This is a genomic window from Aliterella sp. E5.1, from assembly GCF_057473825.1.
The window spans coordinates 1-57,671 of record NZ_JBYCCV010000013.1 but is presented as its reverse complement, the minus strand read 5'-3'; the positions used below and the strand labels follow the sequence as shown (position 1 = coordinate 57,671).

Annotated in this window: 44 protein-coding genes and 1 pseudogene (1 of these 45 running past the window's edge); 26 read left to right on the top strand and 19 right to left on the bottom strand. The window is 42.6% G+C overall.

What is annotated here, in order from left to right; all coding sequences use genetic code 11:
- Together AC2VE5_RS07360 and AC2VE5_RS07355 are read left to right on the top strand one after the other, a co-directional pair.
- Window positions 1–289 carry the 3' portion of a hypothetical protein gene (locus AC2VE5_RS07360; RefSeq protein ID WP_486887119.1) on the top strand. It extends 239 nt beyond the left edge of the window, so only the last 289 of its 528 coding nucleotides appear in the window; the start codon falls outside the window, past its left edge; it ends in the stop codon at window positions 287–289.
- A gap of 13 nt (window positions 290–302) precedes the next feature.
- A complete protein-coding gene (locus AC2VE5_RS07355; RefSeq protein WP_486887118.1) occupies window positions 303–1,199 on the top strand; it encodes an alpha/beta fold hydrolase in 897 nt (298 codons plus the stop codon).
- 2 nt (window positions 1,200–1,201) lie between these two features.
- Here the strand turns inward: AC2VE5_RS07355 and AC2VE5_RS07350 are convergent, their stop codons facing one another.
- Window positions 1,202–1,738, bottom strand: a complete 537-nt coding sequence (locus tag AC2VE5_RS07350) for a DUF4330 domain-containing protein (RefSeq protein ID WP_486887117.1) — start codon at window positions 1,736–1,738, stop codon at window positions 1,202–1,204.
- Window positions 1,739–1,919: 181 nt separating this feature from the next.
- Here AC2VE5_RS07350 and AC2VE5_RS07345 point away from each other — a divergent pair, with 181 nt between their 5' ends.
- Both AC2VE5_RS07345 and AC2VE5_RS07340 read left to right on the top strand, forming a co-directional pair.
- Window positions 1,920–2,756, top strand: coding sequence for a M48 family metallopeptidase (locus AC2VE5_RS07345; protein ID WP_486887116.1), 837 nt, complete (start codon window positions 1,920–1,922; stop codon window positions 2,754–2,756).
- A 161-nt stretch (window positions 2,757–2,917) separates the two neighbouring features.
- Window positions 2,918–4,468, top strand: a complete 1,551-nt coding sequence (locus AC2VE5_RS07340) for an FAD-dependent monooxygenase family protein (protein ID WP_486887115.1) — start codon at window positions 2,918–2,920, stop codon at window positions 4,466–4,468.
- Here AC2VE5_RS07340 and AC2VE5_RS07335 read toward each other — a convergent pair.
- The 9 genes from AC2VE5_RS07335 to AC2VE5_RS07295 all read right to left on the bottom strand — a co-directional run bounded on the left by AC2VE5_RS07335 (window position 4,449) and on the right by AC2VE5_RS07295 (window position 16,638).
- On the bottom strand, window positions 4,449–5,150 hold the full coding sequence (locus AC2VE5_RS07335) for an acyltransferase (RefSeq protein ID WP_486887114.1): 702 nt from the start codon (window positions 5,148–5,150) through the stop codon (window positions 4,449–4,451). The two genes, AC2VE5_RS07340 and AC2VE5_RS07335, sit on opposite strands and share 20 nt — an antisense overlap.
- 735 nt (window positions 5,151–5,885) lie before the next feature.
- The gene (locus AC2VE5_RS07330; RefSeq protein ID WP_486887113.1) at window positions 5,886–6,851 is read right to left on the bottom strand and encodes a glycosyltransferase family A protein; all 966 of its coding nucleotides are present in this window, start codon (window positions 6,849–6,851) and stop codon (window positions 5,886–5,888) included.
- Between the two features lie 81 nt (window positions 6,852–6,932).
- The gene (locus tag AC2VE5_RS07325) at window positions 6,933–8,027 is read right to left on the bottom strand and encodes a glycosyltransferase (RefSeq protein ID WP_486887112.1); all 1,095 of its coding nucleotides are present in this window, start codon (window positions 8,025–8,027) and stop codon (window positions 6,933–6,935) included.
- 408 nt (window positions 8,028–8,435) lie between these two features.
- The gene (locus AC2VE5_RS07320; protein ID WP_486887111.1) at window positions 8,436–9,095 is read right to left on the bottom strand and encodes a hypothetical protein; all 660 of its coding nucleotides are present in this window, start codon (window positions 9,093–9,095) and stop codon (window positions 8,436–8,438) included.
- 238 nt (window positions 9,096–9,333) lie between these two features.
- Window positions 9,334–10,629, bottom strand: coding sequence for an O-antigen ligase family protein (locus tag AC2VE5_RS07315; protein WP_486887110.1), 1,296 nt, complete (start codon window positions 10,627–10,629; stop codon window positions 9,334–9,336).
- Window positions 10,626–11,537 (bottom strand): glycosyltransferase, encoded by a 912-nt coding sequence (locus AC2VE5_RS07310; RefSeq protein ID WP_486887109.1) that lies wholly within the window; start codon window positions 11,535–11,537, stop codon window positions 10,626–10,628. Before AC2VE5_RS07310 ends, AC2VE5_RS07315 begins: the two co-directional genes overlap by 4 nt.
- On the bottom strand, window positions 11,534–12,919 hold the full coding sequence (locus AC2VE5_RS07305; RefSeq protein ID WP_486887108.1) for an oligosaccharide flippase family protein: 1,386 nt from the start codon (window positions 12,917–12,919) through the stop codon (window positions 11,534–11,536). The genes AC2VE5_RS07310 and AC2VE5_RS07305 overlap by 4 nt, the downstream gene beginning before the upstream one ends.
- Window positions 12,920–13,114: 195 nt before the next feature.
- Window positions 13,115–15,295 (bottom strand): GumC family protein, encoded by a 2,181-nt coding sequence (locus AC2VE5_RS07300; RefSeq protein WP_486887107.1) that lies wholly within the window; start codon window positions 15,293–15,295, stop codon window positions 13,115–13,117.
- 164 nt (window positions 15,296–15,459) lie between these two features.
- Window positions 15,460–16,638, bottom strand: coding sequence for a glycosyltransferase family 4 protein (locus tag AC2VE5_RS07295; RefSeq protein ID WP_486887106.1), 1,179 nt, complete (start codon window positions 16,636–16,638; stop codon window positions 15,460–15,462).
- A 1,463-nt stretch (window positions 16,639–18,101) separates the two neighbouring features.
- On the opposite strand from AC2VE5_RS07295, the gene AC2VE5_RS07290 reads away from it, so the two are divergent.
- Complete coding sequence (locus AC2VE5_RS07290; RefSeq protein WP_486887105.1) at window positions 18,102–19,100, top strand: glycosyltransferase family 2 protein; 999 nt, start codon at window positions 18,102–18,104, stop codon at window positions 19,098–19,100.
- 16 nt (window positions 19,101–19,116) lie between these two features.
- On the opposite strand, the gene AC2VE5_RS07285 is transcribed toward AC2VE5_RS07290, so the two are convergent.
- Window positions 19,117–20,532 (bottom strand): DUF4832 domain-containing protein, encoded by a 1,416-nt coding sequence (locus AC2VE5_RS07285; protein WP_486887104.1) that lies wholly within the window; start codon window positions 20,530–20,532, stop codon window positions 19,117–19,119.
- Between the two features lie 267 nt (window positions 20,533–20,799).
- Here AC2VE5_RS07285 and AC2VE5_RS07280 point away from each other — a divergent pair, with 267 nt between their 5' ends.
- Window positions 20,800–20,982 carry a hypothetical protein gene (locus tag AC2VE5_RS07280; RefSeq protein ID WP_486887103.1) on the top strand — a complete coding sequence of 61 codons (183 nt, stop codon included), beginning with the start codon at window positions 20,800–20,802 and terminating at the stop codon, window positions 20,980–20,982.
- 131 nt (window positions 20,983–21,113) lie between these two features.
- Here the strand turns inward: AC2VE5_RS07280 and AC2VE5_RS07275 are convergent, their stop codons facing one another.
- Together AC2VE5_RS07275 and AC2VE5_RS07270 are read right to left on the bottom strand one after the other, a co-directional pair.
- Window positions 21,114–24,374 carry an efflux RND transporter permease subunit gene (locus AC2VE5_RS07275; protein WP_486887102.1) on the bottom strand — a complete coding sequence of 1,087 codons (3,261 nt, stop codon included), beginning with the start codon at window positions 24,372–24,374 and terminating at the stop codon, window positions 21,114–21,116.
- A gap of 2 nt (window positions 24,375–24,376) precedes the next feature.
- Complete coding sequence (locus AC2VE5_RS07270) at window positions 24,377–25,723, bottom strand: efflux RND transporter periplasmic adaptor subunit (protein ID WP_486887101.1); 1,347 nt, start codon at window positions 25,721–25,723, stop codon at window positions 24,377–24,379.
- Between the two features lie 350 nt (window positions 25,724–26,073).
- On the opposite strand from AC2VE5_RS07270, the gene AC2VE5_RS07265 reads away from it, so the two are divergent.
- Complete coding sequence (locus tag AC2VE5_RS07265; RefSeq protein ID WP_486887100.1) at window positions 26,074–26,370, top strand: 2Fe-2S iron-sulfur cluster-binding protein; 297 nt, start codon at window positions 26,074–26,076, stop codon at window positions 26,368–26,370.
- 49 nt (window positions 26,371–26,419) lie between these two features.
- Here AC2VE5_RS07265 and AC2VE5_RS07260 read toward each other — a convergent pair whose 3' ends face one another.
- Window positions 26,420–27,187, bottom strand: a complete 768-nt coding sequence (locus AC2VE5_RS07260) for a glucose 1-dehydrogenase (RefSeq protein WP_486887099.1) — start codon at window positions 27,185–27,187, stop codon at window positions 26,420–26,422.
- Between the two features lie 225 nt (window positions 27,188–27,412).
- On the opposite strand from AC2VE5_RS07260, the gene AC2VE5_RS07255 reads away from it, so the two are divergent.
- The 4 genes from AC2VE5_RS07255 (at window position 27,413) to AC2VE5_RS07240 (ending at window position 32,178) form a co-directional block, all read left to right on the top strand.
- Complete coding sequence (locus AC2VE5_RS07255) at window positions 27,413–28,783, top strand: glycoside hydrolase 100 family protein (RefSeq protein ID WP_486887098.1); 1,371 nt, start codon at window positions 27,413–27,415, stop codon at window positions 28,781–28,783.
- 212 nt (window positions 28,784–28,995) lie between these two features.
- The gene (locus AC2VE5_RS07250; protein WP_486887139.1) at window positions 28,996–29,541 is read left to right on the top strand and encodes an ATP-dependent zinc protease family protein; all 546 of its coding nucleotides are present in this window, start codon (window positions 28,996–28,998) and stop codon (window positions 29,539–29,541) included.
- 2 nt (window positions 29,542–29,543) lie between these two features.
- Entirely contained in the window at window positions 29,544–31,175 is a 1,632-nt protein-coding gene (locus AC2VE5_RS07245) for a UUP1 family membrane protein (RefSeq protein WP_486887097.1), read from the top strand.
- A gap of 7 nt (window positions 31,176–31,182) precedes the next feature.
- Window positions 31,183–32,178 (top strand): alpha-L-glutamate ligase-like protein, encoded by a 996-nt coding sequence (locus AC2VE5_RS07240; RefSeq protein ID WP_486887096.1) that lies wholly within the window; start codon window positions 31,183–31,185, stop codon window positions 32,176–32,178.
- Between the two features lie 6 nt (window positions 32,179–32,184).
- On the opposite strand, the gene AC2VE5_RS07235 is transcribed toward AC2VE5_RS07240, so the two are convergent.
- Entirely contained in the window at window positions 32,185–33,888 is a 1,704-nt protein-coding gene (locus tag AC2VE5_RS07235) for an iron uptake porin (RefSeq protein ID WP_486887095.1), read from the bottom strand.
- A gap of 162 nt (window positions 33,889–34,050) precedes the next feature.
- Between AC2VE5_RS07235 and uvrA the strand changes: the two genes are divergently transcribed.
- A complete protein-coding gene (gene uvrA, locus AC2VE5_RS07230) occupies window positions 34,051–37,032 on the top strand; it encodes an excinuclease ABC subunit UvrA (RefSeq protein ID WP_486887094.1) in 2,982 nt (993 codons plus the stop codon).
- Between the two features lie 6 nt (window positions 37,033–37,038).
- Here the strand turns inward: uvrA and AC2VE5_RS07225 are convergent, their stop codons facing one another.
- From AC2VE5_RS07225 to chlP, 3 genes are all read right to left on the bottom strand, one after another.
- Window positions 37,039–37,233, bottom strand: a complete 195-nt coding sequence (locus tag AC2VE5_RS07225) for a hypothetical protein (protein ID WP_486887093.1) — start codon at window positions 37,231–37,233, stop codon at window positions 37,039–37,041.
- Window positions 37,234–37,367: 134 nt separating this feature from the next.
- Window positions 37,368–37,604 carry a type II toxin-antitoxin system Phd/YefM family antitoxin gene (locus AC2VE5_RS07220; RefSeq protein WP_486887092.1) on the bottom strand — a complete coding sequence of 79 codons (237 nt, stop codon included), beginning with the start codon at window positions 37,602–37,604 and terminating at the stop codon, window positions 37,368–37,370.
- Window positions 37,605–37,781: 177 nt separating this feature from the next.
- Window positions 37,782–39,002, bottom strand: a complete 1,221-nt coding sequence (gene chlP / locus AC2VE5_RS07215) for a geranylgeranyl reductase (protein WP_486887091.1) — start codon at window positions 39,000–39,002, stop codon at window positions 37,782–37,784.
- A 335-nt stretch (window positions 39,003–39,337) separates the two neighbouring features.
- On the opposite strand from chlP, the gene AC2VE5_RS07210 reads away from it, so the two are divergent.
- The 14 genes from AC2VE5_RS07210 (at window position 39,338) to AC2VE5_RS07145 (ending at window position 57,271) form a co-directional block, all read left to right on the top strand.
- Window positions 39,338–40,354, top strand: coding sequence for a sulfate/molybdate ABC transporter ATP-binding protein (locus AC2VE5_RS07210; protein WP_486887090.1), 1,017 nt, complete (start codon window positions 39,338–39,340; stop codon window positions 40,352–40,354).
- 42 nt (window positions 40,355–40,396) lie between these two features.
- The gene (locus AC2VE5_RS07205; RefSeq protein ID WP_486887089.1) at window positions 40,397–42,046 is read left to right on the top strand and encodes an ABC transporter substrate-binding protein; all 1,650 of its coding nucleotides are present in this window, start codon (window positions 40,397–40,399) and stop codon (window positions 42,044–42,046) included.
- Between the two features lie 4 nt (window positions 42,047–42,050).
- Complete coding sequence (locus tag AC2VE5_RS07200; RefSeq protein WP_486887088.1) at window positions 42,051–43,076, top strand: ABC transporter permease; 1,026 nt, start codon at window positions 42,051–42,053, stop codon at window positions 43,074–43,076.
- Between the two features lie 151 nt (window positions 43,077–43,227).
- Window positions 43,228–43,689 (top strand): ribosome maturation factor RimP, encoded by a 462-nt coding sequence (gene rimP / locus AC2VE5_RS07195; protein ID WP_486887087.1) that lies wholly within the window; start codon window positions 43,228–43,230, stop codon window positions 43,687–43,689.
- A 35-nt stretch (window positions 43,690–43,724) separates the two neighbouring features.
- Window positions 43,725–44,996: a transcription termination factor NusA gene (gene nusA / locus AC2VE5_RS07190; RefSeq protein ID WP_486887086.1), complete on the top strand. Its 1,272-nt coding sequence runs from the start codon at window positions 43,725–43,727 to the stop codon at window positions 44,994–44,996.
- A gap of 65 nt (window positions 44,997–45,061) precedes the next feature.
- Complete coding sequence (locus tag AC2VE5_RS07185; RefSeq protein ID WP_486887085.1) at window positions 45,062–45,304, top strand: YlxR family protein; 243 nt, start codon at window positions 45,062–45,064, stop codon at window positions 45,302–45,304.
- A gap of 551 nt (window positions 45,305–45,855) precedes the next feature.
- Window positions 45,856–48,891, top strand: coding sequence for a translation initiation factor IF-2 (gene infB, locus AC2VE5_RS07180; RefSeq protein WP_486887138.1), 3,036 nt, complete (start codon window positions 45,856–45,858; stop codon window positions 48,889–48,891).
- Window positions 48,892–49,012: 121 nt separating this feature from the next.
- Window positions 49,013–49,219 carry a hypothetical protein gene (locus tag AC2VE5_RS07175; RefSeq protein WP_486887084.1) on the top strand — a complete coding sequence of 69 codons (207 nt, stop codon included), beginning with the start codon at window positions 49,013–49,015 and terminating at the stop codon, window positions 49,217–49,219.
- Window positions 49,220–49,561: 342 nt separating this feature from the next.
- Window positions 49,562–50,917, top strand: coding sequence for an efflux RND transporter periplasmic adaptor subunit (locus tag AC2VE5_RS07170; RefSeq protein ID WP_486887083.1), 1,356 nt, complete (start codon window positions 49,562–49,564; stop codon window positions 50,915–50,917).
- 68 nt (window positions 50,918–50,985) lie between these two features.
- Window positions 50,986–54,189: an efflux RND transporter permease subunit gene (locus AC2VE5_RS07165; RefSeq protein ID WP_486887082.1), complete on the top strand. Its 3,204-nt coding sequence runs from the start codon at window positions 50,986–50,988 to the stop codon at window positions 54,187–54,189.
- A 682-nt stretch (window positions 54,190–54,871) separates the two neighbouring features.
- Window positions 54,872–55,054, top strand: a complete 183-nt coding sequence (locus AC2VE5_RS07160) for a hypothetical protein (protein ID WP_486887081.1) — start codon at window positions 54,872–54,874, stop codon at window positions 55,052–55,054.
- A complete protein-coding gene (locus tag AC2VE5_RS07155) occupies window positions 55,026–55,595 on the top strand; it encodes a histidine phosphatase family protein (RefSeq protein ID WP_486887080.1) in 570 nt (189 codons plus the stop codon). The genes AC2VE5_RS07160 and AC2VE5_RS07155 overlap by 29 nt, the downstream gene beginning before the upstream one ends.
- A 115-nt stretch (window positions 55,596–55,710) precedes the next feature.
- Window positions 55,711–56,379: a Fe2+-dependent dioxygenase gene (locus tag AC2VE5_RS07150; protein ID WP_486887079.1), complete on the top strand. Its 669-nt coding sequence runs from the start codon at window positions 55,711–55,713 to the stop codon at window positions 56,377–56,379.
- Between the two features lie 123 nt (window positions 56,380–56,502).
- A protein-coding gene (locus AC2VE5_RS07145; RefSeq protein WP_486887078.1) for an IS5 family transposase occupies window positions 56,503–57,271 on the top strand; the annotation gives its coding sequence in 2 pieces (ribosomal slippage) (window positions 56,503–56,658 and window positions 56,660–57,271; 768 coding nt in all).
- Here the strand turns inward: AC2VE5_RS07145 and AC2VE5_RS07140 are convergent.
- A pseudogene (locus AC2VE5_RS07140) lies at window positions 57,264–57,471 on the bottom strand (IS630 family transposase); the annotation flags it as partial. The gene AC2VE5_RS07145 and the pseudogene AC2VE5_RS07140 sit on opposite strands and share 8 nt — an antisense overlap.
- Between the last annotated feature and the right edge of the window lie 200 nt (window positions 57,472–57,671).

Sequence of the window (57,671 nt, the reverse complement as noted above, 5' to 3'; positions counted from 1 at the left end):
CACAGGTCCCGATGACAAAGGATTGTGGTGGGCGGCTTTACCGCCAAGACCAACCGTAGACGAAATTGAGCAACGGCAAAAATTTTCTCAAAAGCCTGGTAGTCCTCAACTAATTAAGTCTGTAGATTATCGTTTAAGTTATAGTGCTGGAAACCAGCAGCAAACTTTGCCCGCAAACTATCAAGTTTATCGCCAAGTAGTTAAAGCCTATCCCCAAAAAGCACCTTTACAATTAACTTTAGGTGTAAATAATAACACCGTTGAAAAAGCCCAATTAAGTTATAAGTAATTAGAGGCAATTTATGTTTCAGCCCCTTGGATTTGAGCCAAATTCTGTTCTAACTTCCTTGGGCAGAATGGTATACTACACAAATAGCGGAGTCCCTTGGAGCGGAGGGAAGCAAGAAGAAACCTTAGTGTTTTTGCACGGCTTTGGTGGTGGTTCTTCTGCCTACGAATGGTCTAAAGTTTATCCAGCTTTTGAGTGCGACTATAAAATTATCGCCCCGGATTTGATTGGTTGGGGTAAATCGGAACATCCCGAACGAAATTATCAAATTGAAGACTATCTAAATACGATTGGCGAATTTTTGGCACAGGTTTCTAGCATTCCTGTAACGGTAATTGCTTCATCATTAACCGCCGCCTTTGTAATTAGACTTGCGATCGCGCGTCCTGAATTATTTAAGTCGCTAATTCTCACGACTCCGGCGGGACTTTCAGACTTTGGCGCTAATTATTCGCGGAGTTTCTTTGCCCAATTAATTAGTACGCCAATTCTCGACCGCGTACTTTATAGCGCGGGTGTAGCAACCAGTAACGGCATCCGTAGCTTTTTAGAACAACGGCAATTTGCCCGTCCTGACCGAATTTATGAAGAAATTGTCGAGGCTTACCTAGAATCGGCAAAACAACCCAATGGGGAATACGCAGCGCTTTCTTTCGTACGCGGCGACTTGTGTTTCGATTTATCTACTTATATTCCGCAGCTAAATACTCCCACAGCAATTATTTGGGGACAAAAATCTCAATTTACAGGTCCCCAAATCGGTCAGCGTTTTGCTGCCATAAACCCCCAAGCAATTAAGGTTTTTCAGCAACTAGAAGATGTAGGATTGACCCCTCAACTAGAATTACCTGCCGTCACTATTGGCTTAATCCGCCGATTTTTACCATTACTAGCAGAGGCTAGTTATTGAACTTATTTGCTATCGATAACCCGGACATCAATAACTGTGGCATTGAAGTTGTAGTTAAAGCCTTCAAGTTCGATGGGGTTGCCAATTTTAAGTTTGCTATTACCTACTACTGGTCCATCTGGTCTAATAGTTGCTTTGCCTTTCAAAGTCAAAAGCATATCGGTACTAAATTGATTTGGACGGGGATCTGTGAACTCTTTTAAAGAACCATCCGGTTGAGGCACTAATATAGTTCTAGGTAACTGCTGGACAGATTTAATGTCAAGGCTGCCGTGGGGTTGATTGCGGATGACAATGTTAGTTTTGCCGCCTTTAGTAAATCCATTGGTAAATAATTGTTGTGGATCTTTGATGTTCAACCCGCGCACAACTAAATCGACTTCAACGGGTTTGGTGGCTTCGTTGACTTGAGCAACAGAACCAGAAGTGCCAGGATACAAAAAGATGCCGACTAAAACTAGCACAATTACTAAAACCGCACCCAAATCAAGCAAATTTATTTTGCCGAATAAACGACCTTGAGAATCCAAAATAGCCATGTAAATTTTTTAAGGTAACAGCAACGACAATTTAATCTGGTGTCAGCTTATCATAGCTGTGGTTAGGGGAAAAACCTCGGTTGCAGGTGGATTTTTTCATAAAAAATCTTTATCAATTGCAACAATTGCCTAGGCTGACCGTCTAATTATAGATATATCCTCACCTAACAATTATTGTTGTATGCTGAAGCTTTTTTCTTTATCTAGTCGTTCGCGGCGTTGGTTATATCCAGTGTTATCGATATTTGTAGCACTTGGTATCACCCTAACTTCGATGCCATCTCAAGCAATTTCTGTATTCGATCTGCTCCGCCAAGGAGTGCAGGTAATTCAGTTATCAAATATTTCCCAGCGCCAAGAAGTGGAAATTGGTAAGCAAATTGACCAACAGTTAAAGCGTGAGATTCGGATGTATCGCAATAGAGACATTAACGCCTATGTACAGCAAATTGGCAGACAACTAGCCGCCGCAAGCGATCGCCCTAATCTACCTTATACTTTCCAAGTAGTGGACGATAAAGGTGTTAATGCCTTTGCTACGGCTGGAGGTTTCGTTTATGTCAATACTGGCTTACTAAGACTAGCCGACAATGAAGCGGAGCTTGCTAGTGTGATGGCGCATGAAATTGGACATATTACAGCCAAGCATTTAGTTGAGCAAATGCGGGAAAGCGCCTTGGCTCAAGGTGTTTCCCAAACGGCGGGCTTAGATCGCAACGCCGCCGTGCAAATTGGTGTAGATTTGGCGTTACGTCGCCCCAATAGTCGTAAAGATGAGTTGGAAGCAGATCAAATCGGACTGCGGAATCTAAGACGTGCGGGCTATGCTGAATCTGCGATGGTTTCGTTTATGAAAAAGCTGCTCCGCTCTAGTTCTACTCCTACTTTTTTAAGCACTCACCCAGCAACACGCGATCGCGTTGCAGCACTTGAACGCGCGATCGATCCCCAAAGGGCAAATGTCGGTAATGGTCTAGATAACAATGCTTACAGATCCCAAATTCGACCTCTAAGCTAAAGCAACTTAAGAGTACAAGCTTATCTAGCTTGTACTCTTAAATGCAGGGTTATTTTAAAGATGTGTAGCTAAATTACTAGATAGTCCCGATGGGATTTTTTAACTTGACGATGAGTAGTCTTACCGTCGTTATATTTAAATAAATCCCTCGCACTTTGATAATGAATTTAACAGCAGAAGCTCTGAAAAAATTTCCAGGCGATGTTTTAAGTGGACTAAGGAAAAGCGATTGCTTATTAGCTTCCCTAAGAGAAAATACTGCGCCCATTCCCCAAGTAGTAACTCAAAGTAATGAACCCTTGGAAACTGTGGAGTGGGATGTACTGATCTGCGGTGGAACTTTAGGAATTTTGATTGGTTGTGCGTTAGTAAAGCGAGGCTGGCGAGTAGCTTTGCTAGAACGAGGGATTCTGCGCGGTAGAGAGCAAGAATGGAATATATCGCGCTCGGAATTAGAAGTATTTGTAGAATTGGATTTGTTAAGCAAGCAAGAACTAGAAAAGGCGATCGCAACTCAGTACAACCCTGCCCGCGTCAGCTTTTTTGGCGGTTCAGAAGTCTGGGTAAATGACGTTCTCAATATTGGCGTAGATCCAATTTACCTATTAGAAACAGTAAAAAACAAATTTCTGGCGGCAGGTGGCAAGTTATTTGAAAATACGCCTTTCGAGCGTGCCGTGGTTCATCCTAATGGCGTTTTAGTATCCAACGCCTTTAGCAGCCGCTTACTAATAGACGCAATGGGTAATTTTTCACCTATAGTTGGGCAAGCAAGACAAGGAAAAAAACCTGATGGTGTCTGCTTAGTAGTAGGTAGTTGCGCTCAAGGCTTCCCCCAAAATAATACGGGCGACTTGTTAGCATCGTTTATGCCTTTACTTAATAACTGCCAATACTTCTGGGAGGCTTTTCCGGCGCGTGATGGGAGAACTACTTATCTATTTACTTATATGGATGCGGACGCGCAACATATTGGAGTGGAAACATTGTTTGCCGAATATCTGCGTTTATTACCAGAGTATCAAGGCGTAGAATTAAATCAATTGCAACAGCTTAGGGCGCTATTTGGGTTTTTTCCGGCTTACAATCAGCAGCTATATTTTCCTTGGGGGCGAGTGCTGCCCGTTGGCGATAGTAGCGGCAACCAATCGCCCTTAAGTTTTGGCGGTTTTGGCTCTATGGTGCGTCACCTCAAGCGTTTAACTTTAGGCATCCACGAAGCTTTGGCTACCGAGCAGTTGTCAGCGTCAGCCTTAAAACTATTACAACCTTATCAGCCTAACTTGAGCGTAACTTGGCTGTTTCAAAAGGCAATGAGAGTAAAAATAGGTCAAAACATTGACCCAAATCAAATCAATAATTTACTTTCTGGCGTATTTACCCAAATGCAGCAACTAGGCGAACCCGTATTGAAGCCATTTTTGCAAGATGTGGTGCAATTTGCTGGTTTGACGCAAACGCTATTTAAAACTGCCTTTAGTCATCCATTATTAATTGCTCAAGTAATTCCCCAAGTCGGTATAGTCAGCTTAGTTGATTGGACTTGGCACTACATCAACTTGGGACTTTTTACAGTTTTATTTAAGCTGGGTGTAAGGTGGCATCGTTGGATAAAATACTTGCCCCCCGTTGGACAATATTACTATCATCGGACTTTAGATAAATGGCAGTATGGTTCGGGATGCGATCTTGCTAATTCCTCGTCCAGTTAACTAATTTACTCTCTGCTGGTTGACGGCTGCGGACTACTTTGGCTGGTACGCCGACAGCAATAGAATAAGGAGGAAGATCTTTAGTTACTACCGCTCCTGCTCCAATTACACTACCTTCACCAATAGTTACGCCATCTAATACTTTCACTCCATAACCCAGCCAACAATTATCTCCGATTGCTACACCTTGGCTCGTTAGTCCTTGTTTGCGAATTATCTCCGTAGGATCTGAAAAAATATGATTATTTGCAATAATGCCTGCATGAGCCGCAATCAAACAGTGCTTACCAACTTTGACATTGCCTGGACCTCCTATACAGGTGTAAGGTCCAATGTGGGTATGCTCGTCAATTTCAATACAACAGCCATCACCCGCAGAATCAATTAGCACTCCTTTGTCGAGCTTAACACTAGCTCCAATTATTACTGTACTACTGACACCTCTGATGATTATGCTTGCGCCGCGAGCCATAAAAGATTGGCTACCAACTTCAATATTGTTAGCTCCTCTAAATTCAGCGCCATCTTGAATGTAAACTGAAGATCCCATCTTTTTTAAAAGTAGACGGTAAGCAAAACTTCGGATCGAGACTCCACCAGCGATTGCTGGAATCCAATCTACACAAGTAGTAACTAAAAGCTCTTTTGCACGGGTCAACTTAGTAGTGTTAGTGAAGATCATAGTTTTATAGCTCTAATCACGCAATTAATGATTTTAGTTGCTCAATACTGATGTAGTAAGCTAATTCTTTAGTAGTTAACGGCAAAATTAAGGCTAATATTTTTGAATCGATGGTAAATGAGATCGCCCCAAAAATTCAACTTTTAAGTTGAGCAATAATCTTTTTTAATTTTCGGCAAAACTTAGCATTGGCGATCGCAGCCAACTATATCTAAAACATTAACAGTGCAATTTCTATAAGGTAATTGCCTTACTAAAAATGCCTGTTTTTGCTCTGACTTGAGGGCAATAATGCCCAAATAGCTTAATTTTTCTACCTATCCCACCTATTCTAGGGGGGACAATCTCCAACATCTGACATGATATTAAACTCCACCATCGGGGCAAATAGACATCTGCTTCCCCGGCTACCGTGGCGGCTTTCTTGTATCCAGTTTCTATAGTTTATTTCTGTAGTCACGATAGAAAAAGCTGGTCTGAAGACCGTTTAGTTTGCATTCTTAATTTAAGACTAACAATTTGTTTGGATGGTTTTATAAAGCTAAGATAAAGATAGTCGGAGAACATATAAAGAAATCATAAAAACAAGTTTAGACAAAAATAGCAAAACTTGAAGTTTTTTGCGTTTGCGCAGGGCAGAATCAAGCCTTGGCTGCCAAAAAATAACTAATTGACTAAGTGGATGAAAGATGTTTTCGTAACGACTATTAACTTTTAATTATTGTTGGATAGCATTTAACGATTTTTTATTTTATCCCTGAGCCAAACTAAATATCCAACAGGTAATGTTATTAACCACAACAGTTTGCCTTGCCACGAATTAAGCTGCTTTAACTGCTGAAAAATGTGTATTTTTAAATGAAAACACGAGCGGCTATAGTTAATAGCAGGAATAATAAAAGCTTGGGGATAAAACTGGAAATAATCTATATCTACTTCTAAAATACTTTTAGACATTAGATATAAACCCAAAGAATTTTTATTAGCTAAACTAGATTTAGTCAGTTGCGGTTCTCCGCTATTGGGGTAATAAATTCGCAGACATTCATTAACATATCTAGCTTTGTATTTTTTTGTTAAACTAGACCAAACAACATTTTCAGGAATATGTGTGATTGCATCAACTGATGGTTCTGGAAAAGGAAATTCTTGCATCACCCTGGTACGTTGAAAGCCCCATTTTTCTCCAGTTACTTTGTAGCGATAACGAATTTCTGAGTAATTAGAATCCATAGAATCGAAAGGATAGGGGCTACCTATAGTATTTCCCTGCGGATCTTGACATAGACAATCTATTCCTGAAAATTGATTCTGTTCTTGTTCAGGAAGACTATCCCAATGATATTTAAAGCGTGCTAGGGCTTCAGCAATACAAGCATCATCAGAATCTAAACAGATTAGAAATTTACCTCTAGCTTCTTTAGCAGCCAAGTTATAGGCAGTATGTTTGCCACGATTATTTTGATAAATATAGCGGATAGCAAACTTAGCTTGTGCTTGCCATTGCTTAACTAAATCGCTAGTGTTGTCAGTCGAACCATCATCGACAATTAGCCATTCAAAGTCTTGATATGTTTGAACTGCTAGACTATTGCAGACGCGAGGTAGCGTCTTTTCTCGATTATAAGTAGGAGTAAAAACTGTAAATGTGTACTGATAGTTTTCTTGCAGGATTGCTGGCGTAACACCTTGTTCTACCATAATTTTTTAGCGATTATTTTCCTGAAGATTAATTAGGCATCTTTAGATTAAATTATCCACTGAAATTATGGAAACGAGCGTTTAATTAAGCTGCAATATTTGCTGATACTGACTTAAAGCTTTGGCTAAGGAATACTCAGATGCTCTTTGTTGTAATGCCTCAGAGTCAGGTGTGGTTGCTAATGTTTCGATAACCGCTTGACTGAGTTGTTGAATATTGCCTATCGCTACTAATTTGCCATATTGTCCGTTCGCTAATATTTCCGCAGGTCCGCTTTCACAATCAGTAGCCACTACTGGAGTTCCTACAGCTATTGCTTCTATCAGGACTGTCGGCAATCCTTCAAACAAAGATGACAGCACAAATACTGCTGCACGGGACATATAAGCATAGGGGTTGGCGACAAAACCTGGCAAGCTTACGTCTGCTGTGAGGTTTAGTTCCTGCACTAAAGATTCTAAATGCGATCGCTCATTTCCTTCACCCAAAATTATCAGTCTAGCAGGATGATGTTGCCGCACTTGAGCAAAAGCCCGGATCAATGTCGGGAAATCTTTTTGCTTTTCTAACCGTCCTACACCTAAAATTACTGGCGGCTGCCCTGGAGCAAACCACGGATGTTCTAGCAAGGCTTGAGCTTGCAAAAAAAGCTCCGGTGTAACGACTGGATTATGAATAACTTGAATGCGATCGCTTGCTACGCCAATGCGAAAAAGATCTTCAGCTACTCCTTGAGATACTGTAACAACTGCATCAGCCCACGGAAAGAACCACCGCACTAACTGCGGCATCAACCTTGTTTTCAGTTGGGTAGCATTTTTAGCGTCTTGAGAAATTGTGTTTTGCACATTTACAACTATCCGGATCTCTTTACCACTCAAACGCCTAGCCCAAAGGGCAGCAATATTAGTATCGTCTAGAGTAGAGAGGAAAGCTTGAGGTTGCTCCTGACGTAAATAACGTCGCAAGGCATTCAAACTAAATAATAGCCGCCGTCCCCCCAAATCGATCGTGCGTACCTCTGGTGGTAATTGAGATAAGTATGGTCCTTCTACTCTCAGCAAAACTAAATCTACATCTATGCCTAGCCGAGAAAAGCCACAAGCTAAGTTGAGCATTGCTTTTTCTGCCCCACCACCATAAAGACTGTGGCAGAAAATTGCTAAACGCGGCATCTCTAATCCTCCATATATTAATAGTCGAGCGAACAAAGCTTGAAGTATTGCTAATTTAGCAAAATAGAGTTGCTTAAATTGCCAAAAATCTATCTTATAGATTCATAAATCAGCAAGAGGATTTGGGTTATTAGAGTTCCAAAAGAGCTGATAAAGGGGCAAGAGTCTTTGAGTTCAGGTGAAAAAGGCTTTCTACCTCAAACATGAAGAATCCTTGCCCATATTGTTGCATACGCTACGACGAAAGAGAGAGCAGCCTAAAAGTATCAACCTGATGCGGAAAGGGTAAATTCAAGGTGTTGCTTAAGGCATGACTACTAGCTGTGCAACTTAGTCCTCAAATTTTTAACGCAGCTCAGATAAATTTAGGACAATAATAGTGCTGACAATATTTTTGAACTCAATTTTTTATTCTGGCGCGTTTAAGCGGATAATCTGCCAGTTATCGTTGTTTAACGCATACCAGTTGCCAATCCCAATTTCTCGGTTGTTCACATTTACACCAGCCCACTGAGCAGTAGCTGTTTTCCACCAATCACCACCGACACTTGCGATCGTATTATTACTGCCTCTAACTACAGCAGAAACAGAGCAGTTTTTCGTCCCTTGAGAGACTTCGCCCCGTTTTGCTACCCACCAATGTAAAATTCGATTAGGCAACACATCAATAATTACGGCTCCATCTGAAGCATAGGAAATAGTAGCTCTTTCGTGAGAATCATTGTTGCCAAACCAAGGATTTGTCGAATAATAACCAGCGCCAATGGTTTCTACACCTGAAACTACTGTTTGCTTACCACTTTTGCCAGGAACATCACACAGGAGGTTAACTGAGGAGATTTCGATTCTGCCGCTCCCAGAGGTAGTGATAGCAGCTCCTAGAGGAAGTGCCGCATTCCAGCCTTCGGGTATTTGTTTAGTATCATGTCTTTCTTTGTGAAACCATTCGGGGACAACTTTGGGAATTTCCTCAGCAGACATAACCTTACCCTCCGTCTGAGCAACAACAGACTTGGCGGCAAGTAGAGTTGCGATGGATGCTAGGGAAAGTGAGATGCACTTATTCATTTATATTTTTTTGCCCTTGTCAAGTTAACTACTAGCTTGCCACAGCCCAAAGGTTACTATTACAAAGCTTCAAGCTTCTTGCGGCAAGCTAGTAGTGAATAGTATCAGATAAAGAACCAAAGAGCTACATCAATATTTTTCTAAGATTATGTAGTGAAAGTTTTTTTGCACAAAAAGCAACGCTGTTTTGGCGATCGCGCTATTAAAATCTAAGCTGTCGTCAATTGATTAAGCTTTTTCAAAATTGATTAGTTCCACTTAATTTAGCAGTCAAAGTTTGTTCTTTAATGAGCTGAATTGGCTGAACCAATATTGAAGTAGTAATTGCTGTATATAAAAGCCAAAAAATATTGTTTGGTGGAAAAATAAGTGTACTTTCCGTTATGTTGTACAAGAACAAAAAAGTCAAATACACGATTGGCAAAAGCCCCTCTGTACTTCGATTTAAGCGCAGCCAAGCGATCGCCCGCCAGCAGCTTTTAAAAAAACTAAGAAAAAAGAACAGCATTCCAACTAAGCCTAAATCGAGTGCTAAATCTAAAAAACCATTGTGAGCATTAGGAGCCAAAAAATAAGTTTCATACCAAATATCGGCAGAGTCTCCTTCCAAACCACGCCAGAATCCTAAATAACCATATCCTAGCCACGGATGCTCGCTAATCTTATTAATTACAATCGCCCAAATACCTGTGCGACCTGTTAAGGTAACATCCCGCCCTAAAGCACTCAAAATTGTCTCTAAATTACCAACAAACAATATAGTTATAATTCCAGATACGAATAACAAAATGGTAAAAAAAGCTAAAACGAAACTATAGTTCAATCTCAAAGCCCTATACAGTGGCAAGAGGATAATCAGCAGCAAGAAAACGACTAGAGCAGTTTTTGAAGTTGAAAGTATCAGCAAAATAACGGAAAGGCAAAAACCAGCCCACATTAAATAGCGGTAAAGGTGAGTATCAAAGGCAAGAAACAAAAAATTTAATGCACTTAGAACCATTAGCCTGCCTAAGACATTTTTTTGGGGATAGATGCCTCGCAAAGCCCCTTGATGAACGCCCTTTTCGATAGCGAAGGCTGGAAATGCTAGAGAGTAAAGGATGTTAAGTACAATTGCCAGCCCGAATGCTAGAGCCAGCAAGCGCATTTGTTCTTTTAAAGAATAACGTGCAGACAAATAAACCCCAAAGCAAGTTGTACCCAGAAAAATTAGGCTCCGGCGCGAGGTCAATTCTGGCACTGTAGTCCACAAGACTGAGGCAATGACAAGTCCGGCGACAGCCCACAAAAACTTTCTTTTGCTAGCAACGTAGAGAAATTTTTGCCATCGAGTACAAATTAGTAGGAAGGTGATTGCTAGTACTCCTAACTGGAGTAGGAGTAGAATAGAACTGCTCGCTTGCATGGCATCTGTCTCCGCTTGGGGATTGGCATCATTGGCTGCGGGCCCGCCCAAAAAGTTGAGGGAAGCAGTGAAATACAGTAGAGTAATGACAACAAAACTTTTTTCAACCAAGCGGATTAAATTTTTCATATTTTTAAACTGTAGTAAAGCACCCTGGTTCCAATATTGAGTCTCTCTAGGGGTAGCACTGCTGCCCAATATTTTTTGACAACGGCTTGAGAGCTAGTCTCTATACCTCCTGTCCGCCAATAATTGGCGATTCCAGAGGCAAACAGCTTGTCTGTAAACTTAGCCAATGAGGGAAAATTAACGCGCAGCCAATAAGCAGTAAGAACGTTAATTCTAGCTACTAATCTTTGCTTGTCAGTTTTAAGGGTATAAGCGTTATGATTGTGTACTCGCTGGAGCGATAAGTCTTTGGCTAAGGCAACACCTTTGCCTAATGAGATCGCACTAAATTGTAAATAGCTATCGTTAAGGGCGATCGCTTCCGCCTCTGGCATTGGTAAAATCTGCCTGAGCAGAAATCGCCTAAAACACAAGCCAGATGTCCCAGGTATCGGGAAGGGTAGTTTACTTCCTCGCAACCCACCTTTTTGCATATCCTGCCGCAAATCGCACTCCAACACTGAGCCAGAATAATTAATAGTATCAAGCGGTTGAGTATCAGCATCTACTAACTTGAGGGGGTGGAAACACCAGCTACTCTCGCTTGCTGACAAAACTTGGACAACTTCAGCTACTTTTTGCGGTAAAAATATATCGTCAGCGTCTAGAAAGCAAACAATCTCTCCTGAACTTGCGGCAAACCCAGCATTAAAGGCTGAGGCTTGTCCGCCATTTTCTTTAAACACAGGCAAGACTCGCGTCTTGTAACTAGCAATAATTGTTCTTGAGTTATCTGTAGAACCATCATCAACCACAATTACTTCAATGCGATCATAGGTTTGATTCAAAGCGCTCTCAATTGCCGCACCCACAAAATGCCCGTAGTTATAGTTATTGATAATAATACTGACTAGAACTGAGGCATTCATACCTTAACACCTGCCCTAATTGTCGTAATGTAATCGCCTAACCTTTGGCGTGTCTGCGGTAGCAAGAATACAACAACTAAGCCGATTGCCGTCCACCATCCCAACTGATGAGCAAATAAAGTAATCGCAAAGGCACCCCACCACAGCCCGACTAACCAATAATCAGGACTCTTAATTTCTCGTACTAGGTATGTGTGTAGCGAGATATAGCTAGCAATAGTGGCTATCTCAGCCCAGCCATATCCTACTAAGCCTAGCCTGGGGACTAATACAAATGCTGCTCCAGCAAATAGAGCGATGTATAACAAGTGATAGACAGTAACTTCCCAGTTGCGGGCTAATACATAAAGGGCTGCCGAGTGCATACTAAAAACAGAATTACTCAGCGAACTCAAAGCAATAAAAGGGTAAACTGCCATCGCTGAACGCCATTCAGAACCAAACAATAAAGGAATAAGCCAAGGTCCCACCCAAGCAACTATGACTAGCAACGGACCCAATGCCAAGACTTGCAGACCCATACCTTCCGTCACAGCTTTCCGTAAGCGCTGGCGATCGCCCTGTAGTTGCGCTAAAGCAGCAATGGAGATCCGAAAGGTGACTGTTTTAGCAAAACTTAATGTTTCGACCATCCGATTGGCTAAAGCGACAAAGCCTACAGCTTCAACTCCTGCGTAGCGACCGACTATTAAGGGATTAACTAAGGTACGTAGTTGCCAGCCCCACGATGAGGCAGATAAGCTAACACTATAAACGAACATGGGTTTGACTAAATCCCACTGCCAATAAAGTTGCGGTCGATACTTCGACCGCCAATAAAGTAGTCCTGTGGTTTGAACTTGCTGAAACCACCAGCCAGCCACTGGGGACCAAGCGCCGTATCCCTGAAAAGCTAGGGGTAAAGCAACAGCAAAGTATGCTATCTGACCTGCTAATTCAATTGAAGCAACCTGCTTGTAGTCTAGGTGGCGCTCTAACCTTGCTAGCGGAACTTGCTGTAATAAAACTATTGGCAACCCTAAAAATAAAACTTGCGCTATGGAACCAACCCCTTTAATTTTCAGCCATCCTTCTATTAAAGGATGTCCTAAAAGACCTAACGACATTGCGCCTATTCCTAATAGCAGTAGGAGAGTAAAAGCTTGGTGATATACTTTTAATTCTTCTTCCCCTTCTCTGCGTACAAGATAAGTACCAACTCCTAGCTGACTGAGATTTTGGAAGTAGTAAAAAATTCCGTAGGCTGTTGTATAAAGACCGTAACCCTCTGGTTTAATTGCTTTAGTTAGGAGTAAAACACCACCTAAACTAACAGCCATACCTATGCCTTCACGTACCACCAAGTAAAAACCGCCACGCAATACTTTAGATCTTAAACTCATATTAATTTCCTAAAGTAGCAAGTATTCTCCAGCAAATTTTCATCTCCTCAAAACTGAAAGTATACTTATACGGGCGATCACACAATAACTATAAATAATGAATAATTACATCAACTATTTGCCAGTCTACTTCCTCCAACATTTGTGTCTTCACAACAATTTTTGCTCGACTAGCTTAGTAGCTTGGACTATTTTTTAGAAAATTTTGCTTTTTGTCTTATTTTGATACCCAATATAGTCGCGTTCTATAGCTGACCCATTAATAACCATCCCTAAAACATTTTGCTTTGAGCGCTGGAGCAACTCTTTAGCATTTATTGCACTATCAAAATCTACAACTCCAGGTCTAACTACTAGCAAAATGCCATCTGTAATTTTGCCTAATGTTAGGGCATCAGGTTCAAAATTTAGCGGAGGAGCATCAATAATCACAAAATCATACTCTTTAGAGAAAGACTGAATTAACGATGTCATTTGCTCAGAACTGAGCAATACTAAGGGATTGCTTGGATTCATACCAGCAGCGAGTACATCTAAATTGGGCGACACTCTTTCTACTGCTACATGATAAGTTTCCTTGCTCTCAACCATATCGATGAGAATATCGCTTAGACCTAAAGTATCTCGTAAATTCCAGATGCGCTGCTGCGATGGAGAATGTAAATCTGCATCTACTAGCAGAACTTTGTGTCCTAGTTGCGCTACAGTTAAAGCCAAATTTGCTGAAACTGTAGATTTACCCTCTTTAGGTACTGAGCTTGTGACTACAAACATTTTTACCTCTCTATTTGAGAAGATAAAACTCAAGCTAGTTTGAAGCATTCGGTAGGTCGCACTTACAGGCGAATGAGGAGCGTATTTTACAGGTAAATCCAAGTTCGCTAATTCTTCTTGGGTTTTACTAAACTGTAAAATTGATTTGTCTATATAGGGAATATTTCCTAAACACATATAGCCAAATACTTTGTTTGCTTGCTTAGTAGTCTTAATCGATGGGTCTCTAATTTCTAAAATAGTTATCGTAATTATTGCGAGTAATCCAGCCAGAAGTAAACCTAGTAATAAAATCATTACTTTACTATTTGAAGGTTTATCAGGCAGAACAGCAAATTCAATAATTCGAGCGTTACCAATATTTTGTTGCTCGGCAACCTGTACCTCTTGCAACTTTTTTAATAACGTTTCGTAGGTTGATTGAGACGCTTCTAATTTTCGCACTAATTCCCGTTGCTCTTGTTCTAATCTAGGCAAAGTATTAGCTTGTTGCTGAGTAGTGGCTCGCGTTTGAGATAATAATTTTAAACGACTAGATAAGGTTTGGCGGTCTACCTGGGCGGTCACAAAATCTTGAATTAGTCTTTGCTCCAAATCGCCCAACCTTAATCTACTATTTGGCAATTGCCGATTGCTGCCAAACTGTTGCGCTACATTTTGTCGGAGCGCAGCCCTGAGCACTGCTTGCCTGCTTCTTAAATCGATGATTTGAGGAGCTTGTTCTTTGTAGCGAGTGCGTTCGAGACGTAGCTGACTCTCAGTTTGTTGTAGTTGCTGGAGTAATTGCTGGACTCCTGGCGACTGACTAAGGGCGCTCAAGGCGATCGCTTCTTGGGAATTGATCCCAATTTTTTTTTGAATTTCTGTAGCGCGGGTAGTAGCGGTATCTAGGTCAGTCCTGACATTGGTAATTTGGTTGTTTAAATTTGCAATACTCGCTAGTGCTGCTTTTTGCTCTTCTACTAAATCTGTAACGTTATTTTGTTCTCTAAACCTCCGTAAAGCTAGCTCTGCTTGCTGGACTGCGGCTTCGGATTTTGGTAGCTGGGCGTTGATAAATTTGCGGGCGGCGCTTGCCTGTGTTTGATCGTTAGAAATATTGTTGTATAGATATATATCCATTAATGTATTGACTACTAGCGAGGCTTCCTTGGGATTGCTACTTTCATAAGCAACTTGCAATACATTTGTCCCAGTGATATTGGTAACTTTAATATTTTGTTTTAAGGCTTCTGAAGTTAGCGGCTTGCCTTGATCGTCTTTCAACTCTAAAGACTCTATAGCCCTATTAATTAGCGGATTAGATAGCATAACCTCTGCCTCTGTTTTTAGGGGGTTAGTTTGGAGGTTTGTTTGATTGGCGTTTGGTCTTTCCAACTCCAAGCCAGTTGAGGAGAAAAACGTTGGGCGATTGGAGTCGATCAAGATTTTTCCTTCAGCAGTATAAACAGGTTTGCGTAAGCCGATGCCGACCAATACAACTGCAAATGTAGTTCCGAAAACAATAGCTCCTGGCAGCCAGCGTCTTTTTATTAGCAGCCAGTAGTGCTGAAAGTCTAATTCTAAGGCATCTAGAGATACGGTGTTTTCTGGGCGTTCCATGTAAATAATTGAGCCTATACAATGGACGATGATGAGATCCTGATGCTGGTTAACTAAATTTGCAATTAAAACACTAAGTTTTTTAAGCTATTTTAGTGCAAAGCTTTAGCCCCATACTTATCACTTTTTGGGATGATATTGAACCTTGTTTTTGAATTTGCGACCTAACGACCCGGTACAATCAGCTTTTTGTTGTCAGCTAGCACTTGTTTATTTTCTGAACCAAGAAGACTAGAGTAAAGTTGTAAGGTATCAGAAGCAATCTCGTCCCAATTGTAGTTCGCTTTAACGTATGCCTGCGCCTTTTGAGCAGCTAGTCTCATTTCTTTAGGATGATTAATTGCCCATTGTAGGCTAGATATACAACTACTGAGACTCCCGGCTGTAAATACTAAGCCGCGTCCTTCCTCTGTTAATTGTTTATTTATGGGAATATCGCTAGCTACTACTGGGATACCCTCTTTCATAGCCTCTAGCATTACCATCGGCAATCCCTCCAGATCGGAAGGCAGAACAAATAGCCCCGCCCCACGAACGATTTCTGCTAGAGAAGCTCCCCGTAGTTCGCCAGTAAAAATAATATTGGGATTATTTGCAGCTAGTTCAATGACTTCAGACGTAAAATGGTGCGAATCACTACAACCTCCTACAATTACAAGCTGCCAATCAGGTAGATTTAGGGCTTGAAATGCCTTAATTAGCAGTTCTGGTCGCTTTTCTGGGACAACTCTACCTAAAAATAAAATGTAACGTCCTGGTTTGATGCTTAATGAGTTACCGTAAGTGAAATTGGGATCGGACTGAGTATAGCTTGCTGCTGCATTGGGAATATAAACTGTTTCGATGTCGTACGTCTGCCGGAAATAAAAATGTAAATCTTCGGAAACAACAATAATTTTATCGGCACATCGGACTGCATTTATCTCTCCCTGATGGAGTAGAAATTTAGGGAATTTACCCCATTTAGCACGCTGCCAGTCTAAGCCGTGGCAAGTGACAACAATCTTCGCCGCAGAAATTGCCCTCGATACCCGACTAAAAAGGGCTGGACCTAGAGCATGAAAGTGAATAAGATCGTAGTTCGTTTTGCTAGCCGCGATCGCCCCCATTGCCGAACTAACTAAAGCATCAACCCCTCTTAACTTCAAGCTAGGTAAAGAAATAATTTTTATACCGTCTAAATATTTAGTCTGCATGGGAAAGCACTCAGTATACGAGCAGCGAGCGAACAAATCTACTGAGTGACCTCGCTCAACTATACGGGAGTAGAGTTCTTGACAATGATGTTCTATACCTCCCTGATAAGCAGGTAATCCTTTTGCACCAATCGCTGCTATTTTCACTTTTGATTTACCTCTTATTTATATTCAAATAAAAATATTGCATTCGCTTGCATAATAGGAAGTTAGTTTAATTGAGTCGTATCTCCATTTAATAATACTAATTGATCTATATGAAAGCTTTTTTACTTGTAGCGCAATTTCATAAATAGACACACTCATGATTTTACTGAAATGTCTACTATTTAAAGTTTTCAAATGAATATATTTATACTTAATTAAAAAATTTCACGCAAGTTTCTTTAGATAGACATTGAATCTATTGAATACTTTGGTATGTATAGAACAACACTTTTTAATTTAAACATTGTTAATAATTAGGTAAGACAATTTTAAGCAGGCAAAGACTCTATTGATTCAAGCTTTATTTAGCAACAATACTAAACAAGTTGACAATAAACTTGGATCATCATATCCAGCAAGGTATGATCCCGTTTGCATTCATCAATAATATTTTGTTATGCGGAGGCTAGTTTTGACTATTTTTTATTGATTTTTGACTATTTTTGTTAATTTAACCTTTGTAGTACCACTATTGGCAGTATTCAGACAATTTTAGCAGTATTCAGACAATTAGTAAATCATTTATCACGTATGCTCCTAGCAAATTTGAAGTTTGAGTAGTGGTAAAAAGCAGTATTACCTTACTTACAGGTAAGTAACAAGAAGCTGAATTTGCAGGAAGGATAATTTACTTTATGTCTATATTAGGATTGAGAAATGATAAGTTAGGAGTCTGATTCAGACCACAATCAAATACAAGGTTGCTCTTTTATGAAAGACCTTTACTTCTGACTTTATACACTTCGATTGGATTGAATCTACTGTTGCTGCCCGCAAATGGGCTGGAGAAAAACCTATTTATTCACAACGATATTTCTCAGCACATAAATCAGCAGGGCAAACCAAGGTCAATTCTTCGGCAATGTTTTTCTCAAATTTATTTTGCCCTTGAGCGCACTTTAATCTCTCAAGTTACAGAAATTTTTGCCTGTAATACACAATCGGAGAAACTTTACCCAAAACTAGCTAGATCGCATCATCTATCTGAAAAATACAGTAGATACCAAGACTTTCTGTCCATTGAGGGTTGACGGTGAGTACACAGACTTTAGCAAAAGACTGAAAACGTCAGCTTTATTTCATTTGCCAATCGCCTGCATCCTCAAAAAGAGCCTCGACTAAATAATCTGCGCGATCGCTGCGCTAAAGCTGCGAGATCCTGTAGCGCTCAAACTGTTGTAAGTGATGTTTATAGTCAGATGTTGCAGAAAGTCAGAGGTCTGCAAAAATGCAGCCTATGTCTGTATAAAAAAGTATTAAACACTCTCCTTTGAAGCAAGACTTAGCAGCAGGAGCTATTGTTGACCAAGATTGTGGGTACAAAAAAGCAGTAACCTCTCATTTGCTAACAAGACTGGGGTAATATAGCTCTTTATTTGGCTCTAAGTAAGATACTTTAGATAATGAAAACTCAGCGCCCAGAATTTCCGGCAATTTCTCCTGTGCCTCAAGGAATCTACAGACCGCTTTGGTCAGTAATGATCCCTACTTATAACTGCACAAACTATTTAAAAACTACACTGTTAAGTCTGCTGGCACAAGCTCCTAGTCCAGAAGTTATGCAGATTGAAGTTATAGATAATTGTTCGACTGAAGGCGATCCTGAAGCATTAGTCAAAGAGTTGGGCAAAGAGCGCGTGAGCTTCTACCGTCAGCCCCAAAACATCGGTGCAATCGGTAATTTTAATAGCTGTATTGAACGTAGCATTGGGCGATTAGTCCATATTCTGCATTGCGACGATCTCGTTTTACCTGGTTTCTATGAAGTATTGCAACAAGCATTCGAGCGAGAACCGACGATTGAGGCAGCATTTTGCCGCTCGGTATATATCGATGAAAAAGGCACTCAAATCGGGTTATCGCCATTTAGTAGAGCAACACCTGGGATTTTTCCAGACTTGCTGGAGTGGATTTGTCAATCCCATTTGATTGAATCTCCTGCTTTTGTAGTTAAACGCGATGTTTACGAACACTTGGGCGGGTTTCATCCTGATTTGTTTCATGCTGGCGATACAGAAATTTACATGAGAATTACGTCGCAATACCCAGTTTGGTACGAGCCAGCATCCTTAGCAAGCTACCGCAAGCACTCTCATTCATTAAGTTCTACTTTGGTCGAGTCTGGTGCAAACGCCAAAAATGTCCGCAAAGCTATTGAAATTTCTCAGTCATACTTGCCAAAGAATATAATCACCCAACTTAGAGAATTTGAGGCAGTAAATGCTTTTAATTCGGTATGCTGGCAGCTAGTCAAACTAAATTTTAAGGCGGCAAACGCACAGATGAAAGAAGCTTGGCAGCTTAGTCACTCTTTTAGAGCTATAAGTAAAATGGTTATTTTTTTAGCTATGTTTTTAGTTAAAGGCGGACTAAGCCGGCTGCAAAAGCGGTATCAAAAGTAACGAACGTGTTAGAGCATCATCGGGCTTTAAAGAATTGGCTACCTGTATAGCTACTGCCTCCTACAGAGCCAACAGTGACGCTTTGCTGTAAAGAGTTGTATCCTTTCGATTGTTCCCAAACATCTTTATTGGCAAGTCTAATGCTGTATTCTGGACGGAAGTATAGCTTGCTACTAGGATCGGGTAGATTTAAGAAAATTTGATACTGTCCGGCTGGCACGGTAGAAGCAATACCTGCGGAGATATTTACTTCTCTAGTTTCACCGGGCATCCATTTGCGGGCATCTTCTGGGACTTGTAAGTAATACTCTTGTCCTGTTTGACTGTTACGTAGAACGACTTCCAGTAGATGGAAGTTGTAAGGACTTGCCCAGCCGTCGTTGGCAACTTTGAATTTCATGTCAAAGGTTCCACCTGGTTTGACGCTTTTAGCAGTAGCAGAACTAATTAGGCGAAAACGATAGCCCAAACGTCGTTGAATTTCATTCATGCAACCTTGGTCTTTCCAGCCTTTTAAAACATTTTCTTCATACTCAGAATTGATGGTACTCCAACGCATCCGGGCTAATTCCTTTAAGGTGTTGGGGCAATCATCAAATTCGCTAGTAGCGCAAGTTTCGCCTCCCTGGACTACGTAACGATTGTCGAGGTTTAAGTAAGACCTTTCTTGTTCTCTGATCGTTGGGTTGTTCCAATCGTAGGTGTTCATATCAGAGTTAGAGGCGACAAAGCAATCGTTATGCGCCCCTGTTCTAGCTTGATAGCTACCGTTAAATGCTTGTTCGGGAGTAAGAGGAGTGCTACCAAAAATCTCCTTTTTGTCGCGTACGTAGCGCAGAGCAACCATCCTATCAGATGGGAGAACAGACAGAAGTTTGTTCAGGAGATTTTTCCTTTGTGTACCGTTTTCTAAATTATTTGTAGAGTGATGCCATTCTCCCCAATACCCCATAAATCCTGCTTCTACAAAAGCGATCGCATCACCGTTATTTGTTAGTACCGATTTCAATTGGTCGAGATGAGCAGCTATACGACTAGAGGAGGCATCGTGACCTCCCCATTCCCAGTTGTATGCAAATCTGACAATCAATCTCACTCCACCTTTGCGGGCTGTTTCAAAGTCCTGACCCACAAACTTCAAAAAAGAGTCAGGTAGAGCGCTATTTTTATATGCTGGAATTAGATATATTCGCCGGATTACAGTCATGTTTCTCGCTTTAATACCTTGCAGGTAGCTAAGAGTTAAAGGAGAGCTTTGATTTGTTGTATATGCACTTACATAAAAACCTCGATCTGGATTATTAAAATTATCAGATGTACTGGTATAGTTCTTAGAATTACTATTATTAGGATCGACACCCGCAGTACAAGCAGAATGGGTGAGCGTTGTACATATTAGTAGAGATAGTGCTAGTTTGATACGCTTGTTCATGTTTTTTTTCATATTAAAATACGCGAAATTAATTTCACTTTTAGATTGCAGTTGAGAATTAATAGCTAATAGAAAGAATCGAGCTAAATAGTCGAACCGAATTACTTAGTTTCTACCCTTATTTTATTCACCGTAATTTCACAATCGCCTGACAAATATAAACTTAACTTCATAAGTATGGCTTGCCCTCTGTAGCAATACGGAAAAATATTTCGATCAAAAAATATAATTGCGGCTAGTTGGACTAAAGTTTATGGCTTCACTTCTATGTTTTCACTGATGACAATTACGCGATCGCCTGACTCAATTTACGGCATAGTGTTGTTAGCTTGTGATTGTGTATTCCCTGGATTTGACACAAATCTGCATCCCAGGCGATCGCAAAACAGTAGTTCCTACACTACTCAAGCAACATCAATCATCTCTTTGTACTTAGTCAGTTTAGGCTGATAATTCCTCTCTACTCTGATTTAACAGCCATAGAGTAGGGTCAGTGAAAATACGCGTGCGATCGCCAGAAATGAATGTATAAAAAGTTGATACTTACTACTTGAGTAAACGCTAGTTACAGAATAGCCAGCCTATCTTTTTTTCAGCAAAAACTTAGCCTTCGTGCTAAATTTACCTAACTTCAGCTTAAAAAGACTGTGAAGCATGACATAAAAGCAGGGAATAATAAATAAAGTCAGCAAAGTTGCTAAGGACAAACCAGAAAAAACGACAATACCCAAAGGCTGTAAAAACTCCGCACCTTCACCAATGCCCAACGCTAAAGGAAACATTCCTAAAACCGTAGTAATAGTTGTCATCAAAACTGGGCGGAGGCGCTGGGGCGCAGCTTGTAAAATAGCCCTTTGACGAGCATCTGAGAAATTACCTTCTTGAATAAATCCTTCTTTTTCCCGAATTTGGTTTGCCAATTCCACCATAATAATTGCATTATTGACGACAATACCCACCAATAACACCGCCCCGACTAAAACCGTTGCACCGATCGCAGTTTTAGTAATATAGAGTCCAAAAATCCCGCCAGCTAAGGCTAAGGGTACGGTAAGAATAATTACTAAAGGGTCTACAAGGGAGTTGTACTGTACTGCCATCACCACAAATACTAAGAAAGCCGCTAACCCACCCAGCACTTTCAAAGAATCTTGTAATTCTTGACTCGTCTCGCTGGCGGAACTAGGCAAAATGCTAACGCCTTCAGGTAATTGCACGTTTTGCAACACACTATCTACTTGTTGCAGGGCTTCACCCAAGCTTGCACCCTCACTTAAGTTGCCAGCAATTAAGAATACTTGGCGCTGATTGATTCTCTGCACCTCTCCCGGTGCTTGACCTTCGCTAATTTCTGCTACATCCGAGAGGCGAACTTGACGATTACCATCAACAAATAGCGGTAAACCTGCTAATTGAGAAGCGCGGTTGATGGATGCTTGATTTAATTGTACGCGCACATCTACTAAGCGATCGCCTCTTTGCAGTTGGGTAGGTACAGAGCCTTCTATAGCTGTCGCAATAGTATCGCCAATATCTTGCGTCGTTAAGCCCAATTGTGCCACCCGTTCCCAATCTGGGCGAATTTGGACTTCTGGCTGTCTGGGGTCAGCATCCGGGCGGAAACTAGCTAAAGTTGCTTGTTCATCCAATGCTTGCAATACTTGCGTTCCCGCTTGACGTAAGGTTTGCTCGTTTGTGCCTTGAATAATTATGTCAACTTCCGCACCTCTAACTGGAGAATTGGTCAAAACTAAGCCCCGTACCTCACCGGGTCTTAATCGCAGCCGAATTCCCGCTAAATTGAGCTTGTTAAATTCTTGATTTACTTTTCCTACAAAAGCTTCTACATCACTACCAGGCTTTAAGGTAATCGTACTAGAACCCCGCAAAGGGTTTTCACTGGTACTATTACCAAACAAAAAGCCTCCCACCGTCGAGAATACATAATCTGTTTCTGGCTGCTTAAGTAATATTTCATCAACCGCCGCCATGACTTTACGGTTTGTCTCTAAGGGCGTACCTGGTGGAAACTGAGCAGATAAACTTGCTTGTCCGGTACTAATGCGAGGGAGAATTTCTTGAGGAATTTGTCCTGCCATCCACAAACTACCGCCGCCGAGAATAATTATAGTAGCAGCTAAAATAGGTAGGCGATAACGCAATACTTTGACTAACAAACTGCCATAGCCTCTGGTTGCAGATTCAAACTTTTGATTGAACTGTTGCAGCAGCCAAAAATTGCCTAGCTTACTCGACCATTGAATCCCTAATAGCCGAGAAGCCATCATTGGGACAATGGTAACGGCGATTAAAATAGAAGCGGCGACTGAAAAGCTAATTGTCAAAATTAGCTCGTTAAATAACAGGGAAATAAAACCGCCAATTAGCAAAAACGGTAAAACCGCCACCAAATTAGTGCTAGTAGAAGCAACTAAAGCCGACTCTACTTCTTGAGAGCTACGGGCAGATTGCTCGATTAATTGCCCTTTAGTCAGCCTAGTTTTTGTATCTTTTCCTGGAGTCATCCCCGCACCTCCAGCGATGTTTTCCAGCATGACGATGGAATTGTCTACCACAATTCCTACACCCAAAGCCAAGCCCCCCAGGCTAAAGACGTTAATTGATAGACCAAATAGCCCCATGAAAATAATGGCGGCTAGAGTAGCTAAAGGTATAGATAAAACAATAATTAGAGTTTGACGAATAGAACCCAAAAACAGCAAAACTGCGATCGCTGCTAACCCCGCCCCAATTAGCCCAGAACTTGTCACATTCGAGATCGAATTGCGAATAAACCTTGATTCATCCAAGGTCGGAGTTAAAACCATATCTGCGGGAATTATCCCCGAAGCTTGTAGTTGTTCAATGCGTTGCTTTACCCCGTCTACCACCGTAATCGTATTGGCTTCTGGTTGCTTTTGAATGCTAAGTTTGACGGCAGGCTGTTGATTGAGGTAAACAAATACTCTTTGGTCTTGAGTCCCATCCTTGACCTCAGCAAAGTCGCGCAGATATACGCGACGATTGATAACTGCCGCCGGAGATGTACCTGTTTGTGTAGAAGTAGGAGAAGCTACTTCAAAAGAAAGATTATTGATTTCCTCTGCTGCTTGAAAACGTCCCACGGTTCGAGTTAGAGGTTCGGCACTTTCTCCCTGAATGCGCCCCCCAGAAATATCTTGATTTCGTGCTTCTAATTCATCTAGCACATCGGTTAAACCCACTCCAACCGCTTGCAGGCGATCGAGGTCGAGATTAACTTGCACTTCTTCCTCTACGCTACCCGCCACATCTACGGCGGCGACTCCTGGGACTACACTAAGTTCGCGGGACAGTTCTTCATCCGCAAATACCCGTAAAGCTACCCCCTGTAAGGAGGGTGAAGTCAAAGCAAGTTCGTATACAGGCAATTGGGAGGGGTCAGCTTTAAATAAACGGGCTTCTTCAATGGTGTCGGGTAGTTGTCCGCGTCCGCGATTAAAAGCCGCCGTCGCTTCATTTAATGCCTGATCGATATCTCCACCTGGTTGAAAAAATAAGTCTAAACTTACCTGCCCTTCACGAGTTTGAGAATAAACTTGGACTACCCCCTCGGTAGCGGCTAAAGCTTCTTCTAGAGGTCTTGTGACTTCATCTACCGCGACTTCTGGAGAAATACCTGGAGTACCTACCCGGACACCAATGCGAGGATAGGTAATTGAGGGGAGCAAATCGACTTGGAGATTAGTTAGAAAAAATACTCCCATCACAATCACGGCTAGAGTTAGCATTAGCGTGCCAATATGCTGCCGAATTGCGATCGCGCTAATACTAAATCCTGCGACTTTTCCCTTGTCCTGCATGACTATTGTCCTTTTTGTGCTGATTGCTCGGAAAGAATTGATAACCTGACAGTTTCGCCATTTTTTAACGGTTTGCTACTGCGCGTTACATACCTTTCCCCTGCTTTTAGCCCCGATAAAACTTCTACTTTGCCATCAGCGAAGTCGCCCAATTTCACCGCCCGCGCTACAACTTTGGCTTGGCTGTCTGCTCCTTCTACGACAAATACCGTCCCCGTATTACTTTCTTCTTTTTCTGCCGACAAAGCCGACTGGGGGACGACAACAGATTGCTGTTTTTCACTAATAAAACTTACTCGTGCAAGGATGCCACTACCAATTTTGCCATTGCTATTGGGAATCACTACTTCTATCGGCACTAAACGCGCCGTAGCATCGGCGGCGGGGTAAATGCGGGTAACTTTTCCTGTTAGGGTTTCTTGGGGAAAAGCATCTAGTTTTACACTTACTAATTGCCCGTTACTAATATTTCCAAGTTCTTTGTCGGAAACTTCAACCCGGACTTGGATGCGGCTAAAATCGGCAATTTGCAACACCTCATTACCAGGTTGAATTAAGTCGCCGGGTTCTTGCAGTCGTTGTAAAACTACTCCAGGAATTGGCGCTACGAGGCGCGTATACGATCGCCTTTTTTGTTCTTGGGCGACTACCGCTTGCTGGGCAATTACCCTGCCTTGAGCGGCGGCTACGGCTTGTTGTTCGGTACTTACTTGTTGTTGTGCTGCCCGGAGTGCTTGGGCGGCGGTACGCGCCTCTGTTTGGGCTTGCTGGGCTACTTGAAGTGCGATCGCTCCTTCCTTTAATAATCTTTGCTGCCTTTGGGAATCTGCTTGCGCTTGAATTAATTCTAATCTGGCGCTTTCTACTTGAGCGCGGGCGTTACTTACTTGACTATTGCTTCTTGCTACTTCTGACTTTAAAGCTGCAAGTTCTGCTTCGGCGGCATTTAATTGAGTTCTCAAAATGGAGTCATCTAATTGCGCAACTATTTGCCCTTGGTTGACTCTATCGCCCACGTCTACATTTAGACCTAATAATTGCCCTTCTACTTGACTCCGCATCGATACTGTTCTGATAGGTTCGGTGCTACCCGTGTATGTGGGAGAAGGGGTCAATACTTCGGTTCGAGAAATTCTTACATCTACCGCCGCAGATTGGTTTTCTCTACCCCCTTGTTGCGATTGAGCGTCGGCGGCTTCTTTTGGCAAACTCCCACAACTACCTACAAACACTGCCATCCCAACTACTAAAGCACTCAATAAGTGGCGGTGATACGGATTTTTGACGAACATACAAGAATTTTTGAGGTTGCTTTTTGCTGGTTTAGGCGTTCCCTGGAGCGCGCTCATGCACTCTGCTCTTGTCAAGGCTTTTGCTCGTAAAATCCCTGTTTAATTTGGGACTATAACGAGTTGCCAGTAATAATCACTAATCAAGACTTCTAATTAAGCAAGATTGTTTCAACTTTTGTGTTAATTTATTAAGTTATCTAAATATTTGGTATGGTTAATTTTAGCGCAAGTTGGAAAAGATAAAATCTGTCCATCAAGCGACGCTTAACAAAGCAAGATTAATTATGGTCTTGGTGTTTATATTGATATAACGTTGGCTAAAGAGCGCTAAACCAAGCAATATTTAAAGAATTTTGTAGGTTGAACTGCATAAATAATTGGAGCAATGGCAGTTACTAAGGAAACAAATGGCTAATATCAAATTTGTCAAAGAGAAGATTGAAGCGATCGCGGCTGATGGAGCAAATCTGCGCATCAAAGCTATGGAAAATGGTATAGATCTTTATACCTTTAGAGGGAAAATGATGAACTGTGGCGGCTACGGGCAATGCGGGACTTGCATTGTAGATGTAGTCGAAGGCATAGAAAATTTATCACCTAAGACAGACGTAGAAAATCGCAAGTTAAAGAAAAAGCCAACTACTTATCGGTTAGCTTGCCAGTCCTTAGTGAATGGGCCTGTAAGCGTAGTAACTAAACCTTAATTCATGCAAGCAACTCTTTGCTAATTCCTGTGCCAAGAGTTGTTTGTTCTTACTGCTCTTGATAGTTCCAAAGTAGTCCACCATCAACGAAAAAGGTTGAACCAGTTATATAGTCAGCGTCAGAGGACGCTAGAAAAGTAACCATTGCACTTACATCTTGGGGTTGTCCTAAGCGATTGAGTGGAATGTTTTTTAGTAATGCTCCTAGGGCAACTGGATCGTTTAATAGTTTACTATTCATGGGTGTTTCAATTGCCCCTGGTGCGACGTTATTAATAGTGATGCCGTAAGGTCCCAATTCTACTGCTAAGTTGCGCGTCATCATTTTTAAACCGCCCTTACTAGCACAGTAAGCCGTAAAGTTCGGAAAAGGCAATTCCTCATGTACGGAGCTAATATTGATAATTTTTCCAGTACGCTTTGTTTGCATTAAGTGTTGAACAAAAAACTGCGTAGCAAAAAAGCAACCTTTTAAATTAATATCTAGCACCTTGTCATAATCTTCTTCCGTTACTTCCCAAAAAGCGGCATTGGTTTCTATTCCAGCATTATTTACCAAAATATCTAACTGACCAAAATGCTCAATTGCTTGGTCAATTAGCTGACGCAAATCGCTAACAACGCTGACATCTGCCTTGATAATTAAGCCTTTGCTGCCTGTATCTTCTACTTGTTTTAAAGTTTCCTCGGCTTCAGTAATATCAGAGCGATAGTTAATAATAACGCTTGCTCCGGCACTGGCTAAACTAACAGCAATCCCTTGACCAATTCCTTGCCCGCTACCCGTTACTAAGGCAATTTTACCTGCAAGCTTCATTTGATAACCCCTCTAGATTTTTATTGGCATAACCAAGTCGTACCGATATTAGACTATACAAGCGGCTAAAGCTTCAACCAAAATACAGAAAAAACGACGCTTTAGTGCTAATGACGATTCTTAGGGAAAATAAATTGCGATCGCAATCCACAGACTCCAAACATTTGCTCTAATTGAAATCTTTGTTTATCCTCAAGCTATAAAGTTACTGGGGATTGAGAGAAGTTGAGCGAAAGATCTTTAGCTATAGAAGAACAAGCATGGGAAGCGCTGGAAAAGTCAGTTATTTATTATCATGAAAAACCTATTGGCACTATAGCCGCTCTCGATTCAGATATCACCTGTTTAAACTACGATCAATGTTTTATTCGCGATTTTGTCTCCTCCGCACTCGTTTTTCTGATTAGAGGCAAAACCGATATTGTCCGGTTCTTTTTGGAAGAAACGCTAAAATTGCAGCCAAAAACAACGCAGTTAGATTGTTTAAAACCCAGTCGCGGTTTGATGCCAGCTAGTTTTAAAATTGGCTTTGCTAATGGACAAGAATATTTAAAAGCTGATTTTGGCGATCATGCGATCGGTAGAGTTGCTCCGGCGGATGCGGGGTTGTGGTGGATTATTTTATTACGCGCTTATACTATCTCTACCGAAAGTAAAGAGTTCGCATCTCGCGCCGATCTTCAAGAAGGTATCCGCCTAATCTTAGAACTATGCTTGGTTACTCGCTTTGATATGTATCCGATGGTGTTAGTTCCCGATGGTGCGAGTATGATTGACCGTCGTTTGGGGCTATACGGACACCCGATAGATATTCAATCGCTCTTTTATGCAGCATTAAAAGCTAGTTTGGAATTGCTAACTCCCAACAAAGAAAATCAAGCAATTATTCAAGCTGTGCGTAACCGCTTAGATCCATTACTTAAGCAACTGCGGGAAAATTATTGGTTAGATTCGGAGCGATTGAATGTAATTTACCGCTTTCAGGTAGAGGAGTATGGCGAAGAAGCCCTCAATCAGTTCAATATTTATTCTGACTCCATCCCTTTTTATCGGCTGGCGAAATGGCTGCCCGAAGCTGGGGGCTACTTAGCGGGAAACTTAGGCCCTTCTCAGCTAGATTGTCGGTTTTTTTCCTTGGGTAATTTGATGGCGATTGTTTCTTCTTTAACTGACGAGCAACAATCTCATAGAATTTTAAATTTAATTGAGTTGCGCTGGAATGACTTAATTGGGGCGATGCCAATGAAACTTTGTTATCCAGCCTTAGAAGATGTTGAATGGAGAATTGTCACGGGAGCCGATCCCAAAAATCGCCCTTGGTCTTATCACAATGGTGGTAGTTGGCCTGTTTTATTGTGGATGCTGACGGCGGCAGCAAAAAAAATGGATAGAGGCGAATTAGCCCATCATGCGATCGCCATTGCCGAAAGAAGATTAGTCGAAGACCATTGGCCCGAATACTACGATGGCCCCGATGGTCGTCTTATTGGTAAAGAAGCGAGAAAGTATCAAACCTGGACAATTGCAGGTTACTTGCTAGCCAAGGAATTGATCGATAATCCCAGTCATATAAAATTGATTGCTTTCGAGCCTTAATTTTTGCATTTTTGCATCGAAAACCTAGAGACGTTCCGACGGCACGTCTCTAAATAAATTAACTCTTTAATTCTTACAACTCTTGCCACTGTGGGTACAAATCCATCCTCCGAACGATCTAATTACAAATCTTAAAGATTATTCTTAGCTGTAAGAAAAATTATGTTCGCTACGGACAGTCAAAACTCGTGAGGAGGAAATATTGTTTGAGCGTGCTAAGTCAAACTAAAAACTTATTGAGTGTTATAGCTATTGGTTTATTAGCTGGAATGGGATGCAGCCTACAAAAAACTCAAGCTATTGACTCATCAAAACAATCAACTCAGACGGTCGGTTGGGTAGAGCAAGCCAAAATTCCTGGAGTTGAAAAAGAAATTAAAGCCAAACTTGATACAGGAGCAACAACTACCTCTATCAATGCTGAAATATTAGACCAACCCGAAGAAAAATCAGAATCCGGCGGTAATATTAGATTTCGATTTTTAGATGGAGATGGTAACAAAGAGATTTTCGAGCGCCCAATTGTAAGGTGGGTACAGATTAAAAGCCGCGAAGGTGCTGATATTCGCCGCCCAGTAGTGCGAATGAAACTATGCGTTGCAGGTAGATGGATTGAGGAAGAAGTGAATCTTGCAGATAGAGACGATTTCAACTACCCCATCTTAATCGGACGCAATATGCTGAAAGAAGGCAAATTGGTTGTTGACTCCTCGCAAACATTTACCAAAGACCCAGAATGTACAGATGAGAAGGAGTGATAATGAATCGGACATTTCGCGCTGCACTCTTAGCATTATTTTTAGCAGCGATTGGGATAGGTATTTTTGTACATAAGATCGTAGCTTCCGATGTGCCACTGCTACCTAACCAGACTTATAACAGTTGGTATGTTGAAGCAAAACTAGCTTTGACCGCAGAGCAATTAGGGCTAGAAACAGATGAAAGGTTGCCATCTACTGTTGAGTTTCATCTTCCTCTAGAGTCTCAACGCTACGAGATTGTGAAAGAAGATTTTATTAATCAAGGATTTGAGCGCCAGATAGAGAATTTACCAGATTCAGTAAACCGTCTAGCTGTATTTACTAAGCAAAATAATATTGACAGCAGCGAAACTTTATTTTACAGAGCAATTATTCAAAGGAAAGCTGGCATTTCACCAGGAGAAGAAGAAGTACCAATTTCTGGTAGAAGGCTAGTTGACAAACAACTGGTTAGATTTGGCGAAAATACTGAAAGAGCGCAAGACAATTTAAAAGAAAACTTTCCAAAGGCAGAGATTGATGCTCTTTTAAGCGAAGCTAAAGCAAAATCAAGAGATCGTATATCTTTTGCTAGACAAATTTATCAATTAGCTCTGCGTTCCGATGATATCAGAATCCAAGCTATTAGTAGAAACCTCAGAAAAGAAGAATCTACTCCACAATTAGCAGCATTTTTGTTGCACCGAGCAAACATCCCGGCGCGGGTTGGTAACGGTATTTTTTTAAGAAGTGCAGAAGTTTATTCTACAGATTTTGTACAGTGGCTAGAGATGCAAGTAGGCGATCGCTGGTTAGCCTTCGACCCTGCTGACCTTAGTTTCCACGAGCAAGATCGTTACTTAACTTGGTGGTATGGTTCAGATCGAGTTTTACAAGCTCCAGGAGCGGATAATATCGATTTAGAGGTTGTCGTTCAACCAAATACAGATAACGGACTTACTCGTTCGATTTGGCGAGGTAGGAGAGTATCAAACCCGTTTTTAGAATACTCTTTTCTCAATCTACCGCTATCAACTCAGCGCGTATTTCAGGTTCTTGTGCTGATTCCTATTGGTGCGCTTGTTATTGCCTTTTCGCACCAAATTATCGGCTTAAAAACTTTTGGCACATTTACCCCGATTTTGATTTCTCTTGCTTTTAGGCAGACTGGGATCTTTGTAGGTATTCCTCTATTCGTGCTAGTAGTAATTATTGGGCTAGTTTTCCGAGGCTACCTAAATAAGTTGCAACTTTTAATTGTCCCGCGACTAGCAGCAATTTTAACAGCAACGGTTTTAGTCATGGGTGCTTTAGCTATTTTGCTAGAGAACTTAAATATTAATCTAGGGCTATCAGTTTCTTTGTTCCCGATTGTCATCTTAGCTATGACCATCGAACGAGCAGCAATGATGTGGGAAGAAGCCGGGGCAAAAGATACAATTATTGCTGGAATTGGCACAATTGTAGCGGCTCTAGTTGGCTATTTGTGCATGATCAACCCTTATGTAGAACATTGGGCGTTTGTGTTTCCAGAACTGCTACTTATAGTTTTGGCAGTCAACATTATGGTAGGGCGTTACAACGGTTACAAGCTGATTGAGTATTTCCGTTTTTTGTCCTTACAGCGACAACTAAATCAAAAACAGGTGTAGATAAGTTATGTTTTCACTCAAACAGTACGGCATTTTAGGAATTAATGCTCGCAACTTAGATTATCTGTTTCCCACAAATCCACGTCGGCTTTATCGCTACGCTGACAGCAAATTAGAGACAAAGAAAATTGCTCAAAGTATTGGTGTTGCTACTCCAGAAACTTATGGAGTAATTACATTTCAAAATGAAGTAAAAAATTTAGCCAAAATTCTGCAAAAGTATAAGTCTTTTGTTGTCAAACCTTCCTCTGGTAGCGGCGGAGATGGCATTGTAGTTATTAAGGATATGACAGAAGCGGGTTATTGTAAAGCTTCTGGTTCAATTTTGCAGCCAGAGGATTTACACTTTCACATCTATAACATCTTGAGCGGGATGTTTTCGTTAGGTGGAAATAGTGATGAGGCAATTATTGAATATGCGGTACAGTTCGATCCCGTATTTACAGAAATTGCTTATCAAGGCGTACCCGATATTCGCGTAATTATTTATAAAGGCGTTCCAGCAATGGCTATGTTGCGTCTCCCTACCCGCGCTTCTGATGGTAAAGCAAATTTGCATAGAGGCGGTGTAGGTGTAGGAATCGATCTGGCTACAGGTACAACATTAGCAGGGATTCAGAACAATCGCTATATTGACAACCATCCAGAAACAGGACATCCGTTGTGTGATCGCCAAATTCCCCACTGGCAAACTATATTAGATATGGCTGCTAAGTTGGGCAATAAAACTGAGTTTGGCTATCTCGGCGTTGATATCGTTCTCGATTGCGAAAAAGGACCGTTGTTGTTAGAAATTAATGCTCGTCCTGGACTATCTATTCAAATTGCAAATCGAGAGGGATTAATTGGACGGCTAGAAGCAATTGATGCTGATTTGCCAAAACTAACAGGCACTCAAGCCAAAATCGCCTTTGCTCAAGAAAAATTTGCTGTAAAAGTCCCTGCAATTAACCCAGCTAAAACGACGGATAATCAAGCTCAATCCTTCATCAAAGTAGGGTAGCTATCCTCAAAACTTAAAGGTAGTACGTACAGTTCCTACATAAATAGCGTCATTTTTGCCGTAGTGTTCTGGATTAGTGATTAATAATAAGCCTGGAGTAATAGCGATATTATCAGTAGCTTGCCAGCGATAGAAAAATTCTAGGTGCAAAGAAGTATCTTTATCGGTATTTGCACCTAGATCGTTATAGATGACTTTAGGCGGTTGTCCGATGACAATGCCAGCTAAACTATTTTCTTTACCTAAATCAGGAAAAGCGATCGTTACCGCGTAGTGAAAAATATCTGCTCTTGGTTTACCTAAAATATCTTCGGCGGTGGCTGTGGTCAAACCCAGCCAACTACTAATAGTCAAACTAGGATTTACTTTAATGTTAGTTTCCACTCCATAAGCATTTGTAATTATATTATTGCTTTCATCGTCAAAAGGATCGTTGGCAAGTTCGCTACCTGTACTGGTGTCGAGGTTATTATAAGAGCGCAAATAGGTTAAACCTAAGCTAATATCGTTAACTGGTTCTAAAATTAATTGGGCAACAGTTCCATATCTCTGGTCTACTTGCAGATAACCTAAAACAAGTTCGATATTATTGTTTGGTTCCCAAGTCATTTGCACAAAAGTACCGTCAGTCTTACCACTAATGCTTGATTCTGTATCCTCGTCCTCTTCGGCATTAGCATCGCCAAGTCCAACGCTAAAACTCGCAGCATTGCTAAATTCATATTTGAGACGCACTGCTGCACCAAAGTCTTTTCTATAAATAGGGCTATACCTACCAAAGCGGGAAATAGCACCACGTCCGCTACTACTAAAACTATTACTAGAATTGGCAACAATGCGGACATCAGTGCTATCAGTAGTAATGTATAAATTTGTCTGTTTGCTAATAGGAAAGCTGTATTCTAATTGATTAATATCAAATTCATTGTCGCTATCTCCTTCAAATCCTAATCGTGCCATTTCTGTACCTGTAGCATTATCAAATCTAGGTGTATTTTCAGCTTCTAAGCGCACTCTCAAGCGATCGCTTCCAGTAAAGCTAGTATCAAAGTTTAGCCACACGCGATCGCTTAAAATTAGATTATTTTCTACTTCTTCATCATCGTTAGCTTGGCGACTTCCTCTAGCAGCACTGACGGCAAAAATTACTTCTCCTGAAAATTTGGTCGTAGGAGAAAACTGTTGTACTTCTAGCTGGCTTGTCTTGACGGCTATGTTATCTGTTCGTTTTTGCAGGGTTAATTCTGAAGCAAATTCTAATTGCAACCTCTTGATAGTAGCTAAGTCAGTCTTTTCCTGGATGTTTAGGTCATTGCAGCGACTAATAACAGCATTTAGCAGGGAAGCAAATTCATATCTTGTTATTTGGCTTGTGGAGGTATCCTTGCTAGTTACTCCGTAGCGCTCTAATAAGGATTTCAAAGCCTGAAAACTCCAGTCAGTAGTTTTAATATCTGCTAATCGCTCGACGGGGGTATGGCGATCTCTTATTTCTAAATCTGATAAGTTTTCGTTAGCAACGGTTTTAGTTGTATTAAAAATGCTTGTTAGTAGTAAAAGGATACTTAGGATAATTGAATTTAGGTTAATAGCAGCCTTGACCTTGATTGAGTTAGGAGGTTTTATTTGGGCAATAGCCACAAAGACGCTAAGGGCGCGCAGGCAAGAGGGAAAGAGTTTTATATCTAAATTGCGACTGTAAGGGGACATTCCGCATACCTTGTAACATTGTTGCTATAACTAAAACCTTTAGTAGGATAGAGGTTTATTTTGCATCTGTGAAATTTTCTTGCTGTGACTAAAACTTCAGCTTAGTCACAGTCTTAAGAGTTGCAGCGCTAAAATTATTAAGGACTATTTCGCGCTGCCTCTATGTCTCACAATGCTGACATTTCAGATGCTCAACTAGAATCTACCAACGGACATCATCTAAGTCCTAGCAATACTATTCGCATTCGCGGCGCTCGACAGCACAACCTCAAAAACATCGATTTAGAATTACCGCGTGATCGCTTAATTGTGTTTACGGGGGTTTCAGGTTCGGGTAAGTCTTCCCTAGCTTTCGATACCATCTTTGCTGAAGGACAGCGCCGTTATGTAGAATCTCTCAGCGCTTACGCTCGGCAGTTTTTGGGGCAGCTAGATAAGCCAGATGTCGAAGCAATTGAGGGCTTGAGTCCGGCTATTTCTATCGATCAAAAATCTACTTCTCACAATCCCCGTTCTACGGTGGGAACAGTTACGGAGATTTATGACTATCTGCGCTTGCTATTTGGACGAGCGGGAGAGCCTCATTGCCCAATTTGCGATCGCTCGATTGCGCCTCAAACTATTGACCAAATGTGCGATCGCGTTATGGACTTGCCCGACGGTACGCGCTTTCAAATCCTTGCTCCTGTCATTCGCGGTAAAAAGGGTACCCATCGCAAATTACTTTCAAGTTTAGCTTCCGAAGGTTGGGTAAGAGCAAGGGTAAATAATGAGGTGCGCGAGCTATCCGACAACATCGATTTAGATAAAAATTATACTCATACTATCGAGATTGTCATTGATAGGCTAATTAAAAAGCCTGGTATTGCCGAACGCTTAGCCGATTCTCTTGCTACTTGCTTGCGTCTTTCTAGTGGAATTGCGGTTATTGACTTAATAAATGATACATCGGGTAAATCAGGTGGAGTCCAGTCTGATAGTAAGTATAACCCAACTAGCGAAAAAATAGCCCAGGAAAATGACGATTTAACCTCTACAAATACGCCTAATTCCTATCAAAATGAATTGATTTTTTCGGAAAACTTTGCCTGCCCAGTACATGGCGCAGTTATGGAAGAATTATCGCCCCGTCTATTTTCCTTTAATTCCCCCTACGGTGCGTGTCCAAATTGTCATGGGTTGGGGAGTTTGCAGAAGTTTGCAGCAGAGCTTGTAGTCCCCGATCCCCAAGCACCCGTATATGCCGCGATCGCTCCTTGGTCGGAAAAAGACAACTCTTACTACCTATCGCTGCTTTACAACGTCGGACAACAATGCGGGTTTGAGATTCAGACTATTTGGCACAAACTTACTAGCGAACAGCAGCAAGTAGTTTTGCATGGTAGCGATAAACCAATATGGATCGAAGATCGTAAAGATTATCGGCGTTATGCGGGAGTGCTGCCCATCCTCCAGAAGCAGTACAACGAAGCAAGTTCGGAGTTGCAGAAGCAAAAGTTGGAGCAATATTTAGTCAACCAGCCCTGCGAAGTCTGTTTAGGTAAGCGGTTAAAACCCGAAGCGCTGGCAGTGAGGTTGGGACAGTATCGAATTACGGATTTAACGAGCGTTTCGATTGGGGAGTGCCAGCAAAAGTTGCTGAAAATGCAACTAAGTGATCGCGCTCTGCAAATTGCTGACTTGGTGCTAAGAGAAATCAAAGCTAGGCTGCAATTTCTCTTAGATGTGGGTTTAGACTACCTCACCCTAGATCGTCCGGCGATGACGCTCTCAGGGGGCGAAGCGCAGCGAATTAGACTCGCAACGCAAATTGGTTCGGGGTTGACGGGAGTATTGTACGTTTTAGATGAACCAAGTATTGGCTTGCATCAACGAGACAATGGGCGATTATTGCAAACTTTGACTAAGCTGCGAGATTTGGGTAATACGCTAATTGTGGTCGAACACGATGAAGAAACAATTAGAGCCGCCGATTATTTAGTAGATATTGGTCCTGGTGCTGGTATTCATGGCGGTTATATCACGTCAGAAGGCAATTTAGAGTCGTTATTAAATGCCGAAGATTCACTGACAGGTGCGTATTTATCAGGAAAAAGAGTGATCGCTACCCCTAGCCAACGCCGCGAAGGCAATGGGCGAAATTTAGCGATTAAAAATGCTTGTCGCAACAACTTACAAAACATTGATGTCAACATTCCTTTAGGCAAACTTGTTAGCGTTACCGGGGTTTCTGGGTCAGGAAAATCTACCTTAGTCAACGATTTACTTTATCCAGCTTTGCAACATCAACTCACGCGCAAAGTTCCTTTACCGCAAGGATTAGATGAAATTGACGGACTAAACGCCGTTGATAAAGCGATCGTTATTGACCAATCTCCCATTGGGCGTACTCCTCGTTCTAACCCAGCTACTTATACAGGAGTTTTTGATGTCATTCGCGAAGTCTTTACCCAAACAATTGAAGCCAAAGCTAGAGGTTACAAAGCCGGACAATTTTCCTTTAATGTCAAAGGCGGACGTTGCGAAGCTTGCGGCGGGCAGGGAGTAAATGTCATTGAAATGAATTTTTTGCCGGATGTTTACGTGCAGTGTGAAGTCTGCAAAGGCGCGCGTTATAACCGCGAAACTTTGCAAGTCAAATTCAAAGACAAATCCATTGCTGATGTTCTAAATATGACAGCAGAAGAAAGTCTAGAGTTTTTTACAAATATTCCTAGAGCCGTAAATAGATTGCAAACCTTAGTAGATGTCGGATTGGGTTACGTGCGCTTGGGACAACCAGCCACTACTTTATCTGGCGGTGAAGCCCAACGGGTAAAATTGGCATCAGAATTATCGCGTCGCGCTACCGGAAAAACTCTTTATTTAATCGATGAACCAACTACAGGTTTATCTTTTTATGACGTGCATAAATTGCTAGATGTATTGCAACGATTGGTAGATAAAGGCAACTCAATTTTAGTTATCGAACACAACTTAGATGTAATTCGTTGTTGCGATTGGGTGATAGATTTGGGACCTGAAGGTGGGGACAAAGGCGGCGAATTAGTTGCGGTAGGTACGCCCGAACAAGTAGCCAATAATCCGCGTTCTTATACAGGAAAATATTTAAAACAAGTATTGCAGCAACATTCAGCAAAATAAAGCATTTTAGCGACGGACAGCAGCATATATAAAAGCGATCGCCATCGGAATTACAATCGGTAAAGCTACTATTAGTCCCCATTTGCCAATTTTAACTTCTTGCTCTCCGTCGCTTTTGAAAAATAGGAAAACAATAGCAGTTCCCATTACTGCCCACAGACAGCCAAAGGCAATGAAAATAATAAATATTGAGTCATCCATGAGGTGTTTTTAACTATAGAGATGGGAAATGCGATCGCAATTCTAAAAAGTATATGTCTCAACAGTTTGGACAGATAAGCATTCTATCAAAGGGGTCACGATGTAAGGAAAGATATCAGTATCTAACAAAATCTTCACTTGCCCTCAAATGCACTGATAATATCTTCTGGCAAAGGAGCGTCAAAATCATCTAGAACGGTAAACTCGCCAGCACATAAACCATAAGGTCGTAATTGCTTGCTGTTGGCAGTAGGTTTAAGTTCAGAAGTCGCTTGATCATTTTCAACAATAACTAAAGTTTCACTTGCCTCTACTTGACGGAGATATTTCAATGGGTCGCTTTGTATTTCATCAACAGTGACATTCAACATTACATTGCCTCAATAAAAATATCCGCGAAAGTGTTCAATAAAAGCTCTAGTATTTCTAATCTACTTGCTATTTTATCTAGGAACTAGCCAGCAAAAAGGGCAGGCGAGAAGCCTACCCCAGGAAAAATTTATTTTTATTGCTCAATTTCAAATTTCCGCAGGTCTAAACTCCCCTTTTTAAGGAGCGAGAGCATTACCACGAATCAAACTACCAAGCGTTTTAGCTGTAATTTTGAGTTGGGTAAAAGGATTTGCTGGTACTACAGTTTTGTACAAGTAACTATCAAAAGTTAGCTTCTGCACATCCATATCCGCGCACATTTCTACAAACGCCTCGCGGGTAGCATCAGTGCGATAAAACACTGATTGCAGAATGTCTAAAACTTTGTAAGTTAAACCATACTTTCTATCCCAACGCTTGAGGTAAAGCTTAAGATCGCTTTCAGTGGGAATTTTTGCACCACTATTGGAAACTTCAATAATTGTTTCCGCGCACATCCGCCCGGATTTAGCTGCAAAATAAATCCCTTCGCCAGAAGACTTAGTAACATAACCTGCCGCGTCGCCGACTAAAGCAACTCTACCTACTACGCGGCGGGGTCTTGGATGTTCGGGGATTGGGTGAGCTTCAACTTTAATAATTTCGCCGCCAACCAATTTTTTGGCTGCACGAGCGCGGATACCTGCTTGCAATTGTTTGATACTAGCTTTGTGTACCTGCATTGTCCCTGTACCAACCGCTACGTGGTCGTATTTGGGGAAAACCCAAGCGTAGAAATCGGTAGAAACATCATCGCCTACATACATTTCCGCTAAGTCATTGTAGTAGTCCATTTGAGCTTGAGGTAAACGGATGCGCTCTTGAAAAGCGATCGCATAGTTATAATCCCCCGCATCAATTTCTTTGGCAATGCGTGAATTCGCACCATCTGCGCCAATAATCGCGTCTACCTTCAAAGTTTTAGCAACGCCTTGAGAACCACCTTCGTTGTGGTCTACATAATGGATGGTATAAGGATCGCTATTATTAGTTGGAATATCTAGTTTATGAACGGTAGCATTAATTAAATTTGCTCCCAAGCTCGCTGCGCGATCGCGCATAAAGCCGTCTAGTACCTCGCGGCGGCACATACCAATATATTCGTCTTCATTAACCAAATTGATATCTACTTCGCGGTTTGAGGGCGAAATCATTTTCATTTTCCGCACTCGGCGGTCAATGATATGTGGTGGCAAATCGAACTCGCTGACCATACATAAAGGAATTGCCCCACCGCAAGGCTTGGCATTGTCTAGCTTGCGCTCGAACAAAAAAGTCTCAATTCCTGCTTTCGCCAGTGTTTCCGCAGCAGAGGAACCTGCGGGTCCTGAGCCAACAACAGCAACTCGTAAAGTCAAAGCTATTCTCCCAATCTTCTACAGCTAAGGATTGCATGGTATCACGGACTTTTTGCCCTTTCACCTAGATAAGGGCAAGATCCGCCTATTTTGAAATACAGCTTAACAACTCAATATAAAAGTTAAGTAACGATCTATAGTTTTGAGGCACAAATTTTGCATTTTTAGCGTTAATCTCTTTCCACCCCTAGGATATATGTTATAAAACTACTGTATTCCTATAGATAAACCGGGAATTACAAATTAAGGCTCAAAGGCGATCGCAATAAAGTTGAAGAATAATATTATTCACGCCTTTAGACTTAACTTTTTCTACTGTATAAAGAGGTCTTGCCGTGGGCATAGTTGTTGAAAAGGTATCTAAAAATTTTGGCAGTTTCAAAGCCGTTGATGAAGTTAGTCTAGAAATAAAAAGCGGCTCTTTGGTGGCTTTACTTGGGCCATCAGGATCGGGCAAATCTACCTTACTACGGCTAATTGCGGGGCTAGAAATGCCCGACCGAGGCAAGATTTGGCTAACGGGCAAAGATGCGACCGAACAAAGCGTCCAAGAACGTAATATCGGCTTCGTATTTCAACACTATGCGTTATTCAAACATTTGACAGTGCGGCAAAATATCGCCTTTGGTTTGGATATTCGCAAAACAAGCAAGCTTAAAGTCAAAGCGCGGGTAAATGAATTACTAGAATTAGTGCAATTGATGGGACTTGGCGATCGCTATCCATCGCAATTATCCGGCGGTCAAAGGCAGCGAGTAGCCTTAGCCAGAGCGCTTGCCGTCCAACCCCAAGTATTACTTTTAGATGAACCATTTGGCGCACTTGATGCCAAAGTCCGTAAAGATTTAAGAGCTTGGCTGCGGCGACTGCATGATGAGGTTCACGTGACAACGGTATTTGTTACCCACGACCAAGAGGAAGCGATGGAGGTAGCAGACGAAATTGTGGTTATGAATAAAGGCAATATCGAACAAATTGGCACTCCCGCTCAAATTTACGATCATCCGGCTACAGCGTTTGTAATGAGTTTTATTGGTCCTGTCAACGTTTTACCTAGTAACTCGCGCATTTTTCAAGGTAATGGGTTTCACTCAGCTTCCCCAGAAGTCTTCTTACGTCCTCAAGATGTAATTGTAGAAAGAGAACAAAATGGTACTACTGTACCCGCTAGAGTTAGTCGTTTAATTCATTTAGGTTGGGAAATCCAAGCAGAACTAACTTTAGATGACGGTCAAGTAGTCACCGCTCACCTTAGCCGCGAACGATTTGACGAACTTCACCTAGAACCGCAACAGCGAGTTTATGTCAAGCCCAAGGACGCTAAATCATTTCCGTTGTACTATTCAATTTAACAAAGCTGTGCGTTGCATTTAATTAAGTAGTTAATTCAAAACATGATTGATTTTCGCTTGTCTATTAAAAAATGGATATCTATAGTCAAATTTTTAGGTTTAGCGTCTGTATGTTGTTTGCTTGTAGTTAGCTGTAATAGTCGCCCAAATCCAGATCAAACTACTACAACTCCCAGCAATGTAAGTAACACTCGTTTGAGCGTGGGTACAACCTTAAAACCGCGTACCCTAGATCCTGCCGATAATTACGAACTTGCAGGCAGTAACGTAATGACAAGTTTGAGCGATCGCCTATACACATACAAGCTAGGCACGAGCGAACTTGTACCCCAACTAGCTACGGCTTTACCCAAAATTAGCCCCGATGGTTTAACTTATACAATCCCCGTCCGTCAAGGAGTTGTTTTTCACGACGACACGCCTTTTAATGCCGAAGCTATGGCATTTTCTTTAAATCGATTTATAACTAATGGCGGCAAACCCGCCGCGCTGTTGGCGGATGTGGTGCAATCGGTTGCAGCCTCAGCAGAGTACGAACTAACAATTAAACTCAAAACTGCGTTTGCAGCGTTTCCTTCCTTACTAGCTTTTCCGGGAATGTGCGCGGTTTCTCCCAAAGCTTACGAACTTGGCGCTGGCAAATTCAAGCCTGGTATTTTTGTGGGTACAGGTCCTTACAAATTAGTTCAATTTTCGCCACAATTAGTCAAAATGGACGCTTTTCCAAAGTATTGGGGACCCAAACCATCTAATACAGGGGTTGACATTCAAATTCTTAGTAGTTCAGCTAATTTGTACAATACCTTTCTCAAAGGCGGAGTCGATATTGCTTACCAAACTTTTAGCCCCGATCAAGTTGAAAGTCTCAAACAACAAGCAAATCAAAAGGGATGGCAAGCATTAGAAGAAAAAAGCAATGTCGTCACCCACATGATGCTGAATGTTTTGCAAAAACCCTTAGATAACTTAGCAGTTAGACAAGCTTTAGCCTTTGCCATTGACCGCCCACTAATCACCGAGCGCGTGTATAGAAAGCAAGCAGAAGCGCTATACAGCATGATCCCTAGTACCTTTGATAGCTATCAACCTATATTTCAAACTAAGTACGGCGATGGCAATGTCGCTAAAGCCAAAGAACTTTTAGCTAAAGCCGGATACAGCGCAAGTAATCCGCTTAAGTTAGAAGTATTTTATCCAGCCAACTCTTTAACTAGAGAACAAATTGCGAGTACGTTGAGAGAATACGCCAGCCAAAGACTAGAAGGCATAATCCAAATTCAACCGCAAGCAGAAGAATCAACGACATTTTTCGCCAATATCGGCAAAGGATTGTATCAAATAGCTTTATTAGATTGGTATCCAGATTTTGGCGATCCCGACAACTACATTCAACCCTTTTTAGGTTGCGCCAAAGGCAGCGAAGCTAGTGGTTGCACTGAAGGAGCAAGTCAAAGTCAAGGATCGTTTTATTATAGCGATCGCATGAACAAACTAATTGCCCAGCAGCGTCAAGAACAAAACCCCCAAGCTAGAACAAAAATCATCACCGAAATTCAGCAATTGGTAGCCACCGACGTACCCGTCGTCCCTCTAGTCCAAACAAAAGACTATGCTTTTGGTCAAAAAGGACTGCAAGGCTTGCAAATACACCCGATTTTGAAGCTTCCCCTCTGGCAAATGAGCAAAGGATGAAATAATGTCCAGATCCAAATCCCTGCACTATTACATCCTTGTCCGCTTGCTGTTAGTACCGCTCATGCTGCTAACAATTACCACCGTTGTATTTTTATTGCTACGGGCGACCCCTGGCGACCCCGTGGATGCGGTGCTAGGAGTCCGCGCTCCCGAAAGTGTCAAACAAGAGTACCGCCTTCGATTGGGGCTACTAGATCCCTTGTGGCTGCAATACATTCGTTACCTAGGTAGCCTGCTGCGCTTAGATTTAGGAACTTCAATTACCAGCCAAGGCGAATTAGTTTGGGACACTATCAAGCAATATTTCCCGGCTACGGTAGAACTAGCAGTTTTTAGTATGGCGACGGCTTTATTAGTTGGTATTACAGTCGGCGTAATCTCCGCTTCTCGTCCCAACTCTTGGTTAGATGTAGGCGGGCGATTGTTTGGAATTATTACTTATGCCCTGCCTTTATTTTGGGTAGGAATGCTCGTACAATTAGTTTTTTCGGTACAACTAGGGTGGTTTCCATTAGGTTCGCGCTTTCCCCCATCAACAGTCGCTCCGGTGGGTTTTACCGGACTCTATACTGTCGATAGCTTACTTAATGGAGACTTAGGCAGCTTTTTTACAGCATTATACTACTTGTGTTTGCCTAGCCTAACTTTAGGCGTACTATTAAGCGGCATTTTTGAGCGGATTGTGCGCGTCAACCTCAAGCAAACCCTCCGCGCAGACTATATAGAAGCTGCCCGTGCTAGAGGCATCTCCGAACGGCAAATTTTACTAGGTCACGCCCTAAAAAATGCTCTAATTCCAGTAATTACAATTTTGGGCTTAACCTTCGCGTCTTTACTAGGGGGAGCGGTGCTAACTGAAGTTACCTTTTCTTGGCCAGGACTTGCAAATCGACTTTACGAAGCAATTTCCTTACGGGATTACCCTACAGTGCAAGGAATATTAGTATTTTTTGCCACAATAGTAGTGCTTGCGAGTATTGCCATCGATATTCTCAATGCCTACATCGATCCCCGGATTCGCTACTAATTAGGCTAATTCGCCAAGTCCCTCCTACACCGATAATCGCTGAATGCGATAAACTCAAAGTACGAGCAGCCAAGTCTTGATTGCTCGTGAAAACTTCTTAGAAATAGTGTTTCAGGAAGTGGGTATCTGCCCACTTTTTTTGTGTCCTAAAATGGCTCACCCCTTAGTTCCCCAAATTATCGAATTGGCGACACCAGTAGCAGCAGAACTGCAACTGGAATTAGTTGGAGTGGTTTTTCACACTAATCAAAACCCGCCCGTACTAAGAATAGATATTCGCAATCCCCAGCAAGATACCGGGTTAAATGACTGCGAACGGATGAGTCGGGCAATAGAAGCAACTTTAGACGAGACAAATATTATTCCCGATGCCTATGTATTAGAAATATCTAGCCCTGGGATTTCCAGAGAATTAACTAGTGATCGCGAATTTATATCATTTAAAGGTTTTTCTGTCATTGTCAGCGCCGCAAGTCCCCACAAAGGACAACAAGAGTGGACGGGGCTGCTGATTCGCCGAGACGATACGGCAATTTATCTAAATATCAAAGGTCGAGAAGTCGCCATTCCTCGTTCTCTAGTCACTAAAGTGCAACTAAACGAGCGTCGTTAACCACTAAAAATTTGTCCCCTATATGAGGTTTTCCCATGTCAATGGTTAGTATTCCCGGACTCAAAGACTTGATTGAAAATATCAGTCGCGAACAAAATTTACCCAAGCATTCCGTCCAAGAAGCCTTAAGAGAAGCCTTAATTAAAGGCTACGAACGCTATCGCCGCGCTCAAAACTTTGATAAACGTACTTTTGATGAAGAATACTTTGACAATTTTGAAGTAGAACTTGATGTCGAGTACGGCGGCTTCCGCGTTTTGGCGACCAAAACCATCGCCGAAGAAGTCAGCGATCCCGACCACCAAATCGCCCTCAGTGACGTGCAAGAATTTGAAGCTGAAGCCCAGCTAGGTAACGAAGTAATTCTAGATGTTACCCCAGAGAAACTAGAATTTGGGCGCATGGCTGCGATGCAAACAAAACAAGTATTAGCCCAAAAATTGCGCGATCGCCAGCGCCAGATGATTCAAGAGGAATTTCAAGATCTTGAAGGCGCGGTACTCCAAGCTAGAGTGCTACGCTTTGAACGTCAATCAGTCATTATGGCAGTCAATAGCGGCTTTGGTCAGCCGGAAGTTGAAGCCGAGTTACCCAAACGCGAACAATTACCCAACGACAACTATCGCGCCAATGCTACATTCAAAGTCTTTCTCAAAAAAGTTAGCACTGGTCAGCAAAGAGGGCCGCAACTATTAGTTTCTCGCGCAGATGCGGGTTTGGTTGTGTATCTTTTTGATAACGAAGTCCCCGAAATAGAAGACGAAGTTGTCCGCATTGTCGCCGTAGCAAGAGAAGCCAACCCACCATCGCGTTATGTTGGACCCCGCACCAAAATTGCTGTCGATACTCTAGAGCGCGATGTCGATCCCGTCGGTGCTTGTATTGGCGCTAGAGGATCGCGGATTCAAGTCGTCGTCAATGAATTACGCGGTGAAAAAATCGACGTGATTCGTTGGTCTCCCGACCCTTCTACCTATATTTCCAACGCCCTCAGTCCCGCAAGAGTGGATGAAGTGCGGTTAATGAATACCGATAATCGTCAAACCCACGTCTTAGTCGCTGAAGATCAACTCAGTTTAGCGATCGGCAAAGAAGGTCAAAATGTCCGTTTAGCTGCCCGGTTGACAGGCTGGAAAATTGACATCAAAGACAGCGCTAAGTACGATCGCGAAGCAGAAGACGCTAAATTTGCCCTATTAGCCGCCCAATACCAAGCTCAAGCCGAGCAAGAGGAAGAATATGAATATGACGAAGACGAGCAATATCAAGAAGTTGCCGAAGTTGAGTCCACAGATATTACTGCTTGATAACTAAACAAGTCAAAACCAAGTATTATTGATACAATTTTCTTATCTATGGTCTTAGGGCATCCATGAAACCCAACTATCGCCGTTGTATTAGTTGCCGCCGCGTGGCGCTAAAACAAGAATTTTGGCGAATTATCCGCGTCAACCCCTCCGGACAGTTACAATTAGATCGAGGCATGGGGCGTTCGGCTTATCTTTGCCCGCAAGCGGACTGCTTGCAGGCGGCGCAAAAGAAAAATCGGTTAGGGCGAAGTCTTCGTACACCGATACCACTAAGCGTTTATGACACATTGTGGCAGCGCCTATAGTCACGCCCTGACTGACTCAGCCCCAAAAGCACAACTATTATTTTTTGTTAATGACACCAAGCATTTTGGCATCTCACCAACTGAATTACTTGTCAATAGATGTTAACTACTTTCAGAATAGGTTAGTGCCAAAATAGTAAAATGATAAGGTATTGGGATAATTTAACCTAAATAGGCAAGTTGACAGCAAATTTTTTTTAGTAGGCTAGTGCAAGAAAACAATAACAGCCATACATACACCATAAGTTCTCTAACATGGAAGCTACTGCCGCTATTAAGCAGTATTGGCTCCCTTCAAGAGAAGTATTGCCTAATAGCAGGTATGAAAGCGACTTCAGGAGGCGTTGCCCCAAGCAAAGCTATACCCCTACAAAATCTAGGGAGCTTGATGGAGTGCCTTGCAAACGATGAAAACATCTCTCTTTCTTGGTTGGAGGCACGGGCAAAAAAATGAACCGCAACCAATAACCCAGGACTTCAGTGAATGGAAACACTTGTCAAAAACTATGGCAGCCATTCAATTACAACTGTTAAGCAAAGAGGAAGAGTGGATGAACAACAGCAAAGTTAGAATTTACGATTTATCAAAGGAATTGAATTTGGATAACAAAGAGCTACTAGCCATTTGCGAACAGCTCGATATTAGTGTGAAGAGCCACAGCAGCACGATCTCAGAAGATGAAGCAGAACGTATTAGGACAGCAGCAGAAAAACAAATAAAACAAACCGTAGGTATAGCTCCCCAACGCAAAGAATCAACAGCTAGTTCAAAGGCAAACTTACAAATGTCCAACGTCACTAAACCAAAACCTGCTCCTAACAAACAACAAATTTTGGAAATTCGCAAACCCAAAGTAGAAACTGCTAGTAGTGAAGCTCCAGACCAGCAACCTACTTCTCCCGAATCCGAACTCAAAAACCCCCCCGCTCCCCGAACTAGCACCCCGCCCGTCGCCCCAACGCGACCCGTACAAGCACGCTCAGCACGCTTGAATGCCGAAGCTGGGGCAGACCAAGACCTATCAGAATCTGTAGATAATAGTACCGCCGCACCACCAAAGCAATTTGAACCACCGAGCAGACCATCTACGCCGAAAGTAGCTCAAACAGCTAACTTGTCGGCAAACGCTCCAGAGCGACCAGTTTTAAGAAAACATCAACAGCAAAACACCATCGAGGCAATGCCGGGAGGTGCTAGAACCGACGCACTGCCAGAGCGACCAACTCGACGCACTAGCCCTAGCCCAGTAGGAGCCAGAACCGAGCTAACGCCCAAAGGTCAACCAGGTGTAGAACTAAATAGACCTAGACCAATTAGGGGGAGTGAGGCAACTAGCCCCAAACCCATGCGTCCAAAAGCGACAGTAATTGGGGACGATATTGACCGCTCAGAAGACGATGATAGCGTTCGGCTGATTGATGAAACCGAAGAACTACTAAAACGCCCCAGCTTACCGCGTCCAGTCAAAGGTGGAGCGAAAAAATGGCAAGAAGAAGAAATCATTGATGACGGACAAGATTCGGTCAAGTCGGGCAAGGCAGCAACAAAACTCAAGCGCCTCAAGCCAATTATCGACCTAGAAGACGAAGAAGACTTAGACGACGCTCTCGACCTAGATGCGCCAGTACAAGTTAGCCTCTCCGTTGCTCGTCCACCTAAACAAAAGTCGGCCCGTGTAAGTTCGCCCGCAGGCAGCCCGGTCACAATTACCGCCGCCGCCCTAAGAACTAAAAAGGCTAACTCCTCTCGCAGCGACAATCGCCGTCGCCATGAGCCAGAAGTAAAACAAGAACGTCCAGAAAAGATTATAGTTACAGGCAATTTGACCGTCCAAGAACTAGCTCAAGAACTTTCAGTTCCTGATACCGATATCGTCAAAATATTGTTTATCAAAGGGATGGCGGTCAATATCACCCAAAACTTGGATATTCCAACAATTACGATGGTGGCGAGTGAATTAGGCACAGAAGTAGAAACTCAAGCGCCAGAAGCCGAAGCTCGTAAAGTTACAGAAATGGTAGAAGCAGAGGACTTAGACTACCTCCAGCGTCGTCCGCCAGTCGTCACGATTATGGGTCACGTAGACCACGGCAAAACTACTTTATTAGACTCAATTCGCAAAACTAAAGTAGCTCAAGGCGAAGCTGGGGGAATTACCCAACACATCGGTGCTTACCATGTTGAAGTAGACCACGACGGCAAGAAAATGCCGATTGTTTTCCTAGATACTCCCGGTCACGAAGCTTTTACAGCTATGCGGGCGCGAGGGGCTAGAGTAACAGACATCGCGGTGCTAGTAGTAGCTGCCGACGACGGCGTACGTCCGCAAACTATTGAAGCAATTAGCCACGCTCAAGCGGCGAAAGTGCCAATTGTTGTAGCAATCAACAAAATTGACAAAGAAGGCGCTCAACCAGACCGCGTTAAGCAAGAACTAACTCAGTTCAACTTGACACCGGAAGAATGGGGCGGCGATACAGTCATGACTGCCGTTAGTGCGATTAAAGGCGAGAATTTAGACACTTTATTAGAGATGATCTTGCTAGTGGCAGAAGTCGAAGAACTTTCTGCTAACCCCGATCGCTTGGCGAAAGGTACGGTAATTGAAGCTCATTTAGATAAAGCTAAAGGCTCAGTGGCGACGCTGTTAGTGCAAAACGGGACATTGAGAGTAGGTGATGTTTTAGTCGCAGGTTCCGCCTTCGGTAAAGTCCGAGCGATGGTCGATGACCGAGGTAGACGAGTAGATGCGGCGAGTCCCTCTTTTGCCGTCGAAGTATTGGGATTAAGTGAAGTCCCGGCGGCAGGCGATGAATTTGACGTATTTGAAAGCGAAAAAGAAGCAAGAGCGATCGCTGGAGTGAGAGCCGACAAACAACGGCAATCGCGCTTGATGCAAGGACGAGCTACTTTGACTACCCTTTCGGCTCAAGCTCAAGAAGGCGAACTTAAAGAACTCAACTTAATTGTCAAAGCCGATGTCCAAGGCTCTTTAGAGGCAATTATTGGCTCCCTCAAACAACTGCCACAAAACGAAGTTCAAATTCGCTTGCTCTTAGCGGCTCCTGGAGAAATTACTGAGACAGATATCGATTTAGCGGCAGCTAGTAACGCGGTAATTGTTGGCTTTAATACTACTCTTGCTAGTGGCGCTAGACAAGCGGCAGATGAGGCGGGCGTTGATGTCCGCGAATACAACATCATTTACAAACTATTAGAAGACATCCAAGGCGCTTTGGAAGGTCTGCTAGAACCGGAGCTTGTAGAAGAATCCCTCGGTCAAACGGAAGTACGTGCTGTATTTACTGTTGGACGGGGCGCGGTTGCTGGTTGTTATGTTTTATCCGGTAAGCTGGTACGCAACTGCAAAGTGCGCGTCAATAGAAACGGTAAAGTTGTATTTGAGGGCGCACTTGATTCCCTTAAGCGGATGAAGGAAGATGTGCGTGAAGTCAATGCTGGGTACGAATGCGGTATTGGCATTGATAAATTCAACGACTGGGTAGAAGGTGACATAATTGATGCCTATCAAATGGTAACTAAGCGCCGGACGCTGACCATGGTCGCTGCGGCGGCTAGTAAGTAAGTTTCACATTCATAATTCTAGGGTTATGAATGTGAAAAAGTAGAGAATTAGATTGAAGTATTTAATTTTCTACTTTTGCCCCAATTAATTACAAAATGCGAAAACTGAGGACTAAAAATATATGGCTCGTTTTCTAAATGCTACCGATCGCCAAGCAACGGAACCACCCCACATTTGGGAGCGACTAAAATCTGCGATCGCTTCTAGCTCGGGTTTTCAACGTTGGCAAGTAGAACGTCACAGCTTTGACCATCAACTCCAGTCTCTAAGCTTAGATCATCAAGTGCGTAGCTATTTGCGCGAAACTCTGGAAACTCTAGCTTACTAAAGCTAAAGTTCAAAACTAACAGGCAAAGTTCTAAAGGTGAGAACTTTGCCTATTTTAATTAACTAACCTGTAATTTCTAGAACCAAGCAATATTTTAACTCTTGGCGAAGCTAAAACATTGCCTAACTAAATTATAAAATGTGGAAATAGCATACGTTAATTAGATTTAAGCAAGAACCTAAATAAGTAAATTTTTGATTATTAAAAGTTAATAAACTAGATAGTAAAAATCATGGGTTTTTATAGTTAGAATACGAACTAACGAAAATTTACCAAAATATATCAATAGCTCTGCTTCTTGATTTCGTGACTGTAAAGATGTCAACTGTTAGGCAACGAAAGATGGATGAATTAGAATCTACTAAAAATAGAGATGAAACTAAAACAGAGCAGATTATTATTGAAAATAAATTTATAGCGATCGCCGAGCGGGAAACTGAAGCCCAAAGTCAAATAGGAACAACACCATCAAAATCAAAGCTAAAATGGCTGGGAATTTTAGCAGCGCTTTTGATAATTGGTGGGATTGGTTTGGGATGGCGATGGTGGAATAGCAAGTCAACCCAAGAAGCCGCACCACCCCCAGGAATTCCAGTAAGAGTAGATACGGTAGAATCGGGAACAATCTCCGAAAGCTCCGATTATGTAGCCAGCATCCAGTCGCGCAAATCCATAACCCTCCAGCCCCAAATCAACGGTAGAGTAGAGCAAATTTTTGTTCAACCAGGGGCATTTGTGCAAGCAGGAACGCCGATTATGCAAATAAATCGTGCCGAACAACAAGCTGCCGTCAAAAGTGCGTCCGCCGCCGCCAATTCTAATCGAGCAGCGATCGAAAACGCCAGAGCTACACTGACATCCTTACAAGCAGAAAGGCAATCTAGCCTGTCTAGTTTGAGCTTCAACCAGCAACAATACAACCGCTATCGCAACCTTTACCAGCAAGGTGCTGTAACTAGGCAGCAACTAGAAGAAAATACCGATGGGTTGCGAGGGGCGCAAGCAAGTTTAGCCCAAATTGATGCCCGAATTAAAGCCCAACAAGCAGCGATTTCTCAAGCTCAACAAACCTTAGAGCAATCTTTAGCAGAGGTCAACGAGCAACAAGTCCAACTCCAGTATTATCGAGTCACCGCTCCCTTTAGTGGCACTGTGGGCAACATTCCCATCAAAATAGGCGACCAAGTTACGCCTGCAACAAACTTAGCCAATTTGACAGAAAATCAAAATCTAGAAGTCAATATTTCAGTTCCCATCGAACGCGCGCCAGATTTGCAGGTGGGAATGCCTGTAGAATTGCTCAATGCTCAAAACGAAGTTATAGGTAGAAGTCGAATATCGTTTATTTCTCCTAGCGTCAACAATGAAACCCAATCGGTGCTAGTTAAATCGCTATACGAAAATAGTAATGGGCAATTGCGATCGCAGCAGTTTAGCCGCGCTAGAATAATTTGGGACAGACGACCAGGGGTATTAGTGCCAACTACGGCAATATCTCGTGTAGCTGGGCAAGATTTTGTCTTTGTCGCCGAACCTAAGCAAAACTTGCAAATGGTAGCAAGGCAACAGCCAGTAAAATTAGGCGCAATTCAAGGCAACAGTTATCAAGTTATTGAAGGATTGAAAGCTGGAGAAGAAGTAGTCACTTCTGGTATTCAAAAGCTGTCTAATGGCGCACCCATTGTCCCTGAGCCTTAAAGCAAGGAGAAGATACTCGCAAATTTGATTGAGTAGTTCCTCTCGCTAATACCCCTTACCTATTGCTTATGTTTGTTGATTTTTTCATCAAGCGACCGATTTTTGCTACTGTCTGCTCTCTCATCATCATTTTGGTAGGGGCAGTGAGTATAGTAACCCTACCAATCGAAAACTATCCAGATGTCGCACCCACTACGATTACCGTAACTTCCAACTATACGGGAGCCAGTGCGGAAGTCGTAGAAAGTGCGGTAACAACAGTTCTAGAAAGGCAAATCAACGGTGTTGAGGGGATGGAATATCTGACCTCCACCAGCACCAGCGATGGTGTAAGCACCGTAACGGTTACGTTTGAGCAAGGACGAGATAAAGATATAGCCGCCGTTGACGTGCAAAACCGCGTATCGATTGCCTCTCCTCAACTACCAGCATCAGTAAATCAAACGGGAGTCACCGTTGCTAAAGATTCCGGCAATATTCTTCTAGGAATTGGGCTATTTGCTAAAGAAGGAGAGTATGACAACTTATTTATTAGTAATTATGCCGACTTGTATTTAGTCGATGCGATAAAACGGTTGCCGGGAGTAGGCAATGTCCAAATTTTCGGCGAACGACGGTATGCTATGCGGCTGTGGCTAGATCCAAGTCGGCTGGCAAGTCGCAGCTTGACGACTCAAGATGTAGTCAATGCTTTAGAAGAGCAGAATTTACAGGTAGGGGCGGGGCAAATCGGTCAGCAACCAGCGCCAAAAGGACAACAGTATCAAATTAACTTGCAAGCAGTTAGCCGCCTCAAAGATCCCGCAGAATTTGGCAATATAGTGCTTAAAACTGGTAGTGATGGCACTTTAGTTAAGCTCCAAGATGTGGGACGGGCAGAATTGGGTGCGCAAAGTTACAACGGCTTTTTACGCTTTAGCGGTCAAGAAGCCGTCGGACTAGGCATCGGTCAACTTGTAGGTAGCAACGCCTTGGATATAGCACGAGAAGTGAAAGCCGAAATGCAAAGATTGTCGCGCAACTTCCCCCCTGGGCTTTCCTATCAAGTTGCTTTTGATACTACAGAAGCGGTAGAAGAATCGGTAAAAGAAGTATTGATTACGCTGGCGATCGCAATTCTCCTAGTTGTTTTAGTAATTTATCTATTCTTGCAAGACTGGCGCAGTACCTTGATTCCGTCGGTGACAATTCCTGTGTCTTTGATCGGTACTTTTGCCTTTATCAAGGTTTTTGGTTTTTCCATCAACAGCTTGACATTGTTTGGTCTGATTCTGGCAACGGGGTTAGTCGTAGATGATGGGATTATCGTTATTGAAAATATCACCCGGCTAATTGAAGAAAAAGGCATGAACCCCGTGCAAGCAGCTTCCGAAGCGATGGCGGAAGTAACGGGGGCAGTAATTGCCACTTCTTTGGTACTAATGGCGGTTTTCGTCCCCGTCGCCTTTTTTCCTGGAGTCACCGGGAAGTTGTACCAACAATTTGCCTTGACGATCGCTTTTTCGATTGTTTTATCTACTTTTAATGCTTTAACTCTTACTCCTGCCTTGGCTGCTGTTTTATTAGGGCAAACACCAAAGCCGAATAACTTCTCTCTTGAAAAGGTTGGGGGAGGGAGACCACTCCCCCCAACTTTTCGCTTTTTCAATAGCATCAACTGGGTACTGGAAAAAACACGCCGGGGTTACGCGCATTCGTTGAGGCTGATTACCCGCTTCAAAGGTTGGGTCATGCTGGCATTTGTGGGCTTACTGGGGGCAACGTTCTTTTTATTCCAAATCGTTCCTAGTGGATTTGTCCCCGATGAAGATCAAGGCTTTTTTGCAACCATCATCCAAGCCCCCGAAGGTGTATCCCTGGAGTACACCAGCGACATCATGGCACAAGTAGAAGAGAAACTACTAGCAGTCCCAGAAGTTACGGGTACTTTCGCCGTTGGTAGTTTTAGTTTTGGCGGCGGTGGTGCTAATGTGGGGACAATTTTTACTACGCTCAAAACTTGGTCGCAAAGAGAGCGATCGGTAGAAGATATTATTACTGAATTAACAGGTCCATTTCTAAGTATTCCTGGGGCGATCGTTTTGCCAATTAATCCCCCACCCGTACAAGTTGGTAGTAGTTTGGGTGGCTTTGATTTTCAACTCCAAGATCGTGGCAATGCAGGTTTAGTAACTCTTGCTCAAGCCACGCAAGAGCTAGTAGGCAAAGCAAATACAACGGGCAAACTTGTCCGCGTCAATAGTACGTTTGCCATCAATGCACCGCAGTTACTTATAGAAGTAGATCGCAACCGCGCCAAAGCATTGCAAGTTTCCTTGGAAGATGTATTTAATACCTTACAAACATTTTTAGGATCTTCTTATGTAAATGACTTTAACTTGTTTGAACGCACCTATCGCGTTTACGTACAAGCCGACGAGCAATTTCGCTCTAAACCAGAAGATATAAATTTGCTGTATGTGCGGAGTCAAAACCCAGAAAATCCCCAAATGATCCCTCTGAGCAACTTAGTTAAAGTTACTCCTACAGTTGGACCTCAAATCATCAACCATTACAACCTGTTTCGCTCTACGCAAATTACTGGTTCCCCTGCGCCCGGTTCTAGTTCCGGTCAAGCGATCGCCACAATGGAGCAGTTAGCGGCACAAAACTTACCTACAGGGATGGATTATAGTTGGTCGGGTTCGTCTTTAGAAGAGATTAAGTCTGGTGGACTTGCACCTTTAATTTTTGGTTTGGGTTTTGTATTTGTATTTTTAGTTTTAGCTGCTCAGTACGAAAGCTATTTCGATCCGTTGATTATTCTCATGGCTGTACCGTTAGCGATTTTAGGCGCATTATTGGCGCAGTTGCTCCGTGGTTTGCCCAATGATATCTACTGCCAAATTGGTTTAGTCATGCTGATTGGTTTGGCTAGTAAAAATTCAATTTTGATTGTTGAATTTGCAAATCAATTGCGAGACAAGGGTTATTCCATCACTAAAGCGGCAGTGGAAGCGGCTCAAGAGCGTTTGCGCCCTATTTTGATGACGGCGCTATCGTTTATATTTGGTATTTTCCCTTTAGTTATAGCTGATGGTGCGGGGGCAGGAGCGCGTCGATCTTTGGGTACGGCGGTGTTTGGTGGAATGGTTGTTTCTACTTTCCTCAGTTTATTTATTGTTCCAGTGTTGTACATTATTGTTGGTACGCTCCGCAGTCGCTGGCAGAAGCGACATCAGCCTAATTTACAACTCCAGCAAGCAAAAAGTCAGCCTAGTTCCAAAGTTTGATGATTGCCAAAGTCTCAAAAATTTAAAGAGTAACAAAAAAAGCTAGAGCGTAGACAGCATAAAACAGGTGTGTGATTTGTGTGGAAGGCAAGAACGCACGCCCGCAATATTATTTAGCTCAATACATCATCGCAAGACCTTGGGCTAATTTAAGTCATTACGATCTCGATTGGCTGCACCTATTAATTACATTCTTGAAACGAAATTGCGATCGCCAGGATTGAAATTGCTCCGCTACAAGATTTTTTTGCTTAATAGCGATATCTGACATCACTGATTAAAATAGCGCAGGCAAGAATCAAAACATCGATAGGAGAGATGCGGAGGCAATATTCTCACGCTCCCACCCTCCTGAATTGAGAATTATTGACAACAATTTTCCGATAACCTAAACTAATCGTACCAAATCATTTTGCGAGGAAAAGAGATGGCTTGGAGTCGCCGTCATTTAATTATTTTGATTTTTGGATCAAAATATGCTGGCTCTTTAATGCAAAAATTTATTGTTAATTGAGCATTCGCGCTCGAAAGAGCATTTTGTTGCACGTCAAATCTTGACTCAATGGTGCTGAATCGATAGTCCGAGCAAGCAGGCAGTTCTCTGGTCTTAGTTAATTATTAGTGTGGTTGAGGTAAATTATGAACTTAGGAAAGGTAAAACTCCGGGTAAGGGTAGGCGCTTATGTTCTTTCCGATGCCGCAGGAGTGGCGATCGTTGCACCGGAGCGTGCCGCAGAAGCAGTCTCAGGGCAGGGAAATACTTGCCAATACTGAGATTCCGGCTCTGATGCCCGATCGCTCACCAGTCCTGAAGATAGTCCAAGGTGGTGAAGGTGGTGAAGCAGGGACCAACTTTCAAGGATAAACTTAGTGGCACGCAACTGTTAAAGGCCTTGCGAAATGGTGGCTATGTTATTTACTTCAGACACGCCCAAACTGAAAAAGATTACGCCGATCAAGTCTCAGCAAAAATGGGAGATTGTTCTACTCAACGGATGCTAAGTGAAGTTGGCTGGCAGCAGTCACGGACGATTGGTCAGGCATTTCAAACGTTGAAGATTCCCGTGGGTCAAGTTTTCTCCAGCGAGTATTGTCGTGCCTGGCAGACAGCAGATATAGCGTTTGGTCGCTTTGAAAAGAGAGCATCTCTAAACTTTCCACCATCTGAAGATTATACTGAGGCGCAGAAAGCTCAGATGCGGACTGCGGTGATGCCATTCCTTACTACCATGCCTGCTAATGGGACCAACGTAGTCGTTGTACGTCATGATGACTTATTTGATGCGGCAACGGGAATTTATCCAGGGCCTCAAGGCGTTGCCTATATTGTGAAGCCAGATGGCAAGGGTAAGTTTGAAATCGTTGCCAACGTGCTACCTGAAGAATGGTCAAAATTGGCTCGTTAGCAGGGTTGAAAGCTTACTAATAGATTCGGCTCAACTGGACAATCATAGACGATGCCACTCTAAACTGCTCCGGCTGTTAAGGTGGCAACCTATTCCCCCGATTTAACGTATCGCCATGATTCTGTATATTGACAATATTCTCACTTCTACAGAGCTAGAAACTGCGATCGCTAAATTAGAAACGGCAAAGTTCATTGATGGCAAAGCTACGGCTGGCTGGCACGCTCGCTTGGTCAAAAATAATAGCCAGCTTCCCCAAGGGTCAACCGCCCTTGAGATCGTTCGAGATATCATCAATGTGGCTTTACAGAGGCACGTTCTATTTCAAATGGCAGTGCGCCCCCACATTATTCGTCCAATAACCATTAGCCGCTATGATATCGGCCTGACCTATGGCACTCACGTTGATAATGCTGTGATGCACGATCCCTTGATGCGATCGGATGTGTCGATGACATTATTTCTCAGCGATCCTGCTAGTTATGAGGGCGGAGAACTGATAATTGAAAGCACCCAAGGTGAGGCAGGGTTTAAGTTGCCTGCCGGAGCGGCTATAGTCTACCCTTCATCAACGTTGCACCGCGTGGAAGCCATTACTAAAGGTGTGCGCCTAGGGGCGGTGACATGGATTCAGAGTATAGTGCGCGATCCTCAGCAGCGCGAGATTTTATTTGATCTAGATACAGCCCGCCAAATGTTGTTTGAGGCTTCCGGCAAAACCCCTGCATTCGATCTAATTTCTAAAAGCCATGCCAATTTATTACGCCAGTGGATGGAGCTTTGATATAGAAACCCAGCGCTTAATGTCTATCCGAATCAATCAGAACTAAGAGGATGTTTGAGAAGTAAGAAAGCCCTCGAAACGATAGCCTGTCAATAGCAAATTATCTGACAGGTTTTGAGAGCTATGAGTTTATCGTATCCGAGTAACTTGACTCCAGACCAATGGGAACTTCTAGCAAGTCTGATTCCGGTAGCAAAAGCTGGCGGTCGTCCTCGTAATGTCAATATGCAAGCGGTGGTCAATGCCATTCTTTACATCCTCTGTGCTGGTTGTGCGGGCGCGGATGTTGCCATCGGACTTTCCCTGCTGGCAAACGGTTTACCACTACTTCCGGGCTTGGCGCATTGACGGCACTTGGGAACGCATCAACCATAAACTCTATCAATGGGTGCGAGTGAGCGAAGATCGAGACGCTTCTCCCAGCGCTGCTATTTTAGATAGCCAATCGGTAAAGACAGCGACTCCTGTTGCCCTTGAGGTCGGTTACGACGCGGCTAAACAAGTGAAGGGACGCAAGCGTCATTTATTAGTGGATACGTTGGGGTTGGTGCTGGTAGTGGTGGTAACCGCCGCCAGCGTCCCCGAACGAGCAGGAGCCAAACTTGTTTTCGCACGACTTGAACAAGTGCGACAGTGGGTGCATCGGCTGGTACTCATCTGGGTCGATGGTGGCTACCAAGGACAAGATTTCATGCACTTCGTGATGGATACTCATCGTTGGATTATTGAGCCAGCGCTGCGCAAAAATCCTGTCAAAGGCTTCGTGCCTATTCCTCAACGATGGAAAGTAGAACGCACTTTTGGCTGGTTTAATTGGTGCAGGCGATTGAGTAAAGATTGTGAAATCTTGCCGCAAACCTCAGAAGCGTTTATCTATAGCAATCCTAGATGAGCCGTGGAAAGACGGCATACTCAAATAACTTTGGGAAATTAAAGGTTTGACCGTGAGTTACAAGTTCAAACAGTAGTTTGACAAGTGAGAATGAGCCACACAGGTGATAGAACTCTCGTAGGAATTGTTTAGCCTGTAACCAAACATCTAAGAGCAGGATTTTGTTCTGGAGCATTAGGGGCAAACCGACGACAAGTGAGTTGCCAGAACTGTGGTTCGTGTATTAAATGTCAAGTGTTTTGCGTGTCGTGACAGATTATTGTCGGGTAGTTGACGCGAAAAGGAAGTTCAGATCGAAACGACAAGTACAGATCGCTTGCGAATAGAAACAAAAAAATAGAGCGATTAGGATGATAGAGAATTGTTCAAGCGCTCGGTAGCAGCCTGACGACGGTAGCTA

Coding starts and splice junctions, on each gene's coding strand:
- AC2VE5_RS07285 (WP_486887104.1), bottom strand. CDS start 20,532: ATGAACAAGCGTATCAAACTAGCACTATCTCTACTAATATGTACAACG.
- AC2VE5_RS07320 (WP_486887111.1), bottom strand. CDS start 9,095: ATGAATAAGTGCATCTCACTTTCCCTAGCATCCATCGCAACTCTACTT.
- AC2VE5_RS07265 (WP_486887100.1), top strand. CDS start 26,074: ATGGCTAATATCAAATTTGTCAAAGAGAAGATTGAAGCGATCGCGGCT.
- AC2VE5_RS07355 (WP_486887118.1), top strand. CDS start 303: ATGTTTCAGCCCCTTGGATTTGAGCCAAATTCTGTTCTAACTTCCTTG.
- nusA (WP_486887086.1), top strand. CDS start 43,725: ATGTCAATGGTTAGTATTCCCGGACTCAAAGACTTGATTGAAAATATC.
- AC2VE5_RS07185 (WP_486887085.1), top strand. CDS start 45,062: ATGAAACCCAACTATCGCCGTTGTATTAGTTGCCGCCGCGTGGCGCTA.
- AC2VE5_RS07200 (WP_486887088.1), top strand. CDS start 42,051: ATGTCCAGATCCAAATCCCTGCACTATTACATCCTTGTCCGCTTGCTG.
- rimP (WP_486887087.1), top strand. CDS start 43,228: ATGGCTCACCCCTTAGTTCCCCAAATTATCGAATTGGCGACACCAGTA.
- AC2VE5_RS07335 (WP_486887114.1), bottom strand. CDS start 5,150: ATGATCTTCACTAACACTACTAAGTTGACCCGTGCAAAAGAGCTTTTA.
- AC2VE5_RS07275 (WP_486887102.1), bottom strand. CDS start 24,374: ATGCAGGACAAGGGAAAAGTCGCAGGATTTAGTATTAGCGCGATCGCA.
- AC2VE5_RS07345 (WP_486887116.1), top strand. CDS start 1,920: ATGCTGAAGCTTTTTTCTTTATCTAGTCGTTCGCGGCGTTGGTTATAT.
- AC2VE5_RS07290 (WP_486887105.1), top strand. CDS start 18,102: ATGAAAACTCAGCGCCCAGAATTTCCGGCAATTTCTCCTGTGCCTCAA.
- AC2VE5_RS07150 (WP_486887079.1), top strand. CDS start 55,711: ATGATTCTGTATATTGACAATATTCTCACTTCTACAGAGCTAGAAACT.
- AC2VE5_RS07280 (WP_486887103.1), top strand. CDS start 20,800: ATGTTTTCACTGATGACAATTACGCGATCGCCTGACTCAATTTACGGC.
- AC2VE5_RS07235 (WP_486887095.1), bottom strand. CDS start 33,888: ATGTCCCCTTACAGTCGCAATTTAGATATAAAACTCTTTCCCTCTTGC.
- AC2VE5_RS07240 (WP_486887096.1), top strand. CDS start 31,183: ATGTTTTCACTCAAACAGTACGGCATTTTAGGAATTAATGCTCGCAAC.
- uvrA (WP_486887094.1), top strand. CDS start 34,051: ATGTCTCACAATGCTGACATTTCAGATGCTCAACTAGAATCTACCAAC.
- AC2VE5_RS07160 (WP_486887081.1), top strand. CDS start 54,872: ATGTTCTTTCCGATGCCGCAGGAGTGGCGATCGTTGCACCGGAGCGTG.
- AC2VE5_RS07310 (WP_486887109.1), bottom strand. CDS start 11,537: ATGAATGCCTCAGTTCTAGTCAGTATTATTATCAATAACTATAACTAC.
- AC2VE5_RS07175 (WP_486887084.1), top strand. CDS start 49,013: ATGGCTCGTTTTCTAAATGCTACCGATCGCCAAGCAACGGAACCACCC.
- infB (WP_486887138.1), top strand. CDS start 45,856: ATGAACAACAGCAAAGTTAGAATTTACGATTTATCAAAGGAATTGAAT.
- AC2VE5_RS07350 (WP_486887117.1), bottom strand. CDS start 1,738: ATGGCTATTTTGGATTCTCAAGGTCGTTTATTCGGCAAAATAAATTTG.
- AC2VE5_RS07300 (WP_486887107.1), bottom strand. CDS start 15,295: ATGGAACGCCCAGAAAACACCGTATCTCTAGATGCCTTAGAATTAGAC.
- AC2VE5_RS07170 (WP_486887083.1), top strand. CDS start 49,562: ATGGATGAATTAGAATCTACTAAAAATAGAGATGAAACTAAAACAGAG.
- AC2VE5_RS07305 (WP_486887108.1), bottom strand. CDS start 12,919: ATGAGTTTAAGATCTAAAGTATTGCGTGGCGGTTTTTACTTGGTGGTA.
- AC2VE5_RS07270 (WP_486887101.1), bottom strand. CDS start 25,723: ATGAGCGCGCTCCAGGGAACGCCTAAACCAGCAAAAAGCAACCTCAAA.
- AC2VE5_RS07315 (WP_486887110.1), bottom strand. CDS start 10,629: ATGAAAAATTTAATCCGCTTGGTTGAAAAAAGTTTTGTTGTCATTACT.
- AC2VE5_RS07325 (WP_486887112.1), bottom strand. CDS start 8,027: ATGCCGCGTTTAGCAATTTTCTGCCACAGTCTTTATGGTGGTGGGGCA.
- AC2VE5_RS07225 (WP_486887093.1), bottom strand. CDS start 37,233: ATGGATGACTCAATATTTATTATTTTCATTGCCTTTGGCTGTCTGTGG.
- AC2VE5_RS07220 (WP_486887092.1), bottom strand. CDS start 37,604: ATGTTGAATGTCACTGTTGATGAAATACAAAGCGACCCATTGAAATAT.
- AC2VE5_RS07340 (WP_486887115.1), top strand. CDS start 2,918: ATGAATTTAACAGCAGAAGCTCTGAAAAAATTTCCAGGCGATGTTTTA.
- AC2VE5_RS07260 (WP_486887099.1), bottom strand. CDS start 27,187: ATGAAGCTTGCAGGTAAAATTGCCTTAGTAACGGGTAGCGGGCAAGGA.
- AC2VE5_RS07330 (WP_486887113.1), bottom strand. CDS start 6,851: ATGGTAGAACAAGGTGTTACGCCAGCAATCCTGCAAGAAAACTATCAG.
- AC2VE5_RS07165 (WP_486887082.1), top strand. CDS start 50,986: ATGTTTGTTGATTTTTTCATCAAGCGACCGATTTTTGCTACTGTCTGC.
- AC2VE5_RS07245 (WP_486887097.1), top strand. CDS start 29,544: ATGAATCGGACATTTCGCGCTGCACTCTTAGCATTATTTTTAGCAGCG.
- AC2VE5_RS07205 (WP_486887089.1), top strand. CDS start 40,397: ATGATTGATTTTCGCTTGTCTATTAAAAAATGGATATCTATAGTCAAA.